A 57,671-nucleotide genomic window follows, 5' to 3' on the forward strand; every position below is an offset into this window, starting at 1 on the left:
TTCTCAGGAAATTCACGTTCTACATATTTTTCATACTCTTTATTTTGAGCAAGCTCGTTTAAGCTTTTCCAGTATGTAGTTTGATTTGACTGATCACTCATTCTTTACAGAATATTTTGTTTAAAACTCATAATTATTAAAGGAGCGAGTCGACATTATTAATAATGACATCCCTGGCAGTAAGTGGGGGCACTGATATTGTGCTTAGAAACAAGATCAAGCCCAACTTCAATTTGATTTTCAACTTCGTAGCCCATTGTTGTTACCTCCGATACAGGACGCAGATGTTTTTCCGGTTCACGATGACAATCCATGCACCATCCCATGCTTAATGGTTCAGCCTGGTAAACTTTCTCCATTCTGTCAATACGTCCATGGCAAGATTCGCATCCAACACCAACATTCACATGTGCTGAGTGATTGAAGTAAGCGTAATCAGGAAGCATGTGAACACGCGTCCATTCAATCGGTTCTCCGGTTTCCCAACTCTCAATAATCGCTTCTACATTTTCAGGATTTTGGACCTGAACCTGGTTATGACAATTCATACAGGTTTGTGTAGCCGGAATATTTGCATATTTCGATTCCTCAACCTGTGTGTGGCAGTATTTACAATCCATCCCCAACTGTCCTGCATGTATTGTGTGGCTGAATGGAACCGGTTGTTCGGGGGCATAGCCAACATCAGTAAATTCAGGAGAGAAAAAATACCAAACAGAAAAAACGATGGCATTTAAGAATATGATAGAACCTAATAAAATTCGTCTGGGAGCGTCGTTAGTCCACTTAGGAAAAATCTGAGCCATAAATGAATTACATGTTACCTGTTACAAAAGATGCTTTGGCATTCAGCGTGAAAAGGTACCGAATATATTGAATTCTGCATACCTGATTCTGAGTCAAATCCTAAATTTAAAATGATTCTAAATAACTTCATCGTAGTTTTTTTGTTTGCAGGATTTGATAGCGGAAGTAAGATAGGGCACAGCGCATATAATTGCTTATAAAAGAGATATTTTTTTTGATTCATTATTTACCCGTTTTTTTTTAGACAATTTTGATCATGACTACTTTTCTAAAAAATATTGTATGATAGGAATTTAGCTTCCTGAATACGGGGAATGGTTCGCCTGGTTTGAAATGTTTTGTAGATTCATTTTACTTATCAACCCGGAAAATTCACTCATCAAAAAGTTTAAAAAGCCGTACTTTTGTGCGTCAAACGAGTGATTAAAAAATTTTTAATTAAATGGATTCTACATTAAGTGAAGAGTTGACCGTACAATTTCTAAAAGAGATTAGCGTAAAAAAGGCAATTACTACCATTCTAATTGTAAGTGGGGCAGCTTTTCTTTTCCTGCTATACCTTTTGTATGTGAATGAATCGGAAGGAGCTTCTGCAAATTGGGTAAAGGAGTTGCCGGCGTTGAATGCATTTCTGAATAGTGTAAGTACTCTTTTGATTTTATCCGGCTATGTTGCCATCCGTAAGAAGAAGTTCAAAGTACACATGAGGTTTATGCTTACAGCCTTTATCACGTCAAGTTTATTCCTGATTAGCTACCTTGTTTATCATCATTACGCAGGAGATACCCCGTTCCCGGGACAAGGATTTATACGTCCGATCTACTTTACAATCCTAATATCGCACATTATTCTCTCCGCTTTTGTGGTTCCCCTGGTGTTGACGAGTTACTATTTTGCGTTTTCGGGTAAATTCAAAACACACCGGAAAGTATCGAAGTGGACATTTCCGATTTGGCTGTATGTGTCTGTGACGGGTGTGACAATCTATTTTATGTTGAATGCTTACGTGTAGAGATTGTAAATCGGCTCGCTGAGCCGATAAGTCGGTAAACACCGATTTGAGTTTAAAAAGGGGGGGGTGAAAGCAATTTAAACCTTTCCAATAAATATTTCGCAGCATTGGCAAATCGCGGTACGTTAATAAACTCATCGGATGAGTAAACAGTACTGAAATATTATGAAAGTCAATACACTCATCCAATGAATAGTATAAACGTCAGTTCGAGCGCAGTTCAAAAGTGAAAGCGAATGTACAAAGTCGAGAACTTCTCGTCTCCACTCCGTTGCGCTCGAAGTGACGGTAGTATTAATTGTTAAAGTGTGATTGATTCAGGTTTTCAGTCACCCAAAAACTGCTCACCTGGTTCGGGAATTGCCACATCAGCGTCGCTATACTCTTTCACGAACTTCTCAAATTCTTCAGGCTCGCCGGTCAGTGGCGGGAACGTCCCGTAGTGAATAGGAAGAGTCAGTTTTGGATTTAGCATCTCGATGCACATTGCAGCTTCCTGCGGCCCCATAGTGTAATAGTCTCCCATCGGAGCGGCAACCACATGCGGTTGATACATCGCTGCGTAAAGTTCAAGATCAGTAAAAATGTTTGTGTCACCCATGTGATAAAAGCAGATATCATCCTCAAATGAGAGAACAAGTCCACCGGGTTCGCCTGCATATTCTCCTCCAAAGGATGAACTGTGATTGGCATTTACAAGTGTTACTGAAAAATCATCAAAATGCACGGATCCACCTTTATTAATTTCAACTGCCTGGTCTTCATTCAAACCGTGCTTTGTCAATAACCTGGAGAGCTCTACCGGAGCTACAACTTTACAACCGGTATTCTTTGCAATATCAAGTGTATCTCCCACATGGTCTTCGTGTCCATGGGTTAACAAAATAAATTCAATATCATCCGGATTTTTCTGATCATCGGGAGTGGAAGGATTTCCCGATAGAAATGGATCTATGTAGATCACTTGTCCGTTTGGGGATTCCAAGCGAAAAGCAGAATGACCTAACCACCATGCTTTAATTTTTGTTTCCATCCTAAACCTCTTTTTTGTTATCATTAATTCAACATGTGTAACACAGTTTTTTTTTGAATCGTTGGAGTGAGGGCAGATTTAGTGCCATGCAGCACACACGCTTATGAAACTTTTCTTCTTAATACGATTCAATTGTGTACACACTCATATCTTACAAATAAAAAATGAAGGTATTTATGGCAAAAAGAATTAAAATTCATCCCGAGAACCCACACCGAGACAAAATTTTTGAAATTAGCGACGATCTGCGAGATCAAGCCGTGGCTTTGTTACCCACAGACAGCCAGTACGCACTAATCTGCGATTATAAAAATAAAAAAGGGATGGACCGAATTCGTAAAATTCGCCAGATGGGAAAGAAAGATCACTTGACGGTGATGTGTCATTCCCTTGAACATGTGTCCACTTTTGCGCATCTGAATGACGATAATTTTAAATTGATTAAACGCCTTATTCCCGGTCCGTACGCATTTATTTTACCGGCCACAAGGCAAGTGCCCAGACTGTTAACACATCCCAAAAAACGTACAGTTGGCATTCGGGTTCCTGATTACCCAATCTGCCTCGACCTAATTCGTGAACTTGGGCGGCCTGTACTGGCAATTACGGCAAAATTGGATGGAGTTGAACATGGCCATCCGGATGATGGTGACCGTGAGTTGTTTCTTAGCCGGTTTGAAAAAATTGTTGATGTAATTATTGACAACCAGGAACCTCTACGGGCAGAAGAAACAACAGTGGTGGACCTTACCAATCAACCTTCGGAGTTAATTCGCAAAGGATTGGGAATGGGTCGGCTGGAGGAAGCCCTGGCTCTGGAAAATCGAGAACTTACGGTTCCGGAAAGTGTTTAGCCAAGAAACCCCTCAAAATTTTCATTGAATTCTGGTTTGATGATCCCCTTTTCGGTGATGAATGCCGTAATCAAATGATGCGGAGTGATATCAAAGGCAGGGTTGTAAACGTCTACTTTGGCGGGAGCTGTTTCTTTATTTGCGAAATGGGTTACCTCATCCGGTTCTCGTTCCTCGAGTTCAAATTCACTGCTATCTTCGAGATCCATGTCAACTGTGGAGAGCGGAGCGGCAACGTAAAATGGAATGTCATGGGCATCTGCCAAAACGGCCAGGTTGTATGTTCCGATACGGCTGAATGTATCTCCCCGGCTTGAAATTCGGTCGGCACCGACAATTACAAGATCAACCTCTCCATTTTTCATAAGACTGGCCGCGGCGGAGTCTATATGTAATTTTTGCGGTACTTCCGATTTTTTCAGTTCCCAGGCTGTAAGTCTTGATCCCTGCAAAAGAGGACGGGTTTCGTTCACCCACACCATTTTAACTTTGCCATCCTCATGTGCATGTATAATAACTGAAAGTGCTGTTCCATACTCACCGGTTGCAAGTCCGCCGGTATTATCATGTGTTAGAATTCCAGAATCTTTCTGAACAAGTTCTACACCATTTTCTCCGATGGATTTGCACGTACGCCGATCTTCATCGTGGATGGTGATAGCTGTTTCAAGCATCTTTTGTTTGATGTCGGCAATCGGTTCCTCTTTGAGTGCATAGATGGTTGTGAGCATTCTCTTAAGCGACCAAGACAGGTTCATCACTGTTGGTTGAGCGGTTTTGATATAATCGGCAATTCGCTGAGCCTCACTATAGAATGTTTGAAAGGTTGAGTCGGCCAGATCCTGAACTCCAAAATAAAGTCCATAAGCTCCCGCTATGCCAATAACGGGCGCCCCGCGTACTTTTTGTTTTTTTATAGCGTCCCAAACCTGACCCACAGAATCTAAATCAATATAGACTTCACGATCGGGTAAAAAGGTTTGATCGAGAATGGTTAGATGATCGTCGTCCCATCGAATGGATTGAAATGATGAATCTTCTTGGCTCATAAATATCTATTTCCTTAAAAATTTACGCTCTTTAAACATAAGTAATTCAAAAGAGAGTATCGGAATATTCCTCACTCTGTAATAAGGAGAATCATTACAATAGATTCAGGTTAAGACTATCTGTAATGGTCATGGGGTTTTGTAGTTTATAATAAAGTAATTCATTAAAGAGCATTGAGTTACAAAAGCGTTTTGGTATTTAACCTGGAGAAAGTTCTTGAGGTGATTTCCATGATTATGAAGAAAAATGTAGGATACTGGGATTCAATAATCAGAACCATTGTAGGTGCTGCAGTTGTTAGTTTAGGAATGTTTTATGATAACTACTGGGGATTACTGGGAATAATATTGGTATTCTCGGGTGTTGTTTCCTTTTGCCCGATTTACCAGTTATTTAAAATTGGAACTGTTAAAACAGGTTTAGAGAGAGAGAATTAAGAGAGATCATGATTGGTTCACGGAGACCATTCATATCATAACCTGAGTTCAGTCATTAGGATAGGAGCCGGACAGATAAAGTTCGGCTCCTTTTTTTTGGATTAAAGTTGTTCACGAATAAAAAAATTCTTACTTATCTCCCCTAAAATTGGAATTCTCTATTTCTGTGGTATGAATATTAATGGCAAAGCCCGCCAAAACAGAACATTTGACGCAATTGTAATTGGTTCAGGAATTAGTGGTGGCTGGGCAGCAAAGGAATTATGTGAGCGCGGATTGAAAACCCTGGTACTGGAACGGGGGCGGCCTGTTAAACATCGAGAAGATTACCCAACAGCAACGAAACATCCCTGGGAGTTCCCGCATCGAACAAGAATACCTGAAGATGAACTGCGGGAAAATCCAATTGTGGCCAAGTGCTACGCTTATGATGAAGCTACCAAGCACTTCTTCGTGAAAGATGAGGAACATCCTTACATCCAGGAGAAACCGTACGATTGGATTCGCGGATACCAGGAGGGAGGTAAATCTTTGATCTGGGCACGGCAGGGTCAGCGTTGGAGTAGTTATGATTTTGAAGGACCGGCTCGTGATGGTTATGGAATTGAATGGCCAATCACATACGATGATGTTGCCCCCTGGTATAGCCACGTTGAAAAGTTTGTCGGTTGGTCTGGAAATAAAGACGGACTCGATCATATGCCCGACGGAGAGTTTTTACCGCCATTTGATTTTACATGCGTTGAAGAGCACATCAAAGAGCGAATTGAGAGTGAATTCGCAAACAGGTATGTAATCCAGGGGAGGTGTGCACATCTGACCGAGTTGAAAGAGATCCATCGTCGACAAAATCGAGGTCAGTGCATGGCTCGTCATTTATGTTACCGCGGATGCCCGTATGGTGCGTATTTCAGTTCGAATTCATCTACACTTCCCTGGGCGGAGCAAACCGGTAACCTTACAAAACAGACTCATGCTGTTGTAGAATCAATTTTATATGATGAAGAATCAGGTAAAGCATCCGGTGTCCGAGTTGTTGATGCGAATACAAAAGAAGTGTCTGAATATTATTCAAAAGTGATTTTTGTAAATGCAGCCTGCCTGAATTCGAACTTGATTTTATTGAATAGTAAATCAAATCGTTTCCCGAACGGTTTAGGAAATGACAACGGTTTGTTAGGCCGGTATGTGGCGTTTCACAATTACCGAGGGACGATTAATGCATCCATAGATGGTTTCGAGGATGAATATTACTATGGCCGTCGCCCTACACAACCGATCATGCCATCCTTCAGAAATGTGTATCAACAGGATGATGTAGATTTCCAGGGAAAATACCTGATCGCTTTTGGAGCGGCTCGATCTAACTGGACCCGCGGAGCATTTTCTGAGAATATTGGCTCAGCACTCAAACAAGAGATGCAGGAACCCGGCAGATGGGGAGTGTTTATGATGATTCAAGGGGAAACCATTCCACGCCATGAAAATCATGTTCGACTTAGTGAATCTGAAACCGATCCGTGGGGTGTTCCTCAACTTATTACATCCATCGATTACACAGAGAATGATGAGAATTTATTACAGGATTTCCTGAACGAGGGAGCTGAGATGCTCGATAGTGCCGGATGTAAAAATATTGGTACGTACGATTCACAGCAGGCTCCGGGGCTCGATATTCACGAGATGGGGGGTGCAAGAATGGGCATGGATCCTGAGACGTCTATTTTGAATGGCCAAAACCAGGTTCACACGTGCAAAAATGTCTTTGTGACGGATGGGGCGTGTATGACATCTACCGGGATTCAAAATCCTTCGTTGACGTTCATGGCATTGACGGCACGTGCAGCAAATTACGCAGCTGATGAGATACAGAAAGGAAATCTTTAAGAGAAGTTTGAAACGAGTTTTGCTGGAATCTAAGACCTGTAGTCATCCGATGAGTACATTTAGGCAAGATCTTTGTTTTTTAATTTCTCCACTCGTCGGATGAATATTGATTGCGTACCTGTATCGAGAACTGTAAAAGACCTCATTTAACCCTTTCAAGGGTTTTTCGATGTTTAAAGATCAATATCCAAACGATCCTTTCGTTTTACAAGCGTTAGAATGGTATACTCGGCAACTAAATCGTTCTCTTGATTCGTTACTTCCACATCCCACCAAACCATTCCGAATGGATGCTCATCATCTTTGCGCTGCTGACGAACTGTTTTTCTTTTTACAATTAGCTTGGCTTGAATAGTATCTCCGGGAGCGACGGGAGCTGTGAACCGAAGATCCTCCAATCCATAATTGAGTAGAACAGGACCCGGATCGGGATGGACAAACAATCCGGCAGTAATTGAGAGCACCAAATAACCATGAGCCACACGTTCTCCAAACAGTGACTCTTTTGCCGATTCGTCATCTGCATGGGCGTAAAAATGATCTCCGGTCAGATCGGCAAATTCTGTGATATCCTCATTTGTAATGGTACGTTTTTCGGTTGTCAGTGATTCTCCTACCTCCAACTCTTCAAAGTATTTTTTGAAAGGGTGAGTATCGGATTCCTTGGTATTTGCACCGCTGATATGCTGACCGGTAATATTCATGAGTGTGGTTGGCGATCCCTGCAAAGCAACTCGCTGCATGTGATGTAAAACAGCCCTCGCACCTCCAAGTTCCTCACCCCCGCCTGCTCGTCCCGGTCCGCCATGAACAAGTGATGCAATCGGTGAACCGTGACCTGTCGATTCCTCAGCACTGTCCCGATTCATGATCATGAACCGCCCGTGATAAGGAGCACAGCCAAGAGTGATTTTTTGAGCGATCTCACCATCAGCCGTAAAAAGAGATCCAACCAAAGATCCATCCGCTTTATTTGCAATTTTAATCGCTTCATCAATGGTTGAGTAGGGCATGATGGTAGTCATTGGGCCGAAAGCTTCCACCGTATGGACCTCATCAATCTCAAGAGGTTTGTGGCATTGTAGGATTCGTGCTTTGGTATAAGCATTTTTGAGATCACTGTTTTGATATTGATAAACTGAATCTGTGACCTCCTCTAGTTTTTGAAGCTTATCCTCAAACCGTTTTGCTTGAAGTGAACTTGCAAGAGGGCCCATTTTGGTATTCACATCAACAGGATCACCAATCACTACTTCAGAAAGCCGCTCCTTTAGCGCTTCAATTACTTCATCCGATTTACCCATAGGAACAATTACGCGACGAATCGCCGTACATTTTTGTCCCGTTTTTACGGTCATCTCATTGGCAACTTCTTTAATGAAGAGATCAAACTCCGGCATGTCGGATGAGACATCAGGCCCCAGGATGGAGCAGTTCAGTGAATCGGCTTCCATATTAAACCGAACATTGTTGGCAACTATATTCGGATGACTTTTGAGCTTTCGGCCGGTTTCCGCTGAGCCGGTAAAATCCACACTGTCCTGGCTGGTCAGATAATCGAAGATGTCACCTGGTTTATCAGCTGCAATGAATTGAACCGAACCCTCCGGCAAAATTCCTGATTCTATAATATCCTTAAAAACTTCAAACGCCAGGTAAGAGCCAAGGGGTGAGGGTTTGATAATGGACGGCATTCCTGAAATAAAAGAGGGGGCTAATTTTTCCAGCATATTCCAAACCGGGAAGTTAAACGCGTTGATCTGAACAGCTACCCCATGTCGGGGAACACAAATATGCTGACCGGTAAACGTTCCTTTTCTAGACAACCTCACTTGCTTTCCTTCCACATGCCAGGGTAGATCGGAAAGGTTTTGCCGGGCCTGACTGGAAATACCAAATGCGGTTATGATTCCACCATCAATATCAATCCATGAATCTCGTTTTGTAGCACCGGTGTGAGTAGAGATTTCATAATATTTTTTCTTCCGATCCAGCAGATACTTCGCCAAATACTTGATCTTAAACGCTCGTTCATGGATGGACATCTTACGCAGCTTCGGCCCTCCAACCGTTCGGGCATACTCACACATCGACTTATAATCGAGATCAGCTTCAATCAACGTACCGACAGTCTTTCCGGTCACAGCACTAATCAGGTCAGATTCATTTCCTGTAGTGATCCAGTTGCCTTGGGAGTAGGAAGATACTTTCATTTCTGGATACTGGTTTCTGGTTACTGGATGTTCGTTACATTTATTAGTTATTTTTTTCGACCGATTGAATAAAAAGATTAAGCTTTTTCCCAACTATATCACAAAGTGAAACTAATTCTTGATATAAGCTTTGATCTTTCAAAGACTTTGTTTCAAAAAGGGAATCCAAATGATCACGTGTCTCATCGTTTGATGCCTGAGCAAAAACTAAAAATCGTATGTATTCTTGTTTATAACGCCTTCTCCCATAGCCTTCAACTATATTTGACCTCACCGACTTTGCCGAACGCCTGATCTGACTTCCAGTTTCATACATTTCGAATTTAGGTAGTGTAAGTGACATGGCATGTATTTTATTTGATTGTTCTCTCGCTAATTTCCAGATTTCCTGATTCCTGTAACTCATGATGATTGATTTTATTCAGATTTGACATAAAATCTAAATGATCTAATGATTACTATCCAGTTTCCAGTTTCCAGTTTCCAGTTTCCAGAATCAACCTTTCTGCTTCTCTCTCCAAGTCTCATACTCCCTTGACTGATCATCTCTATCCTCAGGAATCTCTCGCAGCGGTTCGCACTCTTGCCACTTGTTTTTCATATCTGAGGGAAGTTTTTGATACCACTCTGTTCCCTCCGTTTTCCACTTCAGCATCTCATCCGAAACGTCTTTGATGATTTTTGCCGGATTTCCTACCACCACTTTTCGATTGGGGATCTCCATTCCTTCCGGTATAAACGTCAAAGCGCCGACGATACACTCATCTCCTAGATTTACATTGTCCATCATAACGGAGTTCATCCCAACAAGGCAGTTTTTGCCAATTGATGAGCCGTGAATAATTGCTCCATGGCCGATATGCGCTGATTCTTTCAGTGTAACGGTTACTCCCGGGAACATATGAATGGTACAGTTTTCCTGTACATTGCAGCCATCCTCAATTACGATTTTTCCCCAGTCTCCACGAATTGCCGCGCCGGGACCGATATATACACGCTTGCCAATTATCACATTGCCCGTGACTGCTGCTTGCGGATGGATAAATGCACTTTCATGAATGACAGGTTTATAACCATTAAACTCGTAAATCATATATTTAGAATCTTATTTATACATCTCATTCAAACCAACCCCTTTCCGAATCAAATCCATGGATTTTTTTAGGCGACGTTGCTTTGTGGTATCCCGTTTGGCTGTTTCAATATATTCAATGAACTCCTTCTTTTTGTAATCAGTGAAATTCTCGAATTCAGCTTTCGCTTTGGAATCTTTAGATAAAGCCTCCTCCAACAGATCTGAATACAATTCTTCTTTTACTGATTTGTTGGGAACCACTAATTCCGCATCGGATTCCTGGTATCGAATTGCTTCCCGAATCAATCCTTTCAATCCATCTTCGTCCAACTCATCTATGCTCCGAAGAATATATTTTCTCATATATTTTGTATCGTCAGAGCTGGCTTCGAGCAGATTTTTAGGATCATCAAAAAAAGCTCCTCTGTGAAACCAGACAGCCGCAAATTTTTTGAATTTTAGTGTACTCATCATGAGGCCATTGTATTCATAAGAGGGGGCTCCCCATTTAATTGCCTCAGCAACTTTTGGGACAGTCTCCAGAACTATTTCATGAACTCTTGTTAGGATTGGATGCGCGAACGTACCCTCGGTTCGCGCGATATATTCATCGATGGTTTTGGGTTTTGCCATGATTACTTGATTTATGTTCGTTCCAGAATGGTTGCATATCCCTGGCCAACACCTACACACATGGTGACCAAGGCATATTGTTTATGTTGTTTTTGAAGCTCAATGGCTGCGGTTTGCAGAATTCGAGCACCACTCATTCCCAGTGGGTGACCAATTGCAATCGCTCCTCCATTCGGGTTGATTCGGGGATCGTCATCGTCAATTCCCATTTTTCGGGTGCAAGCTAAAACTTGTGCTGCAAAAGCTTCATTGATCTCGATGATATCCATCTCATCAAGAGTGAAACCTGCGCGTTCGAGAGCAATTTCGGATGCATATACCGGTCCGATTCCCATAATCCGTGGCTCAACACCAGCCACTCCTGAGGATACGATTCGGGCCATCGGTTCTAAGTTTTGATCCTTAACAGCCTGTCCCGATGCGATGAGCATTGCTGCCGCACCATCATTCAATCCGGATGAATTTCCCGCCGTAACACTTCCATCCTTTTTGAAAGCAGGTCTTAATTTGGATAAAATTTTATTGGTGGTTTTGGGTTTGATGAATTCATCATCCTTGAAAATTATTGGATCGGATTTTCTTTGAGGAATCTCCACCGGTACAATCTCTTCCGCCAATCTTCCGGATTCCTGAGCCTTTCCGGCTTTATTTTGAGACCATGCTGCAAATTTATCCTGGTCTTCACGGGAAATCCCGTACTTCTCAACAAGATTTTCGGCCGTATTTCCCATGCCATCTGTTCCGTACAACTCTTCCATTTTTGGGTTGATGAACCGCCAGCCAAAACTGGAATCGTGCATTTCGGAGTCATTGCCAAAGGGTTTAGATACTTTTGAGATCACCCATGGGCCGCGCGTCATATGCTCAACACCACCGGTGATAAACAGATTTCCTTCTCCGGCGGCAATGGCTCTCCGCGCATGAATGGCAGCCGACATACTCGACGAGCATAATCGATTCACAGTCTCACCCGGTACTGTAAATGGTAATCCGGCTAATAAAAGAGCCATACGTGCCACGTTTCGATTATCTTCCCCGGCCTGGTTAGCACATCCAAGAATCACATCGTCGATGGAGTCAGGATCGATAGTCTTATTTCGTTTCATCAACTCCTTGATTGGCAACGCAGCCAGATCATCCGTTCGAATAGGTGAAAGGCTCCCGCGAAAATTTCCAACCGGGGTTCGAACAGTGTCTATGATAAAGGCGTCTTTTAGATTAGACATGAGATGTGAGATTTGGTTTCTGGTGTGAGGAGTGTGGTATGTGGAGGCGGTTCAACTATTCAAATTTTGTAAGGAATTCAATTTTCCAGGTTCATACAATTACAACTATAACAATGACTTAAACTTGACTATATGAGCTATCGTAATTTAGAAATATGGAAACTTGCGAGAAAACAATCTATTCTCATTCACACAATGACACTTTCTTTGCCTAAGTTTGAGCTTTATGAGACTGGAAGTCAAATTCGGCGATCCTCCAAATCAATTCGGTCAAACATTGTTGAGGGGTATGGCAGAAGACGGTACAAAAATGAATATATCCGATTTCTGATCTTTTCTCATGCTTCAGCTTTAGAAACCCTTGACCATCTTGAAACTCTTATGGAAACCGGATCGCTCAGCAATAAAGATCACTATCAAAAAATCTGGATTATTGTCGATGAATGCGGAAGAAAGTTAAACAAGTTTATTGCCGGAGTAGAACGGGAGTATTAAAAGGAATTTTCACACTCCACATTTCACAGTCCTAAAGTCTAAAATTCATCATCTGTTTCAGCATCAACTTCAAATTCCTCAGTTGGATCTTCATTTCCACTGTTTTGCTGATTTTCCAAATATCTCAAGTACCTTGGTGGTAACTCAAACGGGCGTTCTTCCGGGATCGGTGGGAGACGCGGTGTTTGAACCTGAGGGCGCTGCGGTCTTTGTTCGGGATTCCACTGAAAGTTGTCGAGTTGTCGGTTGATGTTCGTTGAGTCCTCAGGCAGGTAAGAGCCATTGATACTTCGCTCCGCTTTAAAATCGTCGAACTCTCCCTGTTCAAAATGCATGATTGACGGACCGGCAGATATCAGTTCAATGAGTCCATCCGGCTGATCATTCTCATCACGTTGATGGAAAATAATCTCCGTATTGTTAAACATTCTCAATCGATCCAATTCGCCATCCTGGAAATATGCATTTAACGTATCTCCTGTCATTTGATGCAGTCGTCCGGTTAATGAATCCTCCTGCACCAGAATTGGACGGGGATAGGAGGTGAGAAACCGAATGTTATCGTCTTCCATGTAAGCTTCTGTATATGGACCACTTAGCTGAATTCTTTCATGCCAAAGTTTTGGTGAGGAGCGCAGGATAAATTGATCCAAATCATCCCTGTAATTTGCTGTATCTGCAATGGCGGAAAAGTTTGAAGACCACATCCGTACATCATGAAATGCATCCATGTAGGAGACGGTATCCGTTTCAGTGATTTCGATCGTATCAGCATAAAGGTGGGTGGTATCTTCCTTCGATTCACTGACCTCCATCAGCCAGGCATCTTCCTTCAGCAATCGGTAACCGGTAGAATCAGCATACAAGTATTCACCTGAAAATCGGACATCATCTTCATAGTCATTTGCATAAACCTGACCGTACATCTCGTATAGATCTTTCTCACGATTCATAAAGAGTGAATCGGCCTCAATGTATTGAGTGGTATCGGACAGTTGTACATCTCCTCGAAAAACAGCACTATCCACATCTTGATAATACAGACCGCGTTGAGCAATCAGGGTTCCATCCTCATCCTCAAACCGAACGGGCACATTGAAAGTAGCAATATCGGTCTCCATATCAACATCTATAGAATCACTAAACATCATATTCTCCTCAGACTGTACAATCACACGACCCCGCAGGCGACTTATTTCCAATTCTGTATTGTGATAAAGAGTATCCGCCCATATCATTTCATTTTCTGTTTCAATCTGGATGTTGAAAGCTGTCAATAAATTCCGCTCGGTATATTGGTAAACACTGTCTGTTTCAAGTACCATCTCTTCGGTTGTAAGAATCACATTACCCAAAATTTTCCTCACAGATTCGCCGTCAATTGTAATCCCTTCAGCCTGGTCGGCCTGGTTGATGATAACCCGATCCTGTGCATGAAGAGTTCGTCCGCCGGTTAAAAAGATCAGAAATAATAAACCAAGGAAGGCTGTATATGTGGAAATCAGTCTTATCATTCTACAATCAACCTGCCTCGTGGTTCGGTAATTGTATACGATGTGAGATCTGTCAACCCACTAAACCCTCGCCCTGATATACTGTCTGTAGGTGTTATAATTGTAACAAATTGCGGGGATGATATTCGGTCTGAATCTTGGATGTATTTGAGGTAGTCTGTATAAAGCTGGCGATCATCCACAGTTTGAACCCGGACAGAGTCCAGAAGTTCAAACTCTCGAACATCGTCATAGTAGATCGCTTCCTTGCTCCATGCTTCGGTTTCTAAATTACCGGTTGTGTCGAATAACTGAACATAAACGGGGCCGTCAATTGTGGTGCGTTTATTCTCTTCTGATTGATATTGAACGGAATGAGAACCGTCGATAATCATTCGGATTCTCCCTTTTCTCATCAGTGATATTTCAACATCCCAGCTCTCGGTTGTCGTGATCAGGGAATCATTTAATGCAGCCTGTACTTGTTGGGAATCATATTCTGAGAGCTCTGTACAAGAGATAGAGATGAGAGCAATCGAGAAAGTCAGTACTAACTTATGAATGTGTTCCAAAATAGCGATCTCCCGCATCACCCAACCCCGGTACAATGAACGCATTGTCGTTAAGTTTTTCATCCACTGCTGCTGTAATAATTGGAACATCGGGATATTTGTTTGAAATTCGCTCCAGTCCCTCGGGTGCAGAAATAAGAGAGATAAACCGGATATTTTCTGCTCCACTATTTTGAAGAAAATCGATGGCATCATCTGCACTGCCACCGGTCGCCAACATGGGATCAACAAGAAGTACCAGGGCTTTATCCAGGTCTTCAGGCATGTTGGAATAGTAGTCAACGGGTTGATGCGTTGTTTCGTCTCTGTACATACCAAGATGTCCTACTTTTGCGTCCGGCACAAAATCAATAATCGCATCAACTAGACTCAAACCCGCTCTTAAAATAGGAACAATCACAATTTTTTGGTCGATCTGATACCCGGTAGTACGGGTAATGGGAGTATCCACTTCAATTTCCCGTAGAGGAAGATCTTTGAGGGCGTAATAAGCTAAAATTGTGGCAATTCGGGCCATAGCTACCCGAAAATCTGCAGTCTTAGTAGTCGATTCGCGGAGAATAGTCAGATCCCTGGCAACAATGGGATGTTGTATAATTGTCGGTTTGTTTGAATTAGTCATTGTCTTCAGATTCTTCCATTCGTTTGAAGTAATCTTTCGTGGTTCCGTAAACAACACCGGAGAGCGCAAAAAGGGCGATCAGGTTGGGGAATGTCATCAGTCCAAGAGCGATATCACCAATAGCCCAGATTGTACCTAGCGCCGTGATGGCCCCGACGAAGTGGAGAACAACATAAACCGCCTTGTAGTAAATAATGGATTTATCACCAAGCAGATACTGAATGGATCGATCTCCGTAATAACTCCAGGATATGGAGGTTGAGATCGCAAAAAGAAGCACTGAAATTGTAACAATATATTTACCACCGGGGAACAAAGGGGCAAGGCCATCTTCAAATCCCTGGGAAGTTAACGTAGCACCGTTATAAATTTCTTTACCATAAACAATACTACTTACCTCTCCACTCGGTTCATATGTAGCTGTATAACTATCGGTGTCGATTGTTCCGCTGAACAGTTCGGTCTGCTCTATGTTTGCAAAGACTGTGTCGATAGCGAAATCACTTCTCAACATAGATCCATTTTGGATAATGCCATCTTCAACAACCAGTGTATTGGGTTGATCCAGTGATTGGCTTATTTCAAAATCGAGATCGGGAGAACCCAGGTTTACTTCAGTCATATGTTTTGTATCCCAAACCCCGGTTGAGATAATCACGAGACCTGTCATGGTACAAACCATAATGGTATCGATGAAGGGTTCCAAAAGAGCTACAACTCCTTCACGAACGGGCTCTTCTGTTTTTGCAGCACCATGTGCAATTGGGGCTGAACCCTGGCCTGCTTCGTTCGAAAAAAGTCCCCGCTTGACACCCCAAACCATGGTGGTGATGAATAAACCTGAACCCACTCCCCAGGCACCTGCTTGTGGATTAAATGCGTAGGAGAAGATTTTTCCAAAAGAGGGAAGAACCTGGTCGTAGTTAATCAATAATATTAAAAGAGCTCCTAAAACGTATACAATGGCCATTAATGGGGTTAGACGGGCAGTTACATATCCAATCCTTTTAATTCCACCAATGATGACAATTCCTACCAGTGATGCCGTGATAAGCCCCGTAACATAAGGTGGAACAATAATGAAAAAAGAGTTTTCCATCACATCAGCCACTGTGTTGGCCTGGATGGCATTTCCTGTAAAAAAGGAACAGATAACTGCAAGTGAGGCAAAAATTACAGCAAGCCATTTCCAGTTTTCTCCTAAGCCGCGTTCAATGTAGTACATCGGTCCGCCCGATACAGAGCCATCGGCATTCTGAATTCGGTATTTAACGGCGAGAGTACATTCGGAATATTTAATAGCCATTCCGAAAAAGGCGGTAACCCACATCCAAAAAAGTGCGCCGGGTCCTCCATAATGAATAGCGATGGCAACTCCGGCAATGTTACCAATGCCAACAGTAGCTGACAGAGCAGTTGAAAGAGCCTGGAAGTGATTTACATCACCTGTGTCATCGGGATTATCATAAAATCCACTTACAACTTTAATTCCATGTGTAAAACGTCGAATTTGGATGAATCCCATCCGAAGTGTAATAAAAATGCCATACCCCAAAAGAAGTATGACCATTGCAGGTAGCGTTTCGGGGGTATTCCAAACAAGATTATTTAAAAACCCTACGACTCTTTCTAAAACTTCCATCTGTTCTGGTTAAATTCTGTGTTGAATTCAAAAACGAAGGTATAAAAGATTTGACAAAATTTTTGAGTAAATTTTAGAATAAAATGAACGATTTGAGGGAGCATTCACATTTGCACTATAGATTAAGAAGTATATAGTTAATTAAATCACATGATAAAAAGTTGATTAAACGAAGATACTATGACTAAAGCCGATATAGTAGATGTTATTTCATCATCCACCGGACTAACTAAGGTTGAAACCGAAGCTGTTGTAAATGGTTTTATGGACACTGTCATTGATGCCATGAAACGGGGCGAAAATATTGAACTACGCGGTTTTGGAACTTTTAAAGTAGTAAAAAGGGCTCAACGGGTTGCAAGAAATCCAAAGACAAATGAAGAAGTTATTGTTCCTGAGCAGTTTGTCCCTCAATTGAAAGTTTCGAAAGATTTTAAAGAGCAGGTAAACGAAGCGAATAGCTAATTTTGCAAATCCTCAACAATCTCTCGGAGGGGTTAATACAGCCTGCAATGTAAGTAGTTACTTTTGATAAACTCTTACATAATCCACGACGAAAGCTTGTGGGAATTCAGTAGATTCGTCCGGATTTGGCAGAAAATCACCGCCAACGGCAAGGTTTAAGATGATATAGAAAGGAGTTGAAAAGGGATTGAATTCAGTATCAAACTCATCGAATCGAATTCGCTGAAATATCTCATCTTCAAAATACCAGGTTAGTTCATCTTCAGTCCACTGCAGGGCGTAAATATGGAACTCCTCACTGAGTTTGCTCTCTTCAGTTGTAAACTCTTTCACAAAAAATCTTCTGCAGTCAAGAGTTTCGCCTTCACATCCGCCTCTCCAAAAATGTATCGCACCGCTGGTGGTATAAGGTTCATTTCCGCGATATTCCATAATGTCTATCTCGCCACCCTTTGGCCAGTCAATGTCGCGAATGGGCATCAACCAGAACGCAGGCCAAAATCCCTTTCCTTCCGGCATTTTCAATCGTGCTTCGAAACGACCATACTTCCAGCCGATTTGGGTACTGTCTGTTGATATTCGTGCTGAGGTGTATTCCATTCCCCGATAATTTTCCCGGTGGGCTTCAAGGTATAGTTTGCCCTCCTCGACATAAGCGTTCTTCGATCGTGGAGTGTAATATTGCAGTTCATTATTGTATGCCGTTCCCTCCCAAAAATTCCAGGTGTCGGAATCAATAGATTCCCCGTTAAACTCTTCCGACCAAACCAATTTATAATCCTGGGAAAAAGCAGTTTCAGCGATTAGATTTGCGATGATTAAGAGTGTGGCAACAGCAATTATTTCTCTCATAGATGATAAATAAAAAAATCCCAATGACTCTAATAAATTATGAGCCATTGGGATAAATCAAAAGAGTGGATAAGAAATATTTAAAAATCGATACCTATTGTAAAATAATGAATCGGATCTCCCTGGAATCCATCTCTGCCATACGGCCATCCAATATCGTATCTGACCGGAAGTCCCAAAAGAATGGTTCGGAGACCAAATCCGGCGCCAATAAGAATATCTCCGTCAACAAAGGTTGTTTCCAGGTCACCGTCCTGAGGTTCGCCTTCGCGTAACAACCCGGTTTGTGGGTTGATGTATTCGGTACGCTTGTTCCCGATTCGCCAGTCGAGTTCAGAGGGGTTTTCATAGTAAACGATTGGATTTCCTCTCTCATCGCTATATCTGAAATACGGTACATCGAATCCCCACGCAGCACCAGCATCCACAAAAGCAACGCCGGTTAAGTTATATAGTGGCAGCAAGGGAATGGGACCCGGAAGTACGGCTGCAAAAAGCGGGAACCGAAATTCTGCATTCACCATGGTAAATCTATCACCGAAGATTGTGTTAAATTCGTGCCCCCGAAGCGGTGTTGCCGGGAGAGTGAAAAAAGTATCGGCGAGCCTGTCGAACGGAATTTCCGCATCCGACCATTTTTGGTTGATCCATCCAAGCATACCTCCCATAAAGAATGTTTGGGAGTCGCGGCCAAATGAAGCTGACCCCGAACCTCTCAGGGCAAAAGAATATCTCGACCCCAAATTGAAATACTTGCGAAAATCACCGAGTACTGTTGCAAATTGAGGAATCTCACTTCCCAATGGAGGGCTGCCCGATAACCGAACGGAGTACCGTGTTCCCCCGGCAGGTGTTATGAATCCCGGTATGGTGTAATCACCCGTGAATGTAACCTGTGGGTAGAGGAACCATGTGTCTTCATTTCGTGTATTTTGACCTCCAAAACCTGAGACAGTGCTGAAATCCCTGGCAATACCAATGGCTGATACGCCGTAATCAAACCGCTGGTATCGGTTCAATGGATATTGAAAATCAATAGATCCGCCATAGGTTCGGAATCTCAGAAGCTCACCAAAAAAGGTTTGATAATTCCTGGATTGGTGGAAATATGATAATAGGAAATTGGTCCTGTTCTTGAAGTATCCGTATTGAAAACTGTAATCACTGTTTCGGAGGTCAAACACCAAGTTCGAACCAAATGAGATTCGATGGTCGCCAAACAGATCACTTAGCGAAATGTAAGCGAACGCAGATGTTCCATAATACGTACTCACTTGAGCTGCCGAGTAACTGAATATTGGTGAGAATTCAAGCTTATACTCTTTGGGCTGAAATAATCCGTCTGCAGTTAAATTATTTTCAGGTTCAAAATTACTTGGGTCATCTCGAAGTTCGAGAGTTGAATCTCGAACTACGGATTCACCAAATTGATAATTTCTGAAATCGATTCTGTCTGATTGTTCCTCACTATCGGCTGTATCGGGTTCACTGGGTTCAATATATCGATTTTGACCGGATGTGGATGCATCAGCCAGGAATCGCGATGAGATAGCATTTCCCTGCGGCCGTGATTCAATCATCTCCTGCACATATTGTATAGCAGGAACACGATCTCCGGGGCGTTCTTCGGCTCGTTCTCTTGCCCAGGTATTTGGCTCTAATGGCGCATCCCTTCGTTGTGCAAGGGGGGAGCGCATCATAAAAATGTCGGGGTAGCCTTCGTTCAGGGCATTAAATGCAAGCCGGGTTCCATCAGCTGAAACCGACATCTGCATAAGTCCGGTTTGCAGATCAGTCAGTGGATAAACAGAGCGGCTTTGCAGATCATATTCGTAAATATTTGGGATTCCATTCTGATCGGAAACAAAAAGCAGTTCTCCGTTTTGGGTTAACTTTGGATTTGTTTCATCCCAATGAGTATTCGTTAATCGATTTATACGCTGCTCTTCAACATTTATTGAGTAAAGATCATGCTGAAAGAACGAATCATCTTTCATGCCGGAAAAGCCAGCGAGATAAGTGTTCGGTTGGATATGTTCGCCACGATTTGAAACAAAATAAATTGTTTCTGAATCAGGGCCCCACGCCGCTTCAACATCCGTAAAGATATCGTTTGTTAGATTTACAAAATCCTGGGTTTCAAGATTGTACACAAAGATATCCTGATAGGGACCAATGTTGCCGTCGAATGCAATTTTATTTCCATCGGGTGACCATGCTACGGAATTGATGGCATCTACTTTTGGAAATCGAATTGTTTGTGTATCCAGAGTTTCGTAATCAACAATAGCCAGGTTGTAAGATCCCTGAGATTTACTTGAGAGAGCGATTCTTGATCCATTTGGAGACCAGGATAGGTTTGGATTCAGGATATTTAACTCCTCAAACATTGGATTGTCTGCACCGCTTACAATTGTTTTCAATCTTTCACCGCTGTTTGCATCAACCACGACTACGTCAAATACACCCCGCCGATTGGTAATCATCGCAATTCGATCGCCACGAGGGGAGATAGATGGACTGGTATTGTAAGAACCGGACCGAGCCCTGTTTGTAATTTGTGTTGCAACACTGTTCAGTGACTGGCGATTGGCAACTTCCGGAAAGTACCTCTGCCGATAATATTCTTGCCATCGCTCCGAAATCTCCTCAACATTCAAACCCAAAGACTGAATAAGAGATTGCTGGATATTTCGAGTGGTTTTAATTCTCTGAAGTATCTCCGTGATTTTCGGTCGTCCATATTGATCAGCGATATAGTACCAAAATGATTGTCCACCGCGATAGGCATAGAAACCTCTGAGCTGACTAATAGGTGGAAGGTAATCATTCAACACCGCATCGCGCACATACATGTCTGTTTGTGTATCCCATTTTAACGCCAGGAATTCAGCAAGGCCTTCATCAAACCAGTTAGGAAAAACAAGCTGAATATTATTGTTGATGAGCGATTGAGCAGATCCGCCATAATAGATGTCATTCACGTAGGCGTGTAACAACTCGTGATGGATCGTTCGCCGGAAATCAGCATAATCAGCCATGAAGGGCTGTGTCATCCGGTTTTGATATAGGTCTGTCACACCGCCAATTCCTTGAGCGTCAACAGGAAGTGCAACTACATTTGTCTGGGAAAAATCGCTGTGAGAATCGTAGATAATGACCGGAATACGGGAAGTTATCTGATCTCCAAAATCTTCATTTAGCTGTTTCAGGCTCGATTCAACTGCTTCTGCCGTAAACTGGGCGAGGTGGTAATTCTTGGAGTTATAGTAGTACACATCGAAGTGGTCGGTCTCAATAAACCTCCAGTCGAATTTCTCGTATTGAACCCGGTTTTTCCCAAAATTGAAAAACTGGGCATAAAGATTTTCAACCGCTGATCCTGCAAGCAGAAAAGCGATCAGAGAGGTAAGTAAAATTTTATACGTTACGCGCATGTTTATAAAATTGTAGTTAAAAATCAGCGATCACCAGATCAATTTGCCTTTTGTCAAGGTCGGTTCGTGTTACCTTTGCATTTATGCTATCACCGAGCCGGAATTTTTTGCCTTTCGACCTTCCCACAAGGCAATGCAAGTTAGGATTATAGATGTAATAGTCATCCTTCAAATCACTAACGCGAATCATACCTTCGCAGTATATATCGTCTAGCAGAACATAGATACCGTTTTCGGTTACCCCGCTGATTGTACCCCGGTAGGTTTCTCCAAGGCGCTCAGACAGATATTCAACCTGTTTCAGTTTTACTGAATCTCGTTCTGCTTCAACGGCATAACGTTCTCTTTCGCTGCAATGTTCACCTGCATGTTCTAATTGAGTAAATGTATACTCTTTTGAACCGGCATTGTACCTTTTAAGGAGCCTGTGAACAATTACATCTGGATAACGGCGGATTGGACTTGTAAAGTGTGCATAGTTTGAAAATCCAAGCCCAAAGTGGCCAATATTTTTCGGAGAGTACTCTGCTTTGGACATTGCACGGAGCATCAAACCGTTAATAATCTTTTCAATTGACGTATCTTCAACTTGCTTCAGCAACTCGTTGATATTTTTGGATGAGATTGATCCGTCTACCTCAAAATTTATACCCAGTGGCTTTGCTGTTTCGCGAATATTATGGAGTTTCTCCAGGTCGGGTTTGTCGTGAACACGATAAAGAAAGGGGTGGTCATTCTTAGCCGTTCTTCCGCCTTTTTTCCGTAGTGAATCCACATGTTTGGCTACTGTTTTATTCGCCATTAACATGCACTCTTCAATCAGTTTGTGCGCGAACAACCGCTCTTTTACGATAACATCTATGGGTTTACCATTATCATCGAGCACAAACTTTGGTTCCGGAGTTTCAAAAGCGATGGATCCTTGTTGAAATCGTTTTTCGAGCAAGGTATTGGCCAGGGCCTGCAGGGTTTTTAACTGAGTTTCAAGCGGATGCGATTTTTTACCGTCCAGGATCTCCTGCACCTCATCGTACACAAAGCGTTCGTTCGAGTGAATGACCGTTTCTTCAATGGAATAATCTACCAGTTTCCCATTGGGAGCAATTTCCATAAAGCAGCTGTATGCCAGTTTATCCTCACGAGGGCGTAGGCTGCACATGTTATTGCTGAGACGTTCCGGAAGCATAGGAATAACCCGATCCACCAAATAAACGCTGGTTCCGCGATTGAAAGCTTCATCATCCAAAACGGTATTTCGCGGCATATAATGAGTAACGTCGGCAATGTGTACTCCCAGGTAGTAATTCCCATTATTGAGAACTTCGATACTCAATCCGTCGTCAAAATCCTGGGCATCAGCCGGATCAATTGTCAATACAACTTCATTTCGCATATCCCGGCGGCGCTCAATTTCCTGTTCGGGAATTTCATCGGGAATATTACCTGCAAACTCCTCGACTTCGGGAGGGAAGGCTGCTTGGAACTGCTTTTCGGCCAAAATAGATAATACATTGGCTTCGTTTGAACCGCTCTTTCCAAGAACCTGTACAATACTGGCTTGAGGGTATCCGCGTTCATCATCCCATTGTATCAGTGTACAAGAAACTTTGTCTCCGGGTTTTGCCTCATGCAGATGGTCACCTTCAACGAAAAAATCAACACGGCTGGAATGAGAGTCTGTCTTTATGATATAGGTGTTTTTGGCAACCTCTTCAAGTGTTCCTACAAAGAGTGTGTTTGCCCGTTTTTCAATACTCTCGATCTTTCCGAGAGGTTTATTACTCTTCCTGTGATACCCCAACAGTTTTACAGTAACAATATCACCGTCGAGAGCGGTACTCATATTTTTTTGGGCAATTTTGATATCCTGGTCGCGACCCTCTACAATCACGTAGCCATCACCATGACTGGTTACATCCAGCTTTCCTTTCACTATATTTTTATCGCCCGCAGTCGTTTCATTGAGTCGTACCAGGTTTCCTTTCGATACCCTGATATGACCAAGCTGTTTTAATCGATTTACTGCACTTTTGATTTTCCTTGTGCCCTTCTTTTTTGACAGGCCAAGCGCTTCGATTAGCAATGGCACCGGGATAGATGCATCCGGGTAGGATTGTAGGATCTCAATTATTTTCTTTTCAAGTGAACTTAAATTGTTATCAGACATTAATTAACTATGGTTTAAAAATTCGGTCATCAATCAGTTGCTTTCTGCAATTGTTGATTCTTGATCATCATCTTCAGTTTTTTCTTTAATTCCAAATAATGACCGAAATGCATTAGAAATTCTTGTTTTTAATTCTTGCCAGGTATTGTATTGCACTTGGGCTTCTACGCCCACGCCGTTCATCTCCTGGGCTTGTTGTTCCAAACTGCTTTCATAATTCAGAGTTGGATCTCGCCTGTGAAAGGCAGTCAGAGAGAATGTTTGATTGATGCGATAAGTTGCTCCGATATCGCCAATATCACTCTGTTCACCGGTAATTTGACCTTCACGGCGCAAAACAATCCTGTCATCAAAAAATCTGAGCGCAACTCCTAAATCAACTTCATTGAAGGAGTTGAGGTTTACGTCAATATCAAATGTGATGTCACTTCTCAACAAAGAGTTAATCTGATTTGAAAGTAACGGATTTATCAATTGACTCGTCAAGAGTGGATTTACAACTACCGCCGTGCCTGAGAGACTTTCCGTGAGACCGAGTCCCTGTGTTTGTGAAGGAGGCAGAAAGTTTCCGCTCAATAAAATACTGGTAGCCTGGATTAACTTCTCATCTTCATTTTGATTCAGATTGCTGATCTGTGTAGCAATTCTGGGATCAACATTAGTTTGAATACCTGTGGGCACCCTGAAAAAGAATTCATTTTCCACAGAAGTCATTGTCCCGGTAATTTCAAGTACCAATTCTATCGGTATTCGTTGAGCCGGCCCATCAGGAGTTGCCTCATTTGTTAGCAGTAATGTCCTGATGTTCGGCCGTGCCCGATAGGTGGCTGTTACATTCAGATCTGCATCTGTTAAATCTCCCGACCAAACGATGGAACCTCCCGGTTCAAGAGAAAACCTTCGGGTGAAAATATCTCCACTTACAAACTGGTAACTACCACCCGTGATGTTAAACCGGCCGAACATGCTTACATCCTGGTCAGCCAAAAGAATACGAATCTGACCTGTTCCATCAGCGCTAATTGCATCATTCGTTACGCGATCAAATATCAGGTCAATATTAATAGGATTATTTGCCTGGAACTGAAGATCCATCGTAAATCGATCCATAAATGAGAACTCCTCATCAACTTCTCCATTTCCATTTTCACCATTTGCATTTGCCAGGGGCCCCTGCCAATAGGGCAAATCAAATGATTCTACAAACCTGATAAACCGTTGATCTTGTTCATACTCTGTAGTGGGTTCAAGTGGAACTGAAATGCTTGAATTCGAAGAAACAATGAGCGGACGTGTAGTACTCAGCACCGGTGCAAAATTAGTTCCAGTAATTTGAGCCTGGCCGGTTCCGAAAATACTACCATAAAACGGAATATCAGGATCATAAGGATTGTTCATGAATTGAAGTTCATCCATATCCAGCGTCAGATCAATATCTGTGGTTTCAGAAAAATTATTCAAATCTACCTGCCCGCTGAGTGTGCCATTGCCATTGAATTGGTCTTCTACCCGGATATCCTGGAAAAGTAATCCGTCTGATTTGTTGAACCGGATATCGCCATTCAGGGTATACTCCACATTAGTAAATGCGGGTACACCGTACACATCTGAGGTGTTGAATGTTGCATCAAAGTCAAAATCGTTAGCTGTTCCAAAAATGACTCCGCTACCGGTTGCACTTCCTTCCATCTCTGTAATGATATTAGGTACGATTGCGGTTACAATCCACATATCTATCTGGCGGAAATCTGCATCGAAATTAAAGAGTTCTTCATCCTCAGCTGTATTCTCGTTGGGCAGTTTAAAATACCCGTTTAGCCGAATATCCTGACCAATTCCTTCATTCCTGTTGTAATATCGCTGATATTTGTCAGGGTTGGTGTAAATTCGGACATTTGTATCGAATCGTTCCTCTTCGCTATTAAATGCACTGCTAATATTTACATCTCCAATAATTCTTCCCTGCATTCTGCCTTCTTCAACACTCAAATTTCCTTGAACGGAGGGGATTTGTGTGAGTGTACGGGTTTGGAAATTTCCATTCAATAATCCTGAAAAAGAAACTCGCCCCCCGATCAGGTCAGAAATTCGGCTCAGGTCAAGGTTCTGAATTTCGTAATTGACGGAATCCTCAAAATTACCGCTATAGGTGCCGTCAACAGCAATGTAATCCGCATCGCTAATCAGAACGAGACTATCTATCACAAAACTTTCACTGCTGGTATATGCCAATTGCGGATTATTTTGAGCTGTCCATCGATAATCAGATGTACCGATTTCGAACTCCCCGATAGAAACCTGTACGGAATCGGGTTGTAAACGTCCTGTGAATGATGATTCGAGAACAAGCTCGTCCTCAAGGCGGGCAAAATTTTGCTGAACTCGGAAAGAGTCATCCCTCATGGTAAAGTCTATGGAGCCCTCCCTGAGATTGAAATTTCTAAAACCGGCTTCAGCACTGTTGATTTGAAGATCGATCGTGCTGGATGATTTCAAGTCTGCGTCATGGCGTAAGCTGGCGGTAAATGTGGTGTTAAAATCATTGGCACGGAGTTGTTCCGTGTGGAAATCCTGGTCAGCAAAATTTCCGGTAATAAGTAATCTGTCCCGTGACGAACTGACTGTAGCATTGAAACGTGCCTGGCTTTCAACCTCGGGAAAATCCGGGTAGTATTTTCTGAAAAGTGACAGGTCTTTCACATTCATCTGTACGGATACATCAACGGAACTGCTGTCCGATTCATTAAACTCCGGTAATAGTAGCTCCCCAAAGTAACCCGGATTAAACAGGAATTCTTCAGAGATTCGCTCTTTCAGATATACATTCCAATATTGAATGTGATTTCGAATGAGGCTGTGATCGAGCGTACCCTGCATCTCGCCATCAAAAAATGATGAGGTAAATCGAAACGTGCGGGTTCCGTCGGGGTTTGGGTTGATGTCTGCATAAAACTGATGAGGTCGCAGAGTGTCAGCATTAATAGTAGATTGTTCCATCTCAAAACTTACACGGCCCACCAGGTCATCCAGGTTTGAGGCTTCAATATCTGCGGAAAAAGTACTGTTGAAACTGGTGGAGTCGGAATGAAATTCAGGATAGAATTTTTCGATATCCAGGTTTTGTACCGTACCGTCGCCGGTAAAAATGTGCTGAGCTTCATTTCGCCTGTAAGAACCATCTGCTGATACAAAAAACTCGCCGTCTCCGCCATTGATGTCGTAATCGAGGTGGCCGGTATCATAATCGAAGTCGGCTACAAAAGAGGTCAAATCTACTCCCATAAGTGTGCTGTTGCTCAAATCGACCGAGCTTGCAAATTGTGCATTGGTTCCGGTTCCCGTACCATCAAGATTTACATTTCCCTGGATGATGGTACTCTGAGTTGTATCGTTCATGAATGGAGTGATATCAAGTGAATCGACCTCAAACAGAAGATTGTAATCCAGCGGTCGATTAAGTGAAAGGGAGCCATCCAGTGCAAACGAACCAGCTTGGGTTTGAGCTTCAAAATCACTCGTCAATTTTTCCCGGGTTCCATCCAGCTCCCCGCGAATAGTACTAAGTTGATACCGTTGCAAGTTATACTCATTCTCGAAATAGGTTTCTGAAATCCAATCGAACATCGAGGGTTGAATGACCACATTATCCAATTGAGCGTGGTAGGAGAAATTATTTGTGAACAGATTTTGAGCATTTGCAGTAATTAAAACAGAAGATTCCCCTAGATTGGCCTGAAGCCGATCCAGAAAATATTCCTCTTGAGAACCTTCAGACTCTAAAATGATATCAAGATTATTCTCAAATGGAGGATAATTTTCAACGAAAAGCTGAACAAATTCAGTTTCAAAAGAACTTTCTGTTACGGAAAATCGGTATGAAGCATCTTTAAATTGACGGCTTAAACTATCCTCAAAAAGAGTCACCGGCGAGGCTTCAAAACTGAAATCTGCCTCACCGATATCTGTACTTATTCGAAACCGATTTAGCTCAAAAAATTCATCATCATTGTAAAACTGCCCGCTCATTTGGAAGAATTCGTACGGCGTTCCGGGAATTTCGGCGATAAAATTTGGCAGGTCGAAATAGATCTGCGAATCGGTAACCTCCAGGAAGAGGTCAAGGCTTACATTTTCTACATTCAAAGGGGCCTGAACATGTAGTTGACTCGGCAGGTTGATCGATTCATCCACTTCAGCTCGTCCGTTCACTACTGAAATCGAAGGTGCAAAGATGTTAATTCGCTGCAGCAATCGAATTTCGCCACCTTCAATGAAATTTGTTTCCTCTTGTGTTTGAGTTCTGCGTTGACTGAGTGCGTGAAAGAACGTGATTCTGTCATCTCTTTCTGTGAGATAAATGGTGGGTTGAGTCACTTCAAATGTGGTGATCGACAAGTTTTGCTGTAAGATCTCCCACAGGTTCACCTGAACTTCAGCTCTTTCGAATGAAAAAACAGGATTTATTGAATCGGAGGGAGCATAAACACGACCGTCATTAACACTTGCTGAAAAAGGGAGAAATCCACCGATTCTTCCGAGTTCAAGGTTTCCCTGAAATTGATCATTAAAGGCTATGATTACCTCATCTTTCATATAATCCTGACTGGCGGGTAACTGCAGTAAACCCAAAAGCACCGGCACTGAGATTAGCAAAACGGCAAAGAGCGCAAACACCGTTCGCCAAAAGAAAATCCAGATTTTATGTATATATCTAAGTAGCAATCTCGGTCAGGGTCGTTGAAATTTTATGATAATTCGTTTGAAGCTGCATCCCATGCCTGGTTTATGAGTGTTTTATCTTTTACGGTTTTTACTTCCGGTTCTTGCCAATTATTAAGCAGAACAAATTTTATATGTTCATCAGTTCTTTTCTTGTCCGCTTTCATATACTCATTGAGTTGATTGTATGATAACTCCTCTTTTGATATTCTGAAGTTATACAAGGAACGATATGCAGACAGTTTAGTTGTTTGAAGATCTGCCCCCGTTAAATTCGATAATTCCTGGGCGGCAAGCATCCCGAGGTACACCGCTTCACCGTGGCTTATGGTATCAAAATCACAGGCTTTTTCCAGTGCGTGAGCGAATGTGTGGCCATAATTCAAAAAGGCGCGGATGCCTCCCTCAAACTCGTCTTCTTCTACAATATCGGCTTTAATCTTAATACACTTCGCAATTAGGTGAATCAGTTTCTTTTTATTCATGGACTGGAGGTCGGGTTCCATGAAAATTTCCGCTTCAGAAAAGATCGCTTCATCCCGGATGGCCGCATATTTAAGAATTTCGCTTAGACCATTGATCCACTCAGTTTTTGGCAAAGATTCCAGGAACCGGGTATCGGCAATAACTCGGTCCGGTTGATAAAATGACCCGATCAGGTTTTTACCGGTGGCATGATTCACGCCTGTTTTGCCGCCAATAGAGCTGTCTACCATTGCCAAAACAGTTGTGGGCACATGAATCAGCGGAATTCCCCGCAATGCCGTGGCAGCTGTAAATCCGCCGAGGTCTCCGGTAACGCCGCCCCCAATGACTACAAGAGGCACATTTCTGCGGATCCCTGCATTCAACAAAAAATCGAGAGTCTTGCTCCAAAAACGAACTGACTTGCTGCTTTCTCCCTCTGGTACCTGGAGAAAGTGAACATTTGTTACGAGTTCAGATAAAATAGGCTGAATGGTTTTCCAGTGATGACGGAAAACATTTTCATCAATCAATACAAAGAGTTTATCGGCCTGTTTCTGACTAAGATAATTAGCAAGTTCTTCTTCAAATATATTTTCGCCAACGGCAGCTTTGTAACTTCCGGAGGATGCGTTAATGGTAATCTCGGCCTTCATAGATAGTCAGTTTTTTCACAATTTCGGTTGTAATCTCATCGACTGATTTGTTCTCCGTTTGAACGGAAAAGTGTGCCTGCTCATAATACTGCATTCGTTCATCAAACAGGGAATTGATCCTCTCAGTCAGTTCATCGGCAGTCTCAAGCATCGGCCTTCCTGTCGGATCACTTAATCGTTCGAAAATATCAGCCCGGGATGTATCAATAAAAATAAGCCATCCATAAATTTTCAGGTGGTCTACAATCTGTTGGTTTTGGAGTGATCCGCCACCGAGTGCCAGGATACCTTCGATCTCTCCGGCCAGTTTTATGAGCTGATTTCTCTCGATTGCCCGAAATCCTTTTTCCTGTTTTTGTTCAAATATTTCGGGTATGCTCATGCCTTCAGATTTCTCAATCACAGAATCCAGGTCTGCAAATGCTACCCCAATTTTATCGGCAAGCTTTTCTCCAATTGTGGATTTACCGGATCCCATCATACCACACAAAAAAACAGGATGCGAAAGTTTGGGTTTGTTCATGAGGGCATTTTTTGAGGTTTCACCATTTCAACTTCTTCACGGTTTACGCGAACTGTTCCGGTGGGAGCCCCTTTCGGTTTAACTACGTATTTTCGTTTTGTAATCATCACAGGAGCCAGTCCGGATCCCCGTGCTTTTGAGTTCCATGCTGCAACTGAAGCCGCTTTCAAAAGCGTTTTCTTTGGGGGCATCTCTTTGTGGTTGTCCATTCGAATCACAACATGAGAACCGCTCACTCCGCGGGCGTGCATCCAAACATCTTCTTTATGCGCATCGGTGGTTAATTGGTCGTTGCTCTTTGCGTTTTTCCCCACCCAAACGGTGTATCCGTCGATTTCAAGAATACGATAGGGAGGAGCTTTCTTTTCAGTTTCAGCTTTCAACACGCCTGCTTCAAGAAGTGCATCTTCATTCTCTTTATACCAATCACGGAATTCGTAAATCTTATCAATGTCATTCAGTGATTTTTGAAGCACTTTCAATTTTTTCAATTTCTTTTTGATTTCCCCGAGCCTGCGTTTCGACTCCTCCACATTCCGCTTCGATTTATTAGCTTTCTCATAATAATACTGAGCATTTTCAGCGAGCGACAATTTTGGTTTAAGCTGTATTTTTACGTTTTCGTCGGGATTGTAAAGATCGGGAAATGTAACCGATTCATTAAATTCATTTTTTTCGTGGGCATGCGCCATCAAAATATGCCCATATTTTTCATATTTATCGGCTCTTTTTAAGCCTTTATCAGCATGCTTCAATTGGTCAAGGGTAGACTCATACTTATTGATGATTCGGTCTATTTTCGGTTTGATCGACTGTCTTCTGGATTCAAGACGGCGCTCATTCGAGGTTTTGTAGTAGGCATGCCGTATCGCATCATTAACATTATCATATACTTTTAGATTGGAATACGGCAGCAGATCTTGGGGGACCAGGCACAAGTTTCCGTTCTCAAGGACTCGAAATTCCGGACGGTTGAGCATTGAATCGATCAACTTGTCTATAACCTCTTTGATCTCGGGAATCGATTTTTCGTTCAAATCAAACTCATCAATAATCAACGGAATCAGGTGGCGCGGAAACTTTTTATCCAGCTTTGTGATGACCCTCTTTACAGAATCGTCAGGATTGGGGGTTTGTGGCTTTGATCCCTTTCGAGGTTCAGGAGGTGTTTTGCCTTCAAAATCATCTGGAGATTTGAATGATTCGATAATAATATTGTCTCTGACTAAAAAAACGTTGGGCGAATTTCCAAAAATCTGGAACATTAGCGAGTAGTCTTCATCAAAGCAGAATGTGATGAAACGATCGTTCTCCGCCATGGAAACTTCCCGGACAGATTTATCGGATAGAACTCCAAAAAAAGGAGTAGTATTTGTTTTCTTTGGTGGTCGGTCGGAATCAACAAAGAGGGCCGTTTCCTCCGGGTTAGTTGAAAACTTTAATCGAAAACGAGAACCATTCCCGGAGAGGTAACAATCCCAAACATCTTTATGCGGTGAGGTACTAAACTGAAAGGTTTGACCTTTACATTTGTTTTTTAGTACCTCCGTTAAATATATTAAAGCATAGAAGTTATTCATTGGGATGAGAAATAAAGAAAACCATTTTCAAATTAAATTCGAACATGCAGTATCCAATTTTTCAGTCGGTTGTTAATAAAATTAGCAGTTCATTAAACAAGAGAAATATAAACGTTGTTAAGTTTAAAACGTGGGAAGAATCAAACATAAATGCAGCAGGCCTCGAAATTTTAATTGATCTTAATGATTCAACAGATCACCTTACTCATTTGTCGATCAATTTTGATTGGGACAGGTTTCGAGAAGCTGCTCTTGCCAATAAATTAGAAGGTACTGATGATCACCCCATGTTAAAATCAAAGCGCTTGATTGAAGCCAATGTTGCTCCCTCCATAGACATTGAATTGGTATGGCATTTTGATGTTGAAAGCTGTCAGCCAAAAACCGGAACGGAAGATGATAATTTTAGGATTCAAATGGCCAGTGAGTGGATGGACCGGGCCAGTAAGAAAGTAAATGAACTTTTAATTTCTGATGACATCATTACGCGCTGGCACATAGAGATTGACGGCGATGAGTATGGAAAATATCTTACAGCCATCAACCTGCTCTCCTATTTCCAATTCTCAATTGGAGAATTAAACAGCCTTAATCAAGTACATGAATATATTGGGAGAAAACTAACTCATCTTCTTTATAAGGCAAATAGAATTATCAAAATTGCTGATAATTCTGTGGTTGTCCAGGCAGCTTAATTGGATTCATAATTCACAATTCGAGGGTGCGCTAAACTATTTTTGTGCCAGTGACGTTGCATTCCGCGTAGATTACCTCTTGAAACCTGAATGTCGATCCATAAAAAAAGGGCACAATTTCTTGTGCCCTCAAATACTTTCAACCTGAAATTACTTTTTCTTTTTATGCCTGTTTTTTCTCAGACGTTTTTTACGTTTGTGTTTCGCGATTTTAGATCGTTTTCTTTTCTTTCCGCTTGGCATAAAATCACCCGCCTTTGTTTAATTTAGCTTATAATTTCGTCTGTCATGTTGAGTCCTAATCTCAAACAGAGTTACAAAATACAAAATGTTTTTAAGAAATCTATAGCTATTCTCCACGCCAGGGAGGAGTAAAAGATCTTATTTGTTGGGGCTCAATGGATCATAAATAGTTTCTTTGAAAATAAAATTAGAAAGAATCCTGCTAAAGGGCTTAAAATTTCGTTATTTTCAATGCTCAATTTTATTCGAATAAAAACATGCCAGATTTAATAAAAGTAGCAAAGTTTGGCGGCACCAGCATGGCAGACCTTACAGCCATGAGGCGGTGTGCGTCAATCGTATCGTCAGATCCAGACAAGAAAATCATCGTGGTTAGTGCCACCGCTGGGACTACCAACCATCTGACTGAATTGACCGTTGAACAATCAGTCGAAGAACGCAAGCAGATTTTTATTGCCATTCGGAAAAAACATCTTTCGATTTGTAAAGACTTGGGAAACCCCGCCTTGCTAATTGATAAGGTGGAAAATCTGTTGGATGCCCTCGAAGCCATAACTTTGCGAAAACAGATTATGACTCCAATGCTTCGCGATGAAATTTTATCATTTGGCGAACGGCTTTCCTCAACAATATTTACGGAGGTGTTAAAGCAGGAATCCGGTGATGAGGTTGAATGGCTTGATGCCCGCAGAGTGATCAAAACAGACGATGATTTTGGAAATGCCGAGCCCGATATTCCCGCAATATCCGAGGCAGCATCAAAAAATCTTCAACCACTCTTGGCTCAATCAAGAATTGTAACTCAGGGATTCATCGCATCAGAACCAAATGGACATACAACCACACTTGGCCGAGGGGGTAGTGATTATTCAGCTGCACTTTTTGCCGAAGCCGTTGATGCAGATGTACTGGAGATCTGGACAGATGTAACCGCAATCTATACAACGGATCCAAGAATAGTATCAGATGCGCGACCCATTACAGAAATCAGTTTTGATGAAGCGGCTGAGCTTTCTGTTTTTGGGGCTAAAGTTTTGCACCCGGCAACGATGGTTCCTGCCATCCGAAAGAATATTCGTGTTTATGTGGGTTCCAGTATTCACCCGGAAAAACCGGGAACCTGGATTGTGAGAGACACAAAGGATAAACCAATCTTGCGCGCTATTAGCCTCCGGCGCAATCAGACTCTCGTGAAAGTTCACAGTCTTGATATGCTTCACCGATATGGTTTTCTTGCAAAATTGTTCCAGGTTCTGGCTGAGCACAAAATCAGTGTTGACCTTGTAACCACGAGCGAGGTAAGTGTAGCACTAACTCTTGATACGGATGTAAACAAACCGGATAACTCGATGCTGGACTCAGAAGTTCTAAAGGAACTACAAAAGTTTAGTGAAGTAGAAATTGTGAAGAACCTGTCGCTGATCGCTTTGGTTGGAAATAATCTGGATGCAACGGCCGGGTTAAGTGGCCCGGTTTTTGGATCTCTTCAGGAAACTAACATTCATTTGATATGCCACGGTGCCAGTTCTCATAATCTCTGCTTTTTAGTTGCAGAAGATGAAGCAGAAGACGTTGTCCGTGTATTGCACAAACGATTTATAAAATCATGACCAAATCAAACCAACAAAGAAAATTTGCTGTAATTGGAACGGGTAAAACAGGTGGAACTGTGGCAGAATTGCTCGGAGAAGCAGCTATTCCTTTTGACGAGTATAATAAACCCACCCCTGAAAAATTAGCAGAGGCGGATTCTGCCATCATTTTCGTTCCGGGAACGGCTGCTGAAGAGATCATTGAAATTTTACTCCAAACTGATTTACCGGCAGTTTGGGGAACTACCGGTTATCAATGGCCGGAGGAGTTACCTGATCAGGTAAAAGAGATCGGAACCCGGTGGGTGATCGGATCTAATTTTAGTTTGGGAATGAACCTAGTTCGAAAATCTCTAAATATTTTGGGGAAAGGATCAGAATTTTTAGATGAACCGAAATTTCATATTCACGAAGTCCACCACGAACACAAACAGGATGCCCCCAGCGGTACGGCATTATCCTGGAATGATTGGCTCGGGAAAGAGGCGTCGATCTCTTCCGACCGTCAGGGAGATGTAAAAGGTATTCATGAACTGCATCTGAAAACAAAGGGCGAATCAATCTTTTTGAAACATGAAGCTCACGACCGATCAATTTTTGCTGAAGGGGCAATTTGGACGGCGAACTATATTTTGGATCACCCGGAAATTGAACCGGGTGTTTATCCATTTTCAGAACTTTTTGATCGTGCATTTAAAGAATTGTTATGACTGATATTCAACTTTGGACAGCACTTATCACTCCCATGAAAGAAGATGGGAGCATCCATTTTAAAAACCTGGATGAGATTATTTCTCGACAGGAAGAGGCCGGAAACGGGATTCTCGTGCTCGGAAGTACGGGAGAAGGTTTGGCCTTAGCGCATAATGAAAAAAAAGAGATTGTTGACTTTATTTCGGACCGGGGTAACTCGGTACCCATTATGGTGGGAGTTGGTGGATTTAACCTCAAGACGCAAACCGACTGGATCTCGTACTGCAATGAGAAGAATATTGAATCCTTTTTGTTGGTGAATCCACTTTATTCCAAGCCGGGCTTAAAAGGACAGTTCGAATGGTTCAAGTCCCTGATGGATGTATCAGACAAACCATGTATGATTTATAATATTCCATCAAGAACCGGTGTAAAACTATTTCCGGAAGTTCTGCAACAGCTTAAACATCACGGTAATCTTTGGGCAGTGAAGGAAGCCAGCGGAAGTATCAGTGAGTTCCAGGAGTTCAGGAAAGCTGTTCCATCCATCCCCCTTTTTAGCGGAGATGACGGTCTTATGCCATTTTTTGCAACAGCAGGTGGAAGCGGACTTGTATCGGTTGCATCGAATATTTGGCCGAAAGAAACGAAGCTTTATGTTGAGAAAAGTTTGAAAGGCGATACGGCCTCACTTTTTCCAATTTGGACCGATGCGGTGAAAGCACTCTTTTCGGCATCAAACCCAATTCCTTTAAAAGTATTGATGAAGGAGAAAGGATTGATTGAGAGATCCGTTCTTCGATCTCCGTTGACTAATGAGGAGCTTTCATCAACGGATCATTTGCGTGCTTCGGATGAGGCAATTATTAACTGGTACCAACTGAATAAATGATAGATTTTAAAAAAGAGGCAACTTGTCAAAGTCCGTTAGGTATTGACAGAGTTGCTTAGCAAACTCTGGCGGGAACCGAAAATTCGCCGGTACTCTGCCAGGTCTTTTACAGTATTAACAAATAAATTTTAACCAAGAAACACCCTATGAGCTGGGAAAAAATTTTAGATCAACTTGAAGAAGGAACTATTCGTGCGGCCAATCCCGATGGGGATGGATGGAAGGCGAATGTAGACGTTAAGGAAGCAATTCTCGAGGCCTTTAAAGCAGGCAAAAATGTAAACTACGGTGGTATCTACGAAGGATTTGTTGATAAAGAAAACCTCCCCCCGCGAATGTTTGATACAGGTGATGGTGTACGACTTGTTCCCGGCGGATCGTCCGTACGAAGAGGGGCATATGTGGCTGAGGGTGTTATAATCATGCCGCCAGCTTACGTTAATATCGGTGCATATGTTGATGCAGGGGCCATGATCGACAGTCACGCTCTTGTGGGTTCTTGTGCTCAGATTGGGAAGAATGTTCATCTGTCAGCCGGTGTGCAGATTGGTGGAGTGCTTGAACCGGTAGGACTCAGCCCGGTTGTTATTGAAGATGACTGTTTTGTTGGAGCCGGATCTGTGATTGTTGAAGGAATTTTAGTGAAAAAACGAGCCGTCATTGCACCGGGTGTAACACTTTCGAAGTCAGTACCCGTTTACGACGCAGTAAACGAACAGGTTCTCGGAAAAGGAGCCGCAATTCCCGAAGGAGCGGTGGTTGTACCGGGCACCCGGCCGATTAATACTGATTGGGGAATCGAGACCAAATTGTCTGTTTCTTGTCCTATCATAATAAAGTACAGAGATAAGGGTAGCGATGCCTCTTTAGTGCTTGAAGATGCCCTTCGATAAAAAAATTCTGTAAGGGATTGCAAAATTTCAGTTCTTACTAATAGAACGATAACAAAAATCAAACCCAACTTATTATGAGTTCATTAAACAAAGCAATGATAATCGGCAGGCTTGGAGCTGACCCTGAAGTACGATACACACAGTCAAATACAGCTGTTGCAACGTTAAGTGTTGCAACAACCGAACGATATAAGGACCGAAATGGTGAACAGCAGGAAAGCACTGAATGGCATAGAATTGTGGCATGGGGGCGTCTTGCGGAAATCTGCCAGGAATATCTCAAAAAAGGCTCATTAGCCTATTTCGAAGGGCCGATTCAAACACGTCAGTGGGAAGATAAAGATGGTCAGAAGAAGTATACAACTGAGATTAAAGCATTGAATATGCAGATGCTCGACAGCAGGAGTGATTCAATGGGAGGCGGAGCTCCTTCAAAACCGAATAACAGTTCAGCAACCGCTGAAATAGATGATTCATTCGATGATATGGATGACGATCTCCCATTTTAAAAGAGAAGTTTTGTACATTTAAAGGTGGCGGTGGCTTTCATCGTCACCTTTTTTTATTCATATTTACAACAGGTTTGTAAAAGTCCCGTCATAGTGAATGAAGCAATTCCGGTTACGGCCGGGAGAGGAGAATGTGGCAATGAACCGGTTTTAGGTGTTCGTCACACTATCCAGAATGTGCGGGATGATAACAATTTCGATGAAGTGGCTTTACAGATCTATCATAAACAAGTAATTCTCTACAAATCAACAAATTTTATTTGGAATCTTTAGACGAACCTCCGAGTCGTAGTTTCAGGGTTTTCCTGGTGTTTACCGCTCTTTTCTTAACAGCAGCTGAAACAGTTGGGACTCTACAGTTTGGAGAAATCGCTGTAGAGGTGGGGGTTATGATCCTTGGTCTATTTTTGAGTGCATTATACTCAGGGTCAGAAGTAGCTTTCTTTTCGTTGGTCAACAAGTTGGAGGATCTTCATCTTACAGGGGCGCATTCCAAGACGGATAACCGAATTCTCACCATGCTGAACAAGCCGCGAAGGTTGTTGGCAACGATCCTGATAGGTAATACATTTGCGAATATTGTAAGTTCTGTTCTGGCTGCCGTTTTAGCTGGTAAAATCGCCATAGTATTCGAGCTGTCCACGTTTGTGATTTATACGATCCAGATCTTTGTACTTACTTTCATGATTTTGATTCTGAGTGAAATCACTCCTAAAGTGATTGCCATTAATAATCCTTTAAGGGTTTCGCGTAACATGAGTGGTTTTGTTTATTTTAACTTTATTTTGTTTACGCCTATCTCTAAACTGATTGCAAACAGCACGTTAAGTCTCGAAAAAAATCTTCCAAAACCTGACAACCGGATGACGGCTCAGGATCTTAAAACAATGGCGGAGATGGGAGAGAAAGAGGGCTCCATAAAAGGCGAGGAGCGGGAAATTATTGAGAATGTCATTGAATTTGGGAACACCACAGTTAGAGAAATTATGACTTCCCGGGTCAATATTGTGGCTGTTAACGTAGATTCCACTTTGCCGGAAGTAATTTCTCTCATCCAGGATAAAGGACTCTCCAGGATGCCTCTTTATGAGAATGATCTTGATACTATCCTGGGCGTCATCTACTCGAAGGATGTATTGCCATACATCAATACCAATTTGGAAAAAAGTGGCATCAACTGGAAAACCATCGCACGAAAGGCTTTGTTTATCCCGGCTACAAAAAAACTGGATGATCTGCTGCGCGATTTCCAGCACGAAAAAACACACATTGCCATCGTGGTAGATGAATATGGCGGAACCGAGGGAATTGTAACCCTTGATGATATTTTAGAAGAAATAGTCGGAAATCTGAGCGATGAATATGATGATGAAGAGGAGAAGCTCTATACAAAATTCAAAAACGGAATTTATATTTTTGATGCCAAGATAGACCTTGACGACCTGGATGAGATACTTGGAACTTCTATCTCTGCTGCTGATGATGAGTTTGAAACACTCGGAGGGCTCGTATATCACCTAACCGAGCGAATTCCAAATGTTGGTGAGCGCATGACCTATAAAGACTTAGAGCTTACCGTTCATTCCGTAAAAAACAACCGAGTGCGAAAATTGAGAGTCATGCCCCCTGCATCCGTTAAAAATCAAAAGAGTTAAAGCGTAATAGTGAACAGAAGTAACCCTCAAAAAAAAACAGACGTTGATTTAACCTCTTTCAATACACTTGGGGTTTCAGCGGTAGCAAATAATTTTGTAGATGTTGAGTGTCCAAAGGATCTTTACGAGTTATATGAAGGTGGGTTTTTTGAGCATGATTGCCCGTTTGTGCTTGGCGGTGGGAGTAATATTCTATTTCTGGAGAATCCGGCTCAACCAATTTTGAAAGTTTCTATTAAAGGAAAAGATATTATCGAGGATAGCTCCGGTAGACTGAAGGTTAAAATTGGAGCCGGGGAAAACTGGCACGAATTTGTAACCTGGGCTGTGAAGAATAATTATGGAAGTGTTGAGAACCTTGCACTGATTCCCGGAACGGTTGGAGCTGCACCTATACAGAATATCGGGGCTTATGGTGTGGAGTTGGATGAAGTATTTGATTCTCTTGAATTGTTTGACATGAGAGATGGAATCTTCAAAACCTTCCAAAAGGAAGAGTGCAGATTTGGGTACCGTGATAGCATTTTTAAAAAAGCACTAAAAAGAGTAGTTGTTGTAACCCGAGTTACGCTAAATTTGACGACAGAAAATCACCAAATTGAAGACAGTTATAAATCACTTCAATCCTATTTATCTGAAAAAAGAATTACAGAACCTTCTATCAAAGATATCTACGAAGCGGTTATTGATATTCGAAGGTCGAAACTCCCTGATCCGAATTTAATTGGGAATGCAGGCAGTTTTTTCAAAAATCCTATTATTAACAGGAAACAGTTTGAAGAACTTCATAAGAGATATGATGAGATGCCATTTTACGAGTTGAACAGTGAGGAGATAAAAATTCCGGCGGCTTGGCTGATCGAAAAAACCGGTTGGAAAGGAAAACGGATTGGAGATGTGGGAACTTATAAAAACCAGGCCTTGGTGATTGTCAATCACGGGAACGCAACCGGATCAGAAATTTTTAGCTTTTCAAAAAAAATTCAGCATTCGGTATTTGAGGAGTTTGGTATTGAGTTGGTTCCCGAAGTGAATATTGTTGAATAGATATGAGTGAGAAAGCTCCCATTATTATCAATGATGATCTCTTTTTGAATACGGTATCTTGTCCTCTGAAGTTTATCCATATTACGAACGATTCCCTGAATCGCGATACCTCAAAACTATATTTCAGGCAGCGAAATAAGTTACACATCCGGGATGCAATATCTTTACGTTTTGAAAATTGCAGGCATACATCCAATTCTACAAAAAAAGCGTTCGGTGAGACAACAGAGTTACTGAAGGAAGAAACGGTAGCTATTACCGGTGCGGTTATTCAACAAGATAAGGTTTTGACCCGAATACCGATTCTGGTTAAGAACGATAAAAAACTGATTATCATCCAGGTACATGGAAAACTTCGCAAACAATCGGAAGGAGATGAAATTCAACCGGGAATAAAAAAAAGAAGTATTGTTCGATATCTTCTGAAAGCAGCCTATCGGTTGGATGTGTTAAAAAGACAGTTTCCGGATTATGATGTTGATGTCCATCTCTATTTTCCGAATAAACATTTCAAATCTTCAATAGATCATCTGCACCTATTCGATCAAGCAAGTTTTTTTACCCGAAAAAAAATCAAAAGAGAACTATTAGAGCTTTTTACAAAAGTCCGTGCCACAAAAGCGGTGGAACAGATTCGGCAACAAATTCCTATTGAGCAGTCTCATCAATACTTTCATAATGAGTCTGTTTCTTCGGCGATTGAAAAAATAAAATTAATGATCCATCAACCACACGAATTTCGTGGTATTGATCGGCATAAAAGTTGCAAATATTGCGATTTTAGATTGTCAAGAAATGAGAGTACTGAAGGTTGCTGGAGGCAATTTTTTTCATCAGAAGATATTAATCACACCGAGAAACATGTTTTTGAGTTGATTGGACATGGGAATAGCGCAGAATCAGAAAATGGTACCTTTTACCAGGAAGAAGCGGAATTCTCCAGGGGTTTTGATTCTCTCGAGAAGATGCTTCATCAGAACATTGCCACTATTCCGATTTTAAATCGAAGAAACCTGCAGATTCTAAAGGCCCGGGACCTGGCTGTTCCAAGTTTATGGATTAAGCAGAGTATGAAGTCAATTAATGATCTGAAATACCCCCTGCATTTCCTGGATTTTGAAGCGGCAACATATGCTATACCTATGAAGAAAGAATCCCGGCCCTATACGCCGGTTTACTTCCAGTTTTCCTGCCATACGCTTCATCAATCCGGAAAGATGATTCACACAGAGTGGCTGGACCTTCAGGATAAAACTATTCACCCTCATAGGGAATTTGTTTGCCAACTGGGAAGGATTCCGGATATTTTTGAGGGAACAATTATGCAATATTCACCCTTTGAGAAGCAGGGTGTAAATCGATTGATTGCGGATTTCAAGCGTGAGCAAAAAAAATATAAGAAGGAGCTTGAAATTCTTGAGAAGATCCGAACGTCAAGAACTGACAAGTATGAACATCGTTTTTTTGATGTAAGCAGAATTATTCGAGACTACTATTTTAATGAATATCTAAAAGACAGCCTAGGTTTGAAACAGGTTTTGCAAAGCATTTTAAAATGGGAACAGTCTTCGGAGTTCTCAGACTTCTTTGATAGCCAGGTAAATGATGTATTGTTTGGTGAGAAAGGAGAAGAAAAAGGAAGCAAAACTTTTGATCCGTATAAGAATGTGAAAGATTCCGATTTTTCAATTTCGGATGGATCTGACGCAATGAATGCATGGCTTTCCTACAAAAACGGTTTGATGACTGATGAAGAGAAAAGTGCTGTCCCCGAAGTACTTAAAAAATATTGCACTCTGGATTCATATGCCCTCTTCATTATTTTCAAGCACATTAAACGGTTTACGGGTCTTCTGGACAGTGAAGATTATATCCTATTAAACAGAAATAATCGTTAAAGTTGCATGAAAATCTTACCTTTTAAACACACTTAAATTATTTGGATATGCGTACTCTAACATCCTATCTGCTGATATTTTTCTCAGTTTTTATTTTTTCGAATTCCTGCACTGTTCAAAAAAGTCCCGTGAGTGGAAATAAACGGGCTTATGCATATTCGTGGGAGGAAGAAGTTCAAATTGGCAAGGACGTGGACAATCAAATTATTGCCCAATATGGACTTTACCAGGATGAAAACTTGAGTGAATATGTGAAGAACCTCAGTGAGGAAATCCTGGCAAACAGCCATATGAGACGTGAGGATACTCCCCAGAAATACAGCGAAACAGAGTTTACATTTAGAGTACTAGACAGTCCTGTAGTGAATGCTTTTGCTCTGCCCGGCGGGTATGTGTATGTAACCCGCGGACTGATTGCTCACCTCGAAAACGAGGCTCAACTCGCCGTAGTTATAGGCCACGAAATCGGGCATGTAGCGGCAAGACATGCCTCACAACGCGGTCTCACACAAACAATTGGACAGGTTGTGGCTGTGGGCGGCGCAATTCTTGGCCAAGAATTTTTAGGGATGTCCGGAGAGAATCTACTGGCATTAAGCAGCCAGGCGGCACAGTTACTTTTCTTGAGTTACAGTCGCGAAAATGAACGCGAATCCGATGAGCTTGGTGTTGAGTATGCCGCAAAAACTGGTTATGCGGCAGCTGAAGGTGCTGAATTTTTTAATAGCCTTAAACGAATATCAGAGAATTCCAATCAATCACTGCCAACATTTCTCTCTTCTCACCCCGACCCGGGAGAACGAGAACAGACCATTCCAAGAAAAGCTGAACAGTGGGCTGAAGAAGGTTATGAACAGACCATTTATGATGCTGAAGAATATATGAGTCAACTCAATGGAATCGTTTATGGTAATAATCCGCGGCAGGGTTTTTCTGAAGATGGTATGTTTTACCATCCTGATTTAGAGTTTCAATTTCCAGTACCGGAAAGCTGGCAGGTGATCAACCAGGCACAACAGGTTGCATTGGTTAGCCCGGAACAAAATGCCGTGATGATTTTCCAGATCGATTCCGAAGCATCAAATCCGGAGCAAGCTGTCAGAAATTTCTTGTCGAATAACGAATTACAGGCTGAAACTCAGCGGTCTACACAAAGTAGCGGACAATGGAACGCATATGTTGCAAATACTACGGCACAAGGAGAGCAGCAAGATTTAGGTGTTTATGTGTATGCGGTGGAGTTTGGCGGCAATATTTACAGGTTTATTAACTACAGCTCTGCGGATCAATATTCTACATTTGAACCTGATTTTGAGGAAACAACTACAGAATTTGATCGCCTTACAGATCAGCAGATATTGAACATCAATCCGGTCCGGCTCAGCGTCATACAGACAGATAGAAGGGCACGGTTTAGTGATCTTCTGCCGAGTTCACTTCCAATGGATATCCAGCCGGAGGAAATTGCCATTTTGAACCAGGTTCAACTGGATGAGATGATTGAAGCCGGCACCACGATAAAAATTCCAACTCAATAAAGATTATTTCATGATAGACAGATATTCCCGAGAGGAAATGACCAACATATGGACCGAACAAAACCAATTCCAGGCATGGCTTGATGTTGAACTTGCTGCTTGCTGGGCGTGGAGTCAGTTGGGTAAAATTCCCTCCGAAGATGTTGACAAACTTTACGATAATGCAACATTCGATGTCGACAGAATCAAAGAGATTGAGAAGGAGACCCGGCATGATGTGGTTGCGTTTACTCGAACCGTTTCAGAGAGTCTCGGGGATGAAAAAAAATGGGTTCATTACGGCCTCACCTCAACTGATGTGGTAGACACGGCCAACGGCTATAGGCTCAAACAGGCCAACGAGATATTAAGAAAAGGGCTGGACCGATTTTGTGAAGCTCTCGCTGAAAAGGCTCAAGAACATAAATTAACGGTGATGATGGGGCGAACTCATGGTGTTCATGCAGAACCCACAACATTTGGATTGAAGTGTGCACTTTGGTATGCAGAGATGCAGCGAAACCTCGATCGATTTCAGAGAGCAGCCAAAGATGTAGAGTTTGGAAAGCTTTCAGGTGCAGTTGGAACCTTTGCACATATCCCGCCAAAAGTGGAAGCACTAACATGCGAGAGGCTTGGTATCCAGCCGGCGCCCGTTTCAACTCAAACCCTGCAGCGAGACCGGCACGCATATTACCTGGCAACCCTGGCTGTGATTGGTTCAACCCTCGAGAAGATCGCAGTTGAAATACGTCACTTGCAAAGAACCGAACTTCGGGAGGCGGAAGAGTTTTTCAGTAAAGGACAAAAGGGATCATCTGCTATGCCTCATAAACGAAATCCCATCAGTTCGGAGAATATTTCAGGATGTGCGAGAGTGCTCCGTGGATATATGGTTTCCTCTTATGAAAATATTCCACTGTGGCATGAAAGAGACATTTCTCATTCGTCCGTTGAACGAATTATTCTTCCCGATGCAACCATTTTATTGGATTACATGCTCCACCGTTTTTCCGGGGTGGTAGAAAAACTGATGGTCTATCCTGAAAACATGAAAGATAACATGCAGAAAACGCATGGTCTGGTTTTCTCGCAGCGATTATTATTGATGCTGGTTGAAAAGGGGCTATCGCGTGAAGTTGCTTACGATACCGTTCAGCCGCTGGCTATGAAAGCCTGGGAAGAAAAGCGAGCATTTCGCGAACTGGTTGAAGCAGATTCCACCATTCAGGAGAATCTATCTCCGGAAGAAATTGAGAATGCTTTCGATCTCAGTTATCACACAAGAAGAGTAGATGAGATTTTTGAGAGAGCTGGTTTGGAATAGCCACGAATACAGAAAAATACAAAGAAGTTTTCTCGAATCATGCAGAATTTTCCCAAAGGGATCTCTTTGGGGGATTCAGCATCTTCATAATTGAATCGCGTTCGGGAATTTTGAATCAAGCCTGCCTACGCTAAAGCTTCAGCAGGCAGGTTCAGAACGACATTCTTTATATAATTTTTGTGTTTTCGTGCTTACTGGCGAAAAATTAAGCCTCTTTTTTCTCCTTCATCGATTTGATTTTGTCACCGCTTTCTCGCCTTTTTTCACAGGCTTCGCGGTCGTTACATCTTCCAAATAGATGCAGAGTATGGCCTTCGACTTCAAAATCATGGATTTTTTCCATCAGGTTTTGAATTTCCAGAATTCTTGGATCGCAAAATTCAATCACCACACCGCACTCCTTGCATATCATGTGATCGTGCTGCTGGTATGCATACGATCGCTCATAATAGTACTGGTTTTTGCCAAACTGCTGCCGTTGTACGAGTCCGCACTCAATTAGAAGGTCGAGTGTGTTGTACACCGTAGCACGTGATACGCGAGTTCCGGCATTCTTCATGTTGAAAAAAATATCATCGGCATCGAAATGGCCGTCTGAACGATAAATCTCTTCCAGAACCATGAAACGTTCGGGTGTTTGTCTTTGATTTCGTTCCTTTAAATATGTTCTGAAAATTTGCTTAACCAGTTGTACGGTTTCTTCTTGTGCTTGGTGTGCCATTGGTAACGGATTAAATTATGAAACTTAAGATAGACTGAACGAATTTAAAGGAATGTTCTTACAAAAATTATTTACTTACGTTTACAATAGTATATTAAAAATGCTTGAAAATTTTATCTTATTTATAATCTACCATTTTAAACGAATCTGATTAACATGCCTACTCTCGTTGCATTTGAGACTTTAACTGAACTTTATCTTAATCTTGCAAAAAAATACGAAAATTCTGATAAAACAGCTTTTGCATATAAACCCTCTCCCAACGGTGAATACAAGACTGTAACTTGGGATACTGTAAAACAAGACGTTACAGCAATTGCCAGTTATCTGCTGGAACGAGGAGTGGAAAAAGAGGATCGGGTGGCGATTCTCAGCGAGAACAGGTATGAATGGATGGTTGTAGATCTTGCTATCCAAATGGTAGGGGCTATTAATGTTTCATTGTACACAACACTACCGCCAAATCAGTGCAAGTATATTCTCAAAGATTCAGAATCAAAGATCTTTTTTGTTTCAACAGGTATTCAACTGAAAAAGGCGGTTAAAGTCTTTGACAACTGTCCGGATTTAGAAACAATTATTGCCTTCGACGAACCCAAAGTGAAGAAATATTTGGAGGGCGACCAGGTAAAACTATTTGATACCATTTGTGCGGCCGGCATGAAGGCAGAAACAAAATTTCAGCATGCGTTAAAAAAACGGGTTAAAAACATAAAACCTGAAGATGTTGCAACCCTGATCTACACTTCGGGTACTACCGGTAAACCTAAAGGGGCAATGTTAACTCATCGCAATATCGTCAGTAATATTAAAGCGGCTCACGATGCTATAAATATTAACGAAAGCGACCGGTGTCTCTCGTTTTTACCGCTCTGCCACTCTTTTGAGCGAACTGCTGGTTATTATGCAATGATTGCCGGGGGAGCTGAAATCTACTATGCCGAGAGTGTGGATACGGTAGCACGGAATATGACGGAAGCCCATCCTACCATCGTTGTTAGTGTACCAAGATTATTTGAAAAGATATTCAACCTGGTGAACAAGAATGTGAAAGAGGGTAGCGCTATACAGCAATCGATCTTTTCCTGGGCTCTGAATGTGGGGAAACAATATTGGAATGGGAAACGGGGGTTGACTTCTGTTCAGAAAAAAATTGCCGACAAACTTGTGTTCGATAAGCTCAAAGAGCGTACAGGTGGACGCATACGGTTTTTTGTGTCAGGAGGCGCAGCATTACCTCCGGAGATCGGGATATTTTTTATGGCGGCCGGACTAAATATAATTGAGGGATACGGACTTACGGAGACGTCACCCGTGATGTGTTGCAATCCTTATGGGGATGAGGTTATCGGAACAGTTGGGCAGGTAATAAATGGGGTAACAGTTGGCATTCAAAGCCTGGAGGACAACCGCATTCTAGCCCAGGTTAGCGGTGAAGATTATCCGACAAATGTAACCTGTGAGGCCGGCGAGATTTTAAATCGAGGCCCAAACACCATGAAAGGTTATTGGAAAAACGAGGAAGCTACTCGTGAGATGATCGACGAAGACGGGTGGCTCCATACCGGTGATGTAGGGCGATTTGTAAACGGCCGGTTAAAAATAACGGATCGGATCAAACATATGATTGTAAATGCCGGTGGAAAGAATATATATCCCGGACCGATTGAGGATATGTTCAAAACCAGTCCGTGGATTGACCAACTGGTTGTAGTTGGTGAGAGGAAAACGTTTATGGCAGCATTGATTGTCCCAGATTTTGAATCTCTTGAGAAATATGCCAACCAGGAGAACATTAAATATTCAAACCTTAATGAACTGCTTCAAAAAGAGTTCATCCAAAATATCTACAACAAAGAGATCCGAACCTTTTCAAAAGAGCTGGCATCACACGAAAAAATCAGAGATTTCCGATTGGTTTCTAATGAGTTTACGGTGGAAACCGGGGAACTCACACCCACACTTAAGGTGAAACGCCGAATTATCGAGGAGAAATATAAACACCTGATTGATGATATCTTTTCGAATGAGAACTAACGTTCATCAAAGACCTATTACTCTGCTTGTTTCTTTCGTGCGTCCACAAAAGATTTGATACCGGCAATCAAGAAAATGATACAGATTACGGCCATTATGGATTGACTCACTGCTGCTGACATTCGTTCGGGCATGGTTCCCGCAAGAGCACCAAAAACCGATATTAAACCACTAAAAGAACCCCCTAAACCAAGAAGTGCCAACAAAAGTGCAGCATGCATGGTGTGCTTTCGCATCGATTCACTTCTAGTTCCCCAGAAGCCGAGTCCCGCAAATACAATCCCGAAAAAGGCGGGGATCAGAGCAGTGACGCTTGCAAAATCTGTGAGGATGTAGGACAGAATTCCAAGAATTGTTAACAGGATTCCAATATTGATTGACATTTTTGGTATGCTCATAACTTTAAGAAATTTGTTGTTTGATTGTTGTTAATATACGTTTAATACGCCGTCTGTTTACTCCCAGGTCACTCTCGCCAACCCGGCTTGAACTCTTAATGTGAAGGATACTTTTCTCGTGATCAACCGGTTTGACAGCTATTTCCACATCATCTTTAAATCCAAATATTGGAATACGAAATACGGCATCTATTTGAAGGGATTGTGAATTTGTATTTATTTCATAAGGTTCAATCCGATTTATCGCTGAAGAAACGATCTCAAATAGATCCTCCGCTTTTTCATTAAATTCTACAGAATCAAAGGTGCAATTGGGAGAATCAGGACAAGGTTCGAAGGGTGAAGTGTCGGCGGCTTGATTAAAATCGTCAGGTTTAGAACCAAAAAAATAGGTGATGATAGATTGAAGCAATGGTCAACAGTTTATTCCTAAAAATAATCACATTTTGTTTACTGATTCACAAAACCTCAAACATTCCTCAAGCGTTTCAGCTACTTGTAAAATTTTCCTGTTTTTGGGCCTGATGAAGCCAACTTCAACCGCATGATCGATCATGTTTATAAGTGAATCGAAGTAGCCATTAAAATTATAGACAACAACAGGTTTGTTGATAAGGCCAATTTGATTCCATGTAATGATCTCAAACAGCTCCTCAAGAGTACCAAAACCACCGGGCAGTGCAATAAAAGCCTCGGCACGATCAGCCATTATTGACTTACGCTGATGCATACCATCCACGGCGATAAGTTTGGTGATTCCCTGGTGAGCAACCTCTTTTTGAAATAGATTTTTGGGGATCACACCAACCACTTCACCGCCGTTTTGCATTACAGAATCAGCCAAAATCCCCATGATGCCACGGGAAGCTCCGCCATAGACAAGATTGTGTTCTCTTTGGCACATCAGCTCTCCCAATTTTGTGGCTTCTTCTTCGATCGCAGGGTCTTTCCCGGAAGAAGAGCCGCAGTAAACGCAAATGTTCATATTTTGAAAAAGTTTTCGTCAGATCGGGCGCACTCTGAGCGCAACGAAGTGAAGCCGAAGAGGGAGTCGAAATGTCGCATATTGCCAAAGAATAGTTCTCGACTTTATTCCATTCGCGTTCCGTTGCGCTTGCCTGTGCTCAAGCTTTTGAAGGCAGGCTCGAAGTGACGGGTTAGAAATCAATTTATAATCCCCACCAGGAAAATACCATCCAGCTTTCGGCAGAATCTGCATATTGAGAAACCAACTCACGATTCATTTCAGGTACTTGTTGTTCCATCTCGGACTGTTGTTGTTCGAACTGCTCAAGGTTCATATTGTTAAAATTACCCTCGCTGGCAGCCTCAGCTATTTGGTCGATGTTGTAAGAAAACAGCTCCATACCCAGTGCACTGTAGAAAGATTGCTGAACATACCGATATTCCTGTAGAGAGAAATCGTGATCATTCAGTGCATCCACCTGGATCTGTTTGGCATCTGAATAGAGGTTGATAATATCTCCCCAGGCACTCATGATAGCAGTTAAACCGGGTTCCTGGTTCTGATTTTGAAGCTCCTGTTCAAGCTCTTCATACTTCTGCTGAAACTCATTCAAACGTTCCTCAACTCCACTCTGAATCTGCTTCTGAACAGCTACAAAACGTTCTACCTGTTCTTCGGTCATTGCATTGTCAGCCGGTGGCTCATACGTCGACTGATTATCAATTCTATTATTTGTTTCGTGTATCTCCTGGAGTGATTCCACGCTTCCCATCACCGGTTTGTAGATATAGTTGTAGGTCAAAAACCCACCGCCAATCAGTATTAAAAGGCCAACTCCCAAACATCCAAGTGCTATTTTCTTTCCCATAGTAGATTACATTTGTTTATTTATTGTGAATGTGTAATGTCCCCTGTAAACCTGTCAGTTTGCTTTTAGATAATAGCTAAATCAGCCCGCCATTGCCAACATCCTGTCCAGGATTCCCTCAAGTTTATTCACTAATAAGGTCACTTCCTCTTTAGTATTATGCTTGCCAAAACTGATGCGAATACTTGAATTGCAGTGATCCTGGTTCAAACCTATTCCGCTTAATACATGTGATGGCTCCGTAGCTCCCGATGTACAAGCTGATCCATTTGATACACAGATCCCCTCAATATCCAGGTTTAAGAGAAGCATTTCACCGTCTAAACCCTTTTCGTCAGGTGATAGAAATGCTACATTCAGAATATGTGGAGCCCCACCGTTACGAGGTCCGTTAACATAAAATTGTTCGTCGAACTTTTCATCGAGTTGTTGAATGGCGAATTCACGAAGCGAATAATAATGGCTTGCATTATTTTCCAGCTCATCAACTGCAAGTTCCATCGCTTTGGATAGACCTACGATTCCGGGCACATTTGATGTACCCCCTCTTCGTTTTCTTTCCTGTGAACCACCTTGCAGCCAGGGCTCCCAGGGAGTGCCATTTTTAACATAAAGTACACCAATGCCTTTCGGCCCGTAAATTTTATGAGCACTGATACTAAGTGCATCCATTCCAAACTCTTTCACGTCAACCGGTATTTTGCCAATGCTTTGAACTGTATCAGAATGGAATGGTACACCGCTTTCTCGGCATACCTCAGCAATCTCTTTTATTGGGTTGATGGATCCAATCTCGTTGTTCACATGCATCAAACTAACGATGGCCGTGTTTTCAGAAATAGCATTTTTTACTTGCTCAGCTGTGATTATACCCTCTTCATTCGGTTCCAGGTATTTGATGGTAATTCCTTCGTTTTCAAGAGATTCCGCGGGATGCAGAACTGCATGATGCTCAATAGGGGAGGTTATAATCTCATTTTTCCCGGTTCCGGTGATCATTCCTTTGATGACGGCGTTATCACTTTCAGTACCTCCGCTGGTAAAAATGATTTCAGATGGCTCGGCGTTTAACAACTTTGCGATGTTCTCTCGTGCATCTTCAATTGCTACTTTGGAAGTACGCCCTAGCTGGTGTGCTGAATTTGCATTCCCATAATTTTCGGTAAGAAAAGGTGTCATCGCATCCAATACCCTTTTATCTAAAGGTGTTGTGGCTGCATGATCAAAATAGATAGAGTCCATACCTCTGTTTTTTTTGAACTTTTTTTCATTTTACAAAATATCCAAAATGATCTTTAAATACAGGTGCAATAATTATGTAATTTTCTATGATTTCTTAGAACCATTAGACTCTTCATCAAACGGCTCCCCCATGATTTAATCGGTTATGAAAGCTCATCGGATGAGTGATCCAGTAAGGTATGTTAGATTTAAGCATTTATACTACCAATGACAGGTTTCGGAATGTGGCTTTAAACAACATAAACGTCCCTATTGGTTCTTCTCTTGTACCTTTTGGACCGTCAAAAGGTACCTAAAAGCTCTCGGCTGTGATGGCTTTCGGGCACGGTTTGCACGCACGGGTACACTCTGCGAATGCTCACAGGTGAGCGCGCAGGGCGATTTTTCCCGTGCTGCCATGCAAACCATGCAATTCCTCCACCCATCAAGGCCGAAGGAGTAAAGCCCCTCATCGATTATCGTTTAGTGCAACGGGTAAATTTTCTGTCAACTCCACAATGGTGTTGCCCTGCTTTGGGAAAAATTAGTGGCTTCCCGATGACTGACATTACAATCAAGAGATTTGAGGAGTGGTTAATAATTTTTTGTAGAGCTTTAAAAGCCCACAAAAATCTTTCTTTTCGAGCTTATAAACCTGTATTTTGCAAAGAAATTGAATATCAAATTAAACAGATACACAAATGGCTAAACTAACATTGAATGATGTTGAACTGAAGGGAAAAACGGTACTGATGAGAGTCGATTTTAACGTGCCGATCAAAGAGGGAGTTATTTCAGACGATAACAGAATTGTACAAGCCCTAAAATCAATTAATTTTGTAATTGACGCCGGAGCGAAACTTATTTTAACAAGCCACCTGGGACGGCCTGGCGGATCACCCGATCCTGAATTTAGCCTCAAACCGGTAGCGGATCACCTTGCAACTTTAGTGGATGTCCCCGTTCATTTTGCAACTGACTGTATTGGTGATACTCGCAAAGAAGTCGTTGATCAAGCGAAACCCGGTGAAATTGTACTTCTTGAAAATGTTCGATTCCATGCCGGGGAGAAAGCCAATGATTCTGATTTTGCCGATCAGCTGTCTGAAGGGGCAGATCTTTTTGTGAATGATGCATTTGGAAGCAGCCACAGGGCGCACGCTTCCGTTGCCGGGGTAACAGAGTTTTTGCAGCCATCTGTTTCCGGGTTCTTGCTTGAGAAAGAGATTAAATATCTTGAAGGAAGTGTGAACAATCCTGAACGGCCATTTGTAGCTATTCTCGGCGGAGCGAAAGTATCCGATAAAATTGGTGTGATTGAAAATCTGCTTGGCAAAGTGGACAGTATTCTGATTGGCGGTGGTATGACCTACACTTTTTATAAAGCCAAAGGCCTGCCCATTGGTGATTCATTGGTCGAAGATGACAAGATTGACCTTGCGAAAGAGCTCCTTGAAAAAGCAGAAGCAACCGGTGCGAATGTAATGCTTCCGGTTGATTCCGTCGTAGCAAAAGAGTTTAAAAACGATGCCGAACATAAAGTAGTAAGCGAGGACGGAATTGAAGACGGATGGATGGCTTTGGATATAGGTCCCGAAACGGCGATTGCATTTGGGAATACCATCAAACAAGCGAAAACGATTGTTTGGAATGGTCCAATGGGTGTATTCGAAATGTCGAACTTTGCGGATGGAACCTTTGAAGTGGCCAAAGCTCTCGCAGCAGCAACGAAACAGGGGGCCACAACCATTATTGGTGGAGGAGATTCAGCTTCTGCGATTAAAGTAGCCGGACTTGAAGATGACGTTTCTCACGTCTCAACCGGCGGCGGAGCCAGCCTCGAATACCTCGAAGGGAAAGAATTGCCTGGGGTTGCTTTTTTAACGGATAAGTAATTTTTGACTCACTCATTTTATCTCAGTTCTTTTTCCTGGAAAAAAGGAAAAGGACTGGGTAAGTTGGTAAGTGGATGATAGGGAGACTGGGTGAATGGGAGTCTGGGTGAATTACTCCCCAATCGTCCATTGATCTGCTGAATGGATCATATTGACAAGCATTCCAATAACATGTTCATATTTTTGATTTAGATTATCACATGTCTCAGGAGTGAGATATTTGCAGTCTTTAGCAAAATCAATCCAGGTTTGGGTTTCGGAGGCTTCTCCTTCGGAATCAGAGAGTTTTGCGATAAAAGCTTTTTTATATCAATTTTTTTCTGAAGGCTTCAGCAAGATTCGCAGCCACTGACCTTGAACTATTCCGAATTTGAGAGGTCAAAGCATAACGTTCTTCTTTAGGAAAAGATTTGGAAATATTGAAGATCTCCATTGCCAGATCGTAGGAAAGCTGATAAACCTTCAGGTCTTTATGTGATCGAATACGTTCCATCGTAACTTATTTTTGATTTACATTGTTGTACACAGCTCAAAATATTAATCACCCACTCTCCCCATCACCCTTTCACCCACTCTAAAACCTCACCCTCGCCTGTATCCCAAAATCACTCCTGCGATCACCCTGAATCTCATTCAATCCGCTGCTAATCGTTTGGCGATCTTCATATATAGTCGTAGACAACTTCATCCACAGTTCAAGCCAGTTGGTGGGTTCGTAATTGAAGAGGATGTACATTCGCTGGCCCTGGTCGAAAAGCATAGTATTTGATAACACGTACAGCAAGTCATTTTCGAATTGATAAACGCGTGAATCGTATCCTTCGGTTTCAAACATAGTTACACGTGCATCGATCTGAAATCTGTCGCTGAGGTAATAGCGAATATCCTGGAAAACCAGGTATCCCCAGCTTGTGTCGCTGTTTGGTGGAGTAGATTTTGCAAGGTCAAAACGTGTTCTCAGCCGTACTTTCGGGTGAACCTGGTACTCGGCCTGGTAGCGAATGGAACTTCGAATATCGTCATCAAGCAGGCTGATTTCTCGTCCAAATTCATCGGTTGTATCGTATTCTTCTTCCCGTGTTTTGGACCGGAAAAGAAGATACATATTCAGATCAGTGTTCGGTTCATATTCTATCATTCCAAGCCAGTCGAACCCGGATGTTGGCTGACTTTGCAGGAATCTTGCCCCGGGAAAACGGAACTGATCAAAATATCCAATGAGTTGAATTTGATCCGTCAATTCGTGTTCAATTCCGATGTAAAATCCCTCTTCATTTCCCGGAGTACCGGACTGTTCGCCAAAACCTGCGCCGAAAATGGATTGTAGCTGCTTGTCGTAATACCTGTAGGAGAGGGCAAGGTTGGTTCGGTTGCCTACTTCAAAATCAGCCCCGGAAAGAAGTCCGTACCCGCCATTATCGGTATAGGCAAATTCACCAAAAAGGATTACGTCCTGGATCAAAAAACGATAATCGGCGGAATATCCTGATAACTCCTTTCCGGAGAAATCAAACACCTGGTAGGGTTGATTTCCCGCTTCAACCGTCTGATCAAACCGATTATGGTAGCCCGAGACTCCAACGAAACCAAACGGAACACGGGCCCGAATGCGTCCGCCGAAGGTTTCCTGGCCAAGATTATTTCGACGGCTTCTTTCGTTAACTGTTCTATGATACCCGGTCTCCGTCGGAAAGTTTACAATATTGTCCTCAATGATACTGGCTGTTCGGTCTCGGTTTGAGTAGAAAGCGCTCACTTGGATATCCTGTCCGTAAGTGGCGGCGATGCCCCGAAAACCTATCGCTTCCTGTGCGGATGTAAATGGGCGGATTCCTCGTTCATTTTTTGAAACGCCGTTCGTTACATCACGTCCCTTACCAAATGCCCCGCCACTCCAGATTAATAATCCCTGGCCAAATGAAACACTGTAGTCACCAATTACAAAATCTTGCAGGTTGCCAACATCATTTACTCCAATGTGCCAAGATGTGTAATCAAAATCGGTAGGGCCGGATAACGGTTCACCGGGATCTTTATCTTGGGTGAGATTGAGTGAAAGATGATTGCTGGTATAACGAAATCGTTGATAATATTTAGCCGGACTGCCTAAATATCCTCCAGATGAGTCGGGTCTTGCATACCCTTCCTGCTCCTGGAGGGTCTGTTGATACCGTGTGAACCCCTCAAAACGTCCGTTATTCGTCCAATAACTTGGATCGAGATAGAGGTCCCGGCTCAATTCCAGCCCGGTTCCAACGGTAATGTAGGGGCGAATCCTGCTGAGGGTTGCCGGTCCAACACCCGGTACATCGGTAAGTTCATCGACTGTTGAAAATGGAGCTTGGTTTGATCTGTACTGTACAATTCCCTGTGCGAGCCGAAAGTTTAAGCCAGGGATCTGCATCAAATCATCGACAGAGGAGCGATTGATGTTAATTGGGTTATTCGCTAAGCTCTCCAGGAATTCAACGAGTTCTTCCAGGTCAAGATCAGATTCTTCGGGATCGATCTCTTCAATAGCTTCTTCAAGATCTCGTTCAATCTGAGTACGGACGGTATCCCTTTGCTGTGCATTCGCTTGTATCGGAAAAATTGAAATAACAAAAATCCCAAATGTAAAGACATATCTCAGCTTTGCCAGTGTCAGCCAGCTTTGATATCTATCCCCAAAAGCTCTCATGCGAATCTCTTTGAAAATGATGGATTGATAAATTATACAGTCTCTGTTGGTATATTTAAACTCTCAATTATGAAGATCAACAGCTAAACAAATAACGAAAAAGTCAATTCGTGCTTGTAGTAAAGATAAAATGTAGAAATAAAAATGTGTCTATTTTTTTCTGCTAAGGCCGCGCTAACTCCACAGTCGATCCCAGGATTGGCGTTCATCCCATTCCGTTGTTGGCTCGAAAAATCCGATCTCTTCATCCATGTGTTCCTTTACCACCTCTTCATTCAGTTCTACGCCAATGCCTGGCTTTTCGGGAACCTGAACATATCCATCCTGTACGATCGGTTTTGGGACACCGGTGACTAAATCGTCGTACCAGGGTGTATCCACGAAATGGTGCTCCAACCAAAGAAAATTTTCTGTGGCCGCTGCTGCGTGAACGGATGCTAAAAATGAAACGGGAGAAGAAGCATGATGAAGCATCATCGGAATACCATTTTGCTGTGCATAATCACCAATACGTTTCGTGGTCAGTAATCCGCCCGTACCTACAGGGTCGGGGTGGACAATGTCTACTGCTTGGTTGTCAATAAGATCTTTAAAACCACCTTCTAAAAGATAGATATCTTCGCCGGTTACGGTTGGAGTGGTGGTAGATTGTGTGATCTCTTTCCAATCATTTGTGTACTGCCAGGGGATCAGGTCTTCAAGATAGGCGAGGTTATATTTTTCTGTAGCCCGTGCAATCTTGATCGCTTCATTCTTGTCGAAGTGGCCCCAGTGATCCGTTCCCATTGGGATTTCATACCCGATTTTGGATCGCATTACATCCACGTACTCCATCAACTTGTCGATTCCCTTATCTGTAACTTGAACTCTCGTGAACGGATGTTCCGTATTAGCATAACTGCCGGGGATAGAGTTCCAGCCGCTCAATCCCCCCGATTGATTTTTCCAGAATTCAGCATTTACCAGGGCACCGGGAACGTCTTCAATCAGGTTGATCCCGATATCCATTTTCAGCGCAGTATAACCGGCGTCAACACGTGCCTGCATTCGTTCTGCATATTCATCAGGATCTTGCGACATCGTGGTATCACAATAAATTCGCACTGAATCACGGTATTTTCCTCCCAACATCTGGTAAACAGGCACACCGTAAGCTTTCCCGGCCAGGTCCCAAAGTGCTGTTTCAACGCCCGATACCCCTCCGCCTTGTCTTCCGTGATACCCGAACTGTTTTATGATTTTGAATAGTTTTTCCACGTTACATGGATTTTCTCCCAAAATCCGGCTTTTCAGCTCCAGTGCATAGCGATAGTCGCCAATATCGCGCACATCACCATGGCCTACAATGTCTTGATTGGTGTAAATGCGGATGATTGGTGTACGAAGGACTTGAACCACGCGCATGTCGGTAATTTTTAACTCTGACGGCCGGGAAGCCCGTTGAACGTTTTGAGATGCATAGGCAACTTCATCACCAATAGAAGTTAAAGAGAGGCCTGCAAGGCTTAAGCCTCCAAGAGAAGTTTTCTTCAGGAAGCTTCGGCGGCTGTTATTGTTTTCCTTCTTCATTGTATATTGAATTTTAATTACCGTTTTGTAAATCAGGTAGCCGGTTTCATAGCAGGTTCCGGTGCTTCTCCTGCATCCTCTTCCTTTTCAGATTTTCGTCTCCAGTAGTTGGCAAGTGTGGAGCCGGAGATATTCATCCAGGGACCAAAAATAGCCGGTGCAAGGCCAACGGTTGCCAGTCGCCCCATCTCCTGGGCGAGTCCCGATGCCATACCTCCATTCTGCATTCCGACTTCAAACGCAATGGTTCGGCACGACTTTTCATCCATCCCTACAAGGCGACAACCCCAATACCCAAACAGGTATCCCAGGGCATTATGAATGATTGCTGCGAGGATCAGCAGAAGTCCAATGGTTATAAGTGAATCGCGTCCCGCTGCAGTAATTACAGCGATGATAAAGGCGATCCCTGCCATGGAAACTGCCGGCATAATATCAT

At 42.4% G+C, this 57,671-nt stretch carries 49 protein-coding genes and 1 pseudogene (2 of these 50 cut by a window edge); 20 read left to right on the top strand and 30 right to left on the bottom strand.

The features are described 5' to 3' along the window. Together L6773_RS10360 and L6773_RS10365 are read right to left on the bottom strand one after the other, a co-directional pair. Window positions 1-101, bottom strand: the beginning of a protein-coding gene (locus L6773_RS10360; RefSeq protein WP_237854114.1) for a TAT-variant-translocated molybdopterin oxidoreductase. 2,965 nt of this gene lie to the left of the window's left edge; 101 of the gene's 3,066 nt are visible here — the first part of the coding sequence; it begins with the start codon at window positions 99-101; the stop codon falls past the left edge of the window. Window positions 102-158: 57 nt separating this feature from the next. Then, window positions 159-806 carry a cytochrome c3 family protein gene (locus tag L6773_RS10365; RefSeq protein WP_237854116.1) on the bottom strand — a complete coding sequence of 216 codons (648 nt, stop codon included), beginning with the start codon at window positions 804-806 and terminating at the stop codon, window positions 159-161. 443 nt (window positions 807-1,249) lie between these two features. On the opposite strand from L6773_RS10365, the gene L6773_RS10370 reads away from it, so the two are divergent. Next, a complete protein-coding gene (locus L6773_RS10370) occupies window positions 1,250-1,819 on the top strand; it encodes a DUF420 domain-containing protein (RefSeq protein WP_237854124.1) in 570 nt (189 codons plus the stop codon). A 325-nt stretch (window positions 1,820-2,144) separates the two neighbouring features. Here L6773_RS10370 and L6773_RS10375 read toward each other — a convergent pair whose 3' ends face one another. After that, window positions 2,145-2,852, bottom strand: coding sequence for a metal-dependent hydrolase (locus tag L6773_RS10375; protein WP_237854126.1), 708 nt, complete (start codon window positions 2,850-2,852; stop codon window positions 2,145-2,147). A 176-nt stretch (window positions 2,853-3,028) separates the two neighbouring features. Between L6773_RS10375 and L6773_RS10380 the strand changes: the two genes are divergently transcribed. Continuing rightward, a complete protein-coding gene (locus tag L6773_RS10380) occupies window positions 3,029-3,706 on the top strand; it encodes an L-threonylcarbamoyladenylate synthase (RefSeq protein ID WP_237854135.1) in 678 nt (225 codons plus the stop codon). On the opposite strand, the gene mtnA is transcribed toward L6773_RS10380, so the two are convergent. Then, window positions 3,703-4,755 carry an S-methyl-5-thioribose-1-phosphate isomerase gene (gene mtnA, locus L6773_RS10385; protein WP_237854137.1) on the bottom strand — a complete coding sequence of 351 codons (1,053 nt, stop codon included), beginning with the start codon at window positions 4,753-4,755 and terminating at the stop codon, window positions 3,703-3,705. The genes L6773_RS10380 and mtnA overlap by 4 nt on opposite strands. Window positions 4,756-4,929: 174 nt before the next feature. Here mtnA and L6773_RS10390 point away from each other — a divergent pair, with 174 nt between their 5' ends. Together L6773_RS10390 and L6773_RS10395 are read left to right on the top strand one after the other, a co-directional pair. Further along, complete coding sequence (locus L6773_RS10390) at window positions 4,930-5,193, top strand: YgaP family membrane protein (RefSeq protein WP_237854139.1); 264 nt, start codon at window positions 4,930-4,932, stop codon at window positions 5,191-5,193. Between the two features lie 171 nt (window positions 5,194-5,364). Beyond that, window positions 5,365-7,080 (top strand): GMC oxidoreductase, encoded by a 1,716-nt coding sequence (locus L6773_RS10395; RefSeq protein WP_237854141.1) that lies wholly within the window; start codon window positions 5,365-5,367, stop codon window positions 7,078-7,080. Between the two features lie 173 nt (window positions 7,081-7,253). On the opposite strand, the gene paaZ is transcribed toward L6773_RS10395, so the two are convergent. The 5 genes from paaZ to pcaF form a co-directional block, all read right to left on the bottom strand. Further along, entirely contained in the window at window positions 7,254-9,293 is a 2,040-nt protein-coding gene (paaZ, locus tag L6773_RS10400) for a phenylacetic acid degradation bifunctional protein PaaZ (RefSeq protein ID WP_237854149.1), read from the bottom strand. Between the two features lie 43 nt (window positions 9,294-9,336). After that, the gene (locus L6773_RS10405; RefSeq protein WP_237854151.1) at window positions 9,337-9,699 is read right to left on the bottom strand and encodes a four helix bundle protein; all 363 of its coding nucleotides are present in this window, start codon (window positions 9,697-9,699) and stop codon (window positions 9,337-9,339) included. Between the two features lie 90 nt (window positions 9,700-9,789). Next, window positions 9,790-10,386 carry an acyltransferase gene (locus L6773_RS10410; protein ID WP_237854153.1) on the bottom strand — a complete coding sequence of 199 codons (597 nt, stop codon included), beginning with the start codon at window positions 10,384-10,386 and terminating at the stop codon, window positions 9,790-9,792. Between the two features lie 12 nt (window positions 10,387-10,398). Further along, window positions 10,399-11,001 (bottom strand): DUF1801 domain-containing protein, encoded by a 603-nt coding sequence (locus L6773_RS10415; protein WP_237854155.1) that lies wholly within the window; start codon window positions 10,999-11,001, stop codon window positions 10,399-10,401. 11 nt (window positions 11,002-11,012) lie between these two features. After that, the gene (pcaF, locus tag L6773_RS10420; protein ID WP_237854157.1) at window positions 11,013-12,227 is read right to left on the bottom strand and encodes a 3-oxoadipyl-CoA thiolase; all 1,215 of its coding nucleotides are present in this window, start codon (window positions 12,225-12,227) and stop codon (window positions 11,013-11,015) included. Between the two features lie 132 nt (window positions 12,228-12,359). On the opposite strand from pcaF, the gene L6773_RS10425 reads away from it, so the two are divergent. Continuing rightward, window positions 12,360-12,722, top strand: coding sequence for a four helix bundle protein (locus L6773_RS10425; RefSeq protein ID WP_237854159.1), 363 nt, complete (start codon window positions 12,360-12,362; stop codon window positions 12,720-12,722). Window positions 12,723-12,760: 38 nt separating this feature from the next. Here L6773_RS10425 and L6773_RS10430 read toward each other — a convergent pair whose 3' ends face one another. The 4 genes from L6773_RS10430 to L6773_RS10445 are packed head-to-tail and all read right to left on the bottom strand — an operon-like array spanning window position 12,761 to window position 17,051. Further along, window positions 12,761-14,236 (bottom strand): OstA-like protein, encoded by a 1,476-nt coding sequence (locus L6773_RS10430; RefSeq protein WP_237854161.1) that lies wholly within the window; start codon window positions 14,234-14,236, stop codon window positions 12,761-12,763. Then, on the bottom strand, window positions 14,233-14,832 hold the full coding sequence (gene lptC, locus L6773_RS10435; protein WP_237854163.1) for an LPS export ABC transporter periplasmic protein LptC: 600 nt from the start codon (window positions 14,830-14,832) through the stop codon (window positions 14,233-14,235). Before lptC ends, L6773_RS10430 begins: the two co-directional genes overlap by 4 nt. Continuing rightward, window positions 14,771-15,409, bottom strand: a complete 639-nt coding sequence (gene upp / locus L6773_RS10440; RefSeq protein WP_237854165.1) for a uracil phosphoribosyltransferase — start codon at window positions 15,407-15,409, stop codon at window positions 14,771-14,773. Before upp ends, lptC begins: the two co-directional genes overlap by 62 nt. Continuing rightward, window positions 15,402-17,051 (bottom strand): alanine/glycine:cation symporter family protein, encoded by a 1,650-nt coding sequence (locus L6773_RS10445; RefSeq protein WP_237854167.1) that lies wholly within the window; start codon window positions 17,049-17,051, stop codon window positions 15,402-15,404. Before L6773_RS10445 ends, upp begins: the two co-directional genes overlap by 8 nt. A gap of 180 nt (window positions 17,052-17,231) precedes the next feature. On the opposite strand from L6773_RS10445, the gene L6773_RS10450 reads away from it, so the two are divergent. After that, window positions 17,232-17,516: an HU family DNA-binding protein gene (locus tag L6773_RS10450; RefSeq protein WP_237854168.1), complete on the top strand. Its 285-nt coding sequence runs from the start codon at window positions 17,232-17,234 to the stop codon at window positions 17,514-17,516. A gap of 57 nt (window positions 17,517-17,573) precedes the next feature. Here L6773_RS10450 and L6773_RS10455 read toward each other — a convergent pair whose 3' ends face one another. The 7 genes from L6773_RS10455 to L6773_RS10485 all read right to left on the bottom strand — a co-directional run bounded on the left by L6773_RS10455 (window position 17,574) and on the right by L6773_RS10485 (window position 31,915). Beyond that, the gene (locus L6773_RS10455) at window positions 17,574-18,368 is read right to left on the bottom strand and encodes a glycoside hydrolase family 16 protein (RefSeq protein WP_237854170.1); all 795 of its coding nucleotides are present in this window, start codon (window positions 18,366-18,368) and stop codon (window positions 17,574-17,576) included. A gap of 80 nt (window positions 18,369-18,448) precedes the next feature. Then, a complete protein-coding gene (locus L6773_RS10460; RefSeq protein WP_237854172.1) occupies window positions 18,449-21,805 on the bottom strand; it encodes a peptidase MA family metallohydrolase in 3,357 nt (1,118 codons plus the stop codon). A gap of 16 nt (window positions 21,806-21,821) precedes the next feature. Next, a complete protein-coding gene (gene rnr / locus L6773_RS10465) occupies window positions 21,822-23,972 on the bottom strand; it encodes a ribonuclease R (protein WP_237854180.1) in 2,151 nt (716 codons plus the stop codon). A 33-nt stretch (window positions 23,973-24,005) separates the two neighbouring features. Beyond that, entirely contained in the window at window positions 24,006-28,565 is a 4,560-nt protein-coding gene (locus tag L6773_RS10470; protein WP_237854182.1) for a translocation/assembly module TamB domain-containing protein, read from the bottom strand. Window positions 28,566-28,717: 152 nt separating this feature from the next. After that, window positions 28,718-29,812, bottom strand: coding sequence for a 3-dehydroquinate synthase (gene aroB / locus L6773_RS10475; protein WP_237854184.1), 1,095 nt, complete (start codon window positions 29,810-29,812; stop codon window positions 28,718-28,720). Then, complete coding sequence (locus L6773_RS10480; RefSeq protein ID WP_237854192.1) at window positions 29,790-30,335, bottom strand: shikimate kinase; 546 nt, start codon at window positions 30,333-30,335, stop codon at window positions 29,790-29,792. The genes aroB and L6773_RS10480 overlap by 23 nt, the downstream gene beginning before the upstream one ends. Continuing rightward, entirely contained in the window at window positions 30,332-31,915 is a 1,584-nt protein-coding gene (locus L6773_RS10485; RefSeq protein ID WP_237854194.1) for an NFACT RNA binding domain-containing protein, read from the bottom strand. Before L6773_RS10485 ends, L6773_RS10480 begins: the two co-directional genes overlap by 4 nt. 44 nt (window positions 31,916-31,959) lie before the next feature. Between L6773_RS10485 and L6773_RS10490 the strand changes: the two genes are divergently transcribed. The 12 genes from L6773_RS10490 (at window position 31,960) to purB (ending at window position 44,876) form a co-directional block, all read left to right on the top strand. Further along, window positions 31,960-32,610 carry a hypothetical protein gene (locus L6773_RS10490; RefSeq protein WP_237854195.1) on the top strand — a complete coding sequence of 217 codons (651 nt, stop codon included), beginning with the start codon at window positions 31,960-31,962 and terminating at the stop codon, window positions 32,608-32,610. Between the two features lie 500 nt (window positions 32,611-33,110). Further along, the gene (gene lysC, locus L6773_RS10500; RefSeq protein ID WP_237854197.1) at window positions 33,111-34,463 is read left to right on the top strand and encodes a lysine-sensitive aspartokinase 3; all 1,353 of its coding nucleotides are present in this window, start codon (window positions 33,111-33,113) and stop codon (window positions 34,461-34,463) included. Beyond that, window positions 34,460-35,155: a dihydrodipicolinate reductase C-terminal domain-containing protein gene (locus L6773_RS10505; RefSeq protein ID WP_237854199.1), complete on the top strand. Its 696-nt coding sequence runs from the start codon at window positions 34,460-34,462 to the stop codon at window positions 35,153-35,155. Before lysC ends, L6773_RS10505 begins: the two co-directional genes overlap by 4 nt. Then, window positions 35,152-36,030 carry a 4-hydroxy-tetrahydrodipicolinate synthase gene (gene dapA / locus L6773_RS10510; protein WP_237854201.1) on the top strand — a complete coding sequence of 293 codons (879 nt, stop codon included), beginning with the start codon at window positions 35,152-35,154 and terminating at the stop codon, window positions 36,028-36,030. Before L6773_RS10505 ends, dapA begins: the two co-directional genes overlap by 4 nt. A gap of 146 nt (window positions 36,031-36,176) precedes the next feature. Beyond that, window positions 36,177-36,923, top strand: a complete 747-nt coding sequence (locus tag L6773_RS10515) for a 2,3,4,5-tetrahydropyridine-2,6-dicarboxylate N-succinyltransferase (RefSeq protein WP_237854203.1) — start codon at window positions 36,177-36,179, stop codon at window positions 36,921-36,923. A gap of 74 nt (window positions 36,924-36,997) precedes the next feature. Further along, a complete protein-coding gene (locus L6773_RS10520) occupies window positions 36,998-37,432 on the top strand; it encodes a single-stranded DNA-binding protein (protein ID WP_237854205.1) in 435 nt (144 codons plus the stop codon). Window positions 37,433-37,525: 93 nt separating this feature from the next. Further along, window positions 37,526-37,705 carry a hypothetical protein gene (locus tag L6773_RS10525; RefSeq protein ID WP_237854207.1) on the top strand — a complete coding sequence of 60 codons (180 nt, stop codon included), beginning with the start codon at window positions 37,526-37,528 and terminating at the stop codon, window positions 37,703-37,705. Then, entirely contained in the window at window positions 37,693-39,087 is a 1,395-nt protein-coding gene (locus L6773_RS10530) for a hemolysin family protein (RefSeq protein WP_237854216.1), read from the top strand. The genes L6773_RS10525 and L6773_RS10530 overlap by 13 nt, the downstream gene beginning before the upstream one ends. Before the next feature lie 9 nt (window positions 39,088-39,096). Further along, on the top strand, window positions 39,097-40,134 hold the full coding sequence (gene murB / locus L6773_RS10535; protein WP_237854218.1) for a UDP-N-acetylmuramate dehydrogenase: 1,038 nt from the start codon (window positions 39,097-39,099) through the stop codon (window positions 40,132-40,134). A gap of 2 nt (window positions 40,135-40,136) precedes the next feature. Further along, a complete protein-coding gene (locus L6773_RS10540) occupies window positions 40,137-42,032 on the top strand; it encodes a DUF2779 domain-containing protein (RefSeq protein ID WP_237854221.1) in 1,896 nt (631 codons plus the stop codon). Between the two features lie 128 nt (window positions 42,033-42,160). Next, window positions 42,161-43,570 carry a M48 family metalloprotease gene (locus tag L6773_RS10545; RefSeq protein WP_237854222.1) on the top strand — a complete coding sequence of 470 codons (1,410 nt, stop codon included), beginning with the start codon at window positions 42,161-42,163 and terminating at the stop codon, window positions 43,568-43,570. A gap of 10 nt (window positions 43,571-43,580) precedes the next feature. Next, complete coding sequence (purB, locus tag L6773_RS10550) at window positions 43,581-44,876, top strand: adenylosuccinate lyase (RefSeq protein ID WP_237854224.1); 1,296 nt, start codon at window positions 43,581-43,583, stop codon at window positions 44,874-44,876. 205 nt (window positions 44,877-45,081) lie between these two features. Here purB and L6773_RS10555 read toward each other — a convergent pair whose 3' ends face one another. Further along, window positions 45,082-45,597 carry a Fur family transcriptional regulator gene (locus L6773_RS10555; RefSeq protein ID WP_237854226.1) on the bottom strand — a complete coding sequence of 172 codons (516 nt, stop codon included), beginning with the start codon at window positions 45,595-45,597 and terminating at the stop codon, window positions 45,082-45,084. A gap of 156 nt (window positions 45,598-45,753) precedes the next feature. On the opposite strand from L6773_RS10555, the gene L6773_RS10560 reads away from it, so the two are divergent. After that, complete coding sequence (locus L6773_RS10560; RefSeq protein ID WP_237854228.1) at window positions 45,754-47,634, top strand: AMP-dependent synthetase/ligase; 1,881 nt, start codon at window positions 45,754-45,756, stop codon at window positions 47,632-47,634. A gap of 17 nt (window positions 47,635-47,651) precedes the next feature. Here L6773_RS10560 and L6773_RS10565 read toward each other — a convergent pair whose 3' ends face one another. The 5 genes from L6773_RS10565 to L6773_RS10585 all read right to left on the bottom strand — a co-directional run bounded on the left by L6773_RS10565 (window position 47,652) and on the right by L6773_RS10585 (window position 51,109). After that, window positions 47,652-48,032: a hypothetical protein gene (locus L6773_RS10565; protein WP_237854230.1), complete on the bottom strand. Its 381-nt coding sequence runs from the start codon at window positions 48,030-48,032 to the stop codon at window positions 47,652-47,654. Between the two features lie 4 nt (window positions 48,033-48,036). Then, complete coding sequence (locus L6773_RS10570) at window positions 48,037-48,444, bottom strand: DUF1499 domain-containing protein (protein ID WP_237854231.1); 408 nt, start codon at window positions 48,442-48,444, stop codon at window positions 48,037-48,039. 27 nt (window positions 48,445-48,471) lie between these two features. Beyond that, window positions 48,472-49,017 carry an LOG family protein gene (locus L6773_RS10575; protein WP_237854234.1) on the bottom strand — a complete coding sequence of 182 codons (546 nt, stop codon included), beginning with the start codon at window positions 49,015-49,017 and terminating at the stop codon, window positions 48,472-48,474. Window positions 49,018-49,201: 184 nt separating this feature from the next. Then, window positions 49,202-49,867: a hypothetical protein gene (locus L6773_RS10580; protein WP_237854236.1), complete on the bottom strand. Its 666-nt coding sequence runs from the start codon at window positions 49,865-49,867 to the stop codon at window positions 49,202-49,204. Window positions 49,868-49,948: 81 nt separating this feature from the next. After that, window positions 49,949-51,109: a cysteine desulfurase family protein gene (locus L6773_RS10585; RefSeq protein ID WP_237854238.1), complete on the bottom strand. Its 1,161-nt coding sequence runs from the start codon at window positions 51,107-51,109 to the stop codon at window positions 49,949-49,951. Window positions 51,110-51,789: 680 nt separating this feature from the next. Here L6773_RS10585 and L6773_RS10590 point away from each other — a divergent pair. Next, the gene (locus L6773_RS10590) at window positions 51,790-52,983 is read left to right on the top strand and encodes a phosphoglycerate kinase (protein ID WP_237854239.1); all 1,194 of its coding nucleotides are present in this window, start codon (window positions 51,790-51,792) and stop codon (window positions 52,981-52,983) included. A gap of 111 nt (window positions 52,984-53,094) precedes the next feature. Here the strand turns inward: L6773_RS10590 and L6773_RS21735 are convergent. The 4 genes and pseudogenes from L6773_RS21735 to L6773_RS10610 all read right to left on the bottom strand — a co-directional run. After that, a pseudogene (locus L6773_RS21735) lies at window positions 53,095-53,476 on the bottom strand (four helix bundle protein). 81 nt (window positions 53,477-53,557) lie between these two features. Beyond that, on the bottom strand, window positions 53,558-55,663 hold the full coding sequence (locus L6773_RS10600) for a ComEA family DNA-binding protein (protein WP_237854249.1): 2,106 nt from the start codon (window positions 55,661-55,663) through the stop codon (window positions 53,558-53,560). A 174-nt stretch (window positions 55,664-55,837) separates the two neighbouring features. Further along, a complete protein-coding gene (locus L6773_RS10605) occupies window positions 55,838-57,232 on the bottom strand; it encodes a mandelate racemase/muconate lactonizing enzyme family protein (protein ID WP_237854250.1) in 1,395 nt (464 codons plus the stop codon). Window positions 57,233-57,264: 32 nt separating this feature from the next. Beyond that, window positions 57,265-57,671 carry the final stretch of a bile acid:sodium symporter family protein gene (locus L6773_RS10610; RefSeq protein WP_237854252.1) on the bottom strand. Its footprint extends 721 nt past the window's final position, so the window shows 407 of its 1,128 coding nt (coding positions 722-1,128); its start codon lies beyond the right edge, outside the window; its stop codon occupies window positions 57,265-57,267.

Origin of the sequence: Rhodohalobacter sulfatireducens (assembly GCF_022012475.1) — a bacterium.
Classification (GTDB): Bacteria; Bacteroidota; Rhodothermia; order Balneolales; family Balneolaceae; genus Rhodohalobacter; species Rhodohalobacter sulfatireducens.

Coding starts and splice junctions, on each gene's coding strand:
- L6773_RS10410 (WP_237854153.1), bottom strand. CDS start 10,386: ATGATTTACGAGTTTAATGGTTATAAACCTGTCATTCATGAAAGTGCA.
- L6773_RS10590 (WP_237854239.1), top strand. CDS start 51,790: ATGGCTAAACTAACATTGAATGATGTTGAACTGAAGGGAAAAACGGTA.
- L6773_RS10520 (WP_237854205.1), top strand. CDS start 36,998: ATGAGTTCATTAAACAAAGCAATGATAATCGGCAGGCTTGGAGCTGAC.
- L6773_RS10425 (WP_237854159.1), top strand. CDS start 12,360: ATGAGCTATCGTAATTTAGAAATATGGAAACTTGCGAGAAAACAATCT.
- L6773_RS10460 (WP_237854172.1), bottom strand. CDS start 21,805: ATGCGCGTAACGTATAAAATTTTACTTACCTCTCTGATCGCTTTTCTG.
- L6773_RS10380 (WP_237854135.1), top strand. CDS start 3,029: ATGGCAAAAAGAATTAAAATTCATCCCGAGAACCCACACCGAGACAAA.
- L6773_RS10580 (WP_237854236.1), bottom strand. CDS start 49,867: ATGGGAAAGAAAATAGCACTTGGATGTTTGGGAGTTGGCCTTTTAATA.
- purB (WP_237854224.1), top strand. CDS start 43,581: ATGATAGACAGATATTCCCGAGAGGAAATGACCAACATATGGACCGAA.
- L6773_RS10490 (WP_237854195.1), top strand. CDS start 31,960: ATGCAGTATCCAATTTTTCAGTCGGTTGTTAATAAAATTAGCAGTTCA.
- L6773_RS10480 (WP_237854192.1), bottom strand. CDS start 30,335: ATGAACAAACCCAAACTTTCGCATCCTGTTTTTTTGTGTGGTATGATG.
- L6773_RS10470 (WP_237854182.1), bottom strand. CDS start 28,565: ATGAAAGATGAGGTAATCATAGCCTTTAATGATCAATTTCAGGGAAAC.
- L6773_RS10540 (WP_237854221.1), top strand. CDS start 40,137: ATGAGTGAGAAAGCTCCCATTATTATCAATGATGATCTCTTTTTGAAT.
- L6773_RS10370 (WP_237854124.1), top strand. CDS start 1,250: ATGGATTCTACATTAAGTGAAGAGTTGACCGTACAATTTCTAAAAGAG.
- L6773_RS10375 (WP_237854126.1), bottom strand. CDS start 2,852: ATGGAAACAAAAATTAAAGCATGGTGGTTAGGTCATTCTGCTTTTCGC.
- lptC (WP_237854163.1), bottom strand. CDS start 14,832: ATGCGTTCATTGTACCGGGGTTGGGTGATGCGGGAGATCGCTATTTTG.
- L6773_RS10415 (WP_237854155.1), bottom strand. CDS start 11,001: ATGGCAAAACCCAAAACCATCGATGAATATATCGCGCGAACCGAGGGT.
- L6773_RS10555 (WP_237854226.1), bottom strand. CDS start 45,597: ATGGCACACCAAGCACAAGAAGAAACCGTACAACTGGTTAAGCAAATT.
- L6773_RS10560 (WP_237854228.1), top strand. CDS start 45,754: ATGCCTACTCTCGTTGCATTTGAGACTTTAACTGAACTTTATCTTAAT.
- paaZ (WP_237854149.1), bottom strand. CDS start 9,293: ATGAAAGTATCTTCCTACTCCCAAGGCAACTGGATCACTACAGGAAAT.
- L6773_RS10575 (WP_237854234.1), bottom strand. CDS start 49,017: ATGAACATTTGCGTTTACTGCGGCTCTTCTTCCGGGAAAGACCCTGCG.
- L6773_RS10605 (WP_237854250.1), bottom strand. CDS start 57,232: ATGAAGAAGGAAAACAATAACAGCCGCCGAAGCTTCCTGAAGAAAACT.
- upp (WP_237854165.1), bottom strand. CDS start 15,409: ATGACTAATTCAAACAAACCGACAATTATACAACATCCCATTGTTGCC.
- L6773_RS10365 (WP_237854116.1), bottom strand. CDS start 806: ATGGCTCAGATTTTTCCTAAGTGGACTAACGACGCTCCCAGACGAATT.
- aroB (WP_237854184.1), bottom strand. CDS start 29,812: ATGAAGGCCGAGATTACCATTAACGCATCCTCCGGAAGTTACAAAGCT.
- L6773_RS10450 (WP_237854168.1), top strand. CDS start 17,232: ATGACTAAAGCCGATATAGTAGATGTTATTTCATCATCCACCGGACTA.
- lysC (WP_237854197.1), top strand. CDS start 33,111: ATGCCAGATTTAATAAAAGTAGCAAAGTTTGGCGGCACCAGCATGGCA.
- L6773_RS10405 (WP_237854151.1), bottom strand. CDS start 9,699: ATGAGTTACAGGAATCAGGAAATCTGGAAATTAGCGAGAGAACAATCA.
- L6773_RS10395 (WP_237854141.1), top strand. CDS start 5,365: ATGAATATTAATGGCAAAGCCCGCCAAAACAGAACATTTGACGCAATT.
- L6773_RS10485 (WP_237854194.1), bottom strand. CDS start 31,915: ATGAATAACTTCTATGCTTTAATATATTTAACGGAGGTACTAAAAAAC.
- rnr (WP_237854180.1), bottom strand. CDS start 23,972: ATGTCTGATAACAATTTAAGTTCACTTGAAAAGAAAATAATTGAGATC.
- L6773_RS10455 (WP_237854170.1), bottom strand. CDS start 18,368: ATGAGAGAAATAATTGCTGTTGCCACACTCTTAATCATCGCAAATCTA.
- L6773_RS10585 (WP_237854238.1), bottom strand. CDS start 51,109: ATGGACTCTATCTATTTTGATCATGCAGCCACAACACCTTTAGATAAA.
- L6773_RS10445 (WP_237854167.1), bottom strand. CDS start 17,051: ATGGAAGTTTTAGAAAGAGTCGTAGGGTTTTTAAATAATCTTGTTTGG.
- L6773_RS10565 (WP_237854230.1), bottom strand. CDS start 48,032: ATGAGCATACCAAAAATGTCAATCAATATTGGAATCCTGTTAACAATT.
- dapA (WP_237854201.1), top strand. CDS start 35,152: ATGACTGATATTCAACTTTGGACAGCACTTATCACTCCCATGAAAGAA.
- L6773_RS10505 (WP_237854199.1), top strand. CDS start 34,460: ATGACCAAATCAAACCAACAAAGAAAATTTGCTGTAATTGGAACGGGT.
- pcaF (WP_237854157.1), bottom strand. CDS start 12,227: ATGTCTAATCTAAAAGACGCCTTTATCATAGACACTGTTCGAACCCCG.
- mtnA (WP_237854137.1), bottom strand. CDS start 4,755: ATGAGCCAAGAAGATTCATCATTTCAATCCATTCGATGGGACGACGAT.
- L6773_RS10600 (WP_237854249.1), bottom strand. CDS start 55,663: ATGAGAGCTTTTGGGGATAGATATCAAAGCTGGCTGACACTGGCAAAG.
- L6773_RS10430 (WP_237854161.1), bottom strand. CDS start 14,236: ATGATAAGACTGATTTCCACATATACAGCCTTCCTTGGTTTATTATTT.
- L6773_RS10515 (WP_237854203.1), top strand. CDS start 36,177: ATGAGCTGGGAAAAAATTTTAGATCAACTTGAAGAAGGAACTATTCGT.